Annotated in this window: 51 protein-coding genes (1 of these 51 running past the window's edge); 25 read left to right on the top strand and 26 right to left on the bottom strand. The window is 61.3% G+C overall.

The annotated features are described in order from the left end of the window. Window positions 1–241, bottom strand: partial view of a 6-pyruvoyl trahydropterin synthase family protein gene (locus ABD819_RS15080; RefSeq protein WP_345125652.1) — the 5' portion only. Its footprint begins 167 nt before the window's first position; only the first 241 of its 408 coding nucleotides appear in the window; the start codon lies at window positions 239–241; its stop codon lies beyond the left edge, outside the window. Window positions 242–504: 263 nt separating this feature from the next. Between ABD819_RS15080 and ABD819_RS15075 the strand changes: the two genes are divergently transcribed. Continuing rightward, entirely contained in the window at window positions 505–1,212 is a 708-nt protein-coding gene (locus ABD819_RS15075; RefSeq protein WP_345125651.1) for a hypothetical protein, read from the top strand. Between the two features lie 153 nt (window positions 1,213–1,365). After that, on the top strand, window positions 1,366–1,773 hold the full coding sequence (locus ABD819_RS15070; protein ID WP_345125650.1) for a hypothetical protein: 408 nt from the start codon (window positions 1,366–1,368) through the stop codon (window positions 1,771–1,773). A 96-nt stretch (window positions 1,774–1,869) separates the two neighbouring features. Here ABD819_RS15070 and rplS read toward each other — a convergent pair whose 3' ends face one another. The 8 genes from rplS to ABD819_RS15030 all read right to left on the bottom strand — a co-directional run bounded on the left by rplS (window position 1,870) and on the right by ABD819_RS15030 (window position 10,472). Continuing rightward, entirely contained in the window at window positions 1,870–2,259 is a 390-nt protein-coding gene (gene rplS, locus ABD819_RS15065; protein ID WP_345125649.1) for a 50S ribosomal protein L19, read from the bottom strand. A 168-nt stretch (window positions 2,260–2,427) separates the two neighbouring features. After that, window positions 2,428–3,102 carry a tRNA (guanosine(37)-N1)-methyltransferase TrmD gene (gene trmD / locus ABD819_RS15060; protein ID WP_345125648.1) on the bottom strand — a complete coding sequence of 225 codons (675 nt, stop codon included), beginning with the start codon at window positions 3,100–3,102 and terminating at the stop codon, window positions 2,428–2,430. A 64-nt stretch (window positions 3,103–3,166) separates the two neighbouring features. Next, window positions 3,167–3,739: a ribosome maturation factor RimM gene (gene rimM / locus ABD819_RS15055; protein ID WP_345125647.1), complete on the bottom strand. Its 573-nt coding sequence runs from the start codon at window positions 3,737–3,739 to the stop codon at window positions 3,167–3,169. Window positions 3,740–3,834: 95 nt separating this feature from the next. Further along, on the bottom strand, window positions 3,835–4,386 hold the full coding sequence (locus ABD819_RS15050) for a 30S ribosomal protein S16 (protein ID WP_345125645.1): 552 nt from the start codon (window positions 4,384–4,386) through the stop codon (window positions 3,835–3,837). A 159-nt stretch (window positions 4,387–4,545) separates the two neighbouring features. Further along, window positions 4,546–5,301 carry an acyl-CoA desaturase gene (locus ABD819_RS15045; protein ID WP_345125644.1) on the bottom strand — a complete coding sequence of 252 codons (756 nt, stop codon included), beginning with the start codon at window positions 5,299–5,301 and terminating at the stop codon, window positions 4,546–4,548. A 197-nt stretch (window positions 5,302–5,498) separates the two neighbouring features. Then, complete coding sequence (locus ABD819_RS15040; protein WP_345125643.1) at window positions 5,499–6,209, bottom strand: RluA family pseudouridine synthase; 711 nt, start codon at window positions 6,207–6,209, stop codon at window positions 5,499–5,501. A 309-nt stretch (window positions 6,210–6,518) separates the two neighbouring features. Further along, window positions 6,519–7,334 carry a 3-methyl-2-oxobutanoate hydroxymethyltransferase gene (panB, locus tag ABD819_RS15035; protein ID WP_345125642.1) on the bottom strand — a complete coding sequence of 272 codons (816 nt, stop codon included), beginning with the start codon at window positions 7,332–7,334 and terminating at the stop codon, window positions 6,519–6,521. Between the two features lie 150 nt (window positions 7,335–7,484). Continuing rightward, window positions 7,485–10,472 carry a putative LPS assembly protein LptD gene (locus tag ABD819_RS15030; protein WP_345125640.1) on the bottom strand — a complete coding sequence of 996 codons (2,988 nt, stop codon included), beginning with the start codon at window positions 10,470–10,472 and terminating at the stop codon, window positions 7,485–7,487. A 210-nt stretch (window positions 10,473–10,682) separates the two neighbouring features. On the opposite strand from ABD819_RS15030, the gene ABD819_RS15025 reads away from it, so the two are divergent. The 12 genes from ABD819_RS15025 to ABD819_RS14970 all read left to right on the top strand — a co-directional run bounded on the left by ABD819_RS15025 (window position 10,683) and on the right by ABD819_RS14970 (window position 20,927). Continuing rightward, on the top strand, window positions 10,683–11,423 hold the full coding sequence (locus ABD819_RS15025) for an N-acetylmuramoyl-L-alanine amidase family protein (RefSeq protein WP_345125681.1): 741 nt from the start codon (window positions 10,683–10,685) through the stop codon (window positions 11,421–11,423). A 135-nt stretch (window positions 11,424–11,558) separates the two neighbouring features. Continuing rightward, complete coding sequence (locus ABD819_RS15020; protein ID WP_345125638.1) at window positions 11,559–12,575, top strand: MlaD family protein; 1,017 nt, start codon at window positions 11,559–11,561, stop codon at window positions 12,573–12,575. A 200-nt stretch (window positions 12,576–12,775) separates the two neighbouring features. Then, a complete protein-coding gene (locus ABD819_RS15015) occupies window positions 12,776–14,404 on the top strand; it encodes an acyl-CoA carboxylase subunit beta (RefSeq protein ID WP_345125637.1) in 1,629 nt (542 codons plus the stop codon). A 91-nt stretch (window positions 14,405–14,495) separates the two neighbouring features. Continuing rightward, window positions 14,496–14,972, top strand: coding sequence for a hypothetical protein (locus ABD819_RS15010; RefSeq protein WP_345125635.1), 477 nt, complete (start codon window positions 14,496–14,498; stop codon window positions 14,970–14,972). 159 nt (window positions 14,973–15,131) lie between these two features. Further along, window positions 15,132–15,413 (top strand): type II toxin-antitoxin system RelE/ParE family toxin, encoded by a 282-nt coding sequence (locus ABD819_RS15005; protein WP_345125633.1) that lies wholly within the window; start codon window positions 15,132–15,134, stop codon window positions 15,411–15,413. Window positions 15,414–15,420: 7 nt separating this feature from the next. Then, a complete protein-coding gene (locus ABD819_RS15000) occupies window positions 15,421–15,717 on the top strand; it encodes a HigA family addiction module antitoxin (protein WP_345125631.1) in 297 nt (98 codons plus the stop codon). A gap of 167 nt (window positions 15,718–15,884) precedes the next feature. Further along, complete coding sequence (locus ABD819_RS14995; protein WP_345125629.1) at window positions 15,885–17,054, top strand: hypothetical protein; 1,170 nt, start codon at window positions 15,885–15,887, stop codon at window positions 17,052–17,054. Window positions 17,055–17,221: 167 nt separating this feature from the next. Next, a complete protein-coding gene (locus tag ABD819_RS14990; protein ID WP_345125628.1) occupies window positions 17,222–18,079 on the top strand; it encodes an ABC transporter ATP-binding protein in 858 nt (285 codons plus the stop codon). Next, window positions 18,063–18,845 carry a hypothetical protein gene (locus tag ABD819_RS14985; RefSeq protein ID WP_345125627.1) on the top strand — a complete coding sequence of 261 codons (783 nt, stop codon included), beginning with the start codon at window positions 18,063–18,065 and terminating at the stop codon, window positions 18,843–18,845. Before ABD819_RS14990 ends, ABD819_RS14985 begins: the two co-directional genes overlap by 17 nt. Before the next feature lie 13 nt (window positions 18,846–18,858). Continuing rightward, complete coding sequence (locus tag ABD819_RS14980; RefSeq protein WP_345125626.1) at window positions 18,859–19,260, top strand: GntR family transcriptional regulator; 402 nt, start codon at window positions 18,859–18,861, stop codon at window positions 19,258–19,260. Further along, window positions 19,244–19,966 (top strand): hypothetical protein, encoded by a 723-nt coding sequence (locus ABD819_RS14975; protein WP_345125624.1) that lies wholly within the window; start codon window positions 19,244–19,246, stop codon window positions 19,964–19,966. The genes ABD819_RS14980 and ABD819_RS14975 overlap by 17 nt, the downstream gene beginning before the upstream one ends. 166 nt (window positions 19,967–20,132) lie before the next feature. Then, entirely contained in the window at window positions 20,133–20,927 is a 795-nt protein-coding gene (locus tag ABD819_RS14970; protein WP_345125623.1) for a DUF2490 domain-containing protein, read from the top strand. Between the two features lie 6 nt (window positions 20,928–20,933). On the opposite strand, the gene ABD819_RS14965 is transcribed toward ABD819_RS14970, so the two are convergent. From ABD819_RS14965 to ABD819_RS14950, 4 genes are all read right to left on the bottom strand, one after another. Then, window positions 20,934–23,066: a DEAD/DEAH box helicase gene (locus ABD819_RS14965; RefSeq protein WP_345125622.1), complete on the bottom strand. Its 2,133-nt coding sequence runs from the start codon at window positions 23,064–23,066 to the stop codon at window positions 20,934–20,936. Between the two features lie 115 nt (window positions 23,067–23,181). Further along, window positions 23,182–24,495 (bottom strand): ATP-binding protein, encoded by a 1,314-nt coding sequence (locus tag ABD819_RS14960; RefSeq protein ID WP_345125621.1) that lies wholly within the window; start codon window positions 24,493–24,495, stop codon window positions 23,182–23,184. After that, a complete protein-coding gene (locus ABD819_RS14955; protein WP_345125620.1) occupies window positions 24,489–25,868 on the bottom strand; it encodes a tellurite resistance TerB C-terminal domain-containing protein in 1,380 nt (459 codons plus the stop codon). The genes ABD819_RS14960 and ABD819_RS14955 overlap by 7 nt, the downstream gene beginning before the upstream one ends. 33 nt (window positions 25,869–25,901) lie before the next feature. Further along, window positions 25,902–27,443 (bottom strand): tellurite resistance TerB C-terminal domain-containing protein, encoded by a 1,542-nt coding sequence (locus ABD819_RS14950; protein ID WP_345125619.1) that lies wholly within the window; start codon window positions 27,441–27,443, stop codon window positions 25,902–25,904. A 446-nt stretch (window positions 27,444–27,889) separates the two neighbouring features. Between ABD819_RS14950 and ABD819_RS14945 the strand changes: the two genes are divergently transcribed. Continuing rightward, on the top strand, window positions 27,890–28,723 hold the full coding sequence (locus ABD819_RS14945; protein ID WP_345125617.1) for a transglutaminase-like domain-containing protein: 834 nt from the start codon (window positions 27,890–27,892) through the stop codon (window positions 28,721–28,723). A gap of 107 nt (window positions 28,724–28,830) precedes the next feature. On the opposite strand, the gene ABD819_RS14940 is transcribed toward ABD819_RS14945, so the two are convergent. Beyond that, entirely contained in the window at window positions 28,831–29,406 is a 576-nt protein-coding gene (locus tag ABD819_RS14940) for a redoxin domain-containing protein (RefSeq protein ID WP_345125615.1), read from the bottom strand. Window positions 29,407–29,449: 43 nt separating this feature from the next. After that, window positions 29,450–30,139 (bottom strand): 4'-phosphopantetheinyl transferase family protein, encoded by a 690-nt coding sequence (locus ABD819_RS14935; RefSeq protein WP_345125614.1) that lies wholly within the window; start codon window positions 30,137–30,139, stop codon window positions 29,450–29,452. 156 nt (window positions 30,140–30,295) lie between these two features. On the opposite strand from ABD819_RS14935, the gene ABD819_RS14930 reads away from it, so the two are divergent. The 6 genes from ABD819_RS14930 (at window position 30,296) to ABD819_RS14905 (ending at window position 39,253) form a co-directional block, all read left to right on the top strand. Continuing rightward, window positions 30,296–31,222 carry a WD40 repeat domain-containing protein gene (locus tag ABD819_RS14930; RefSeq protein WP_345125613.1) on the top strand — a complete coding sequence of 309 codons (927 nt, stop codon included), beginning with the start codon at window positions 30,296–30,298 and terminating at the stop codon, window positions 31,220–31,222. Window positions 31,223–31,314: 92 nt separating this feature from the next. Continuing rightward, window positions 31,315–32,379: a DivIVA domain-containing protein gene (locus ABD819_RS14925; RefSeq protein WP_345125612.1), complete on the top strand. Its 1,065-nt coding sequence runs from the start codon at window positions 31,315–31,317 to the stop codon at window positions 32,377–32,379. A 296-nt stretch (window positions 32,380–32,675) separates the two neighbouring features. Continuing rightward, window positions 32,676–33,047 carry a dihydroneopterin aldolase gene (folB, locus tag ABD819_RS14920; protein WP_345125610.1) on the top strand — a complete coding sequence of 124 codons (372 nt, stop codon included), beginning with the start codon at window positions 32,676–32,678 and terminating at the stop codon, window positions 33,045–33,047. 194 nt (window positions 33,048–33,241) lie between these two features. Beyond that, window positions 33,242–33,667 carry a BlaI/MecI/CopY family transcriptional regulator gene (locus tag ABD819_RS14915; protein WP_345125609.1) on the top strand — a complete coding sequence of 142 codons (426 nt, stop codon included), beginning with the start codon at window positions 33,242–33,244 and terminating at the stop codon, window positions 33,665–33,667. Then, the gene (locus ABD819_RS14910; protein WP_345125608.1) at window positions 33,654–36,494 is read left to right on the top strand and encodes a M56 family metallopeptidase; all 2,841 of its coding nucleotides are present in this window, start codon (window positions 33,654–33,656) and stop codon (window positions 36,492–36,494) included. Before ABD819_RS14915 ends, ABD819_RS14910 begins: the two co-directional genes overlap by 14 nt. A 167-nt stretch (window positions 36,495–36,661) precedes the next feature. Next, window positions 36,662–39,253 (top strand): DUF5916 domain-containing protein, encoded by a 2,592-nt coding sequence (locus ABD819_RS14905; protein ID WP_345125607.1) that lies wholly within the window; start codon window positions 36,662–36,664, stop codon window positions 39,251–39,253. Window positions 39,254–39,415: 162 nt separating this feature from the next. On the opposite strand, the gene ABD819_RS14900 is transcribed toward ABD819_RS14905, so the two are convergent. From ABD819_RS14900 to meaB, 3 genes are all read right to left on the bottom strand, one after another. Next, complete coding sequence (locus ABD819_RS14900; RefSeq protein WP_345125606.1) at window positions 39,416–41,035, bottom strand: S8 family peptidase; 1,620 nt, start codon at window positions 41,033–41,035, stop codon at window positions 39,416–39,418. A gap of 68 nt (window positions 41,036–41,103) precedes the next feature. Then, a complete protein-coding gene (locus tag ABD819_RS14895; protein ID WP_345125605.1) occupies window positions 41,104–41,481 on the bottom strand; it encodes a hypothetical protein in 378 nt (125 codons plus the stop codon). 311 nt (window positions 41,482–41,792) lie between these two features. Further along, window positions 41,793–42,779 carry a methylmalonyl Co-A mutase-associated GTPase MeaB gene (gene meaB / locus ABD819_RS14890; protein WP_345125603.1) on the bottom strand — a complete coding sequence of 329 codons (987 nt, stop codon included), beginning with the start codon at window positions 42,777–42,779 and terminating at the stop codon, window positions 41,793–41,795. A 250-nt stretch (window positions 42,780–43,029) separates the two neighbouring features. Between meaB and ABD819_RS14885 the strand changes: the two genes are divergently transcribed. Then, a complete protein-coding gene (locus tag ABD819_RS14885; RefSeq protein ID WP_345125602.1) occupies window positions 43,030–44,466 on the top strand; it encodes a DUF5723 family protein in 1,437 nt (478 codons plus the stop codon). Between the two features lie 83 nt (window positions 44,467–44,549). Here the strand turns inward: ABD819_RS14885 and ABD819_RS14880 are convergent, their stop codons facing one another. The 3 genes from ABD819_RS14880 to ABD819_RS14870 form a co-directional block, all read right to left on the bottom strand. Beyond that, on the bottom strand, window positions 44,550–45,641 hold the full coding sequence (locus ABD819_RS14880) for a TolB family protein (RefSeq protein WP_345125601.1): 1,092 nt from the start codon (window positions 45,639–45,641) through the stop codon (window positions 44,550–44,552). A 166-nt stretch (window positions 45,642–45,807) separates the two neighbouring features. Next, window positions 45,808–47,253, bottom strand: coding sequence for a glycosyltransferase family 87 protein (locus tag ABD819_RS14875; RefSeq protein WP_345125600.1), 1,446 nt, complete (start codon window positions 47,251–47,253; stop codon window positions 45,808–45,810). A 174-nt stretch (window positions 47,254–47,427) separates the two neighbouring features. Beyond that, window positions 47,428–48,183, bottom strand: a complete 756-nt coding sequence (locus ABD819_RS14870; RefSeq protein ID WP_345125598.1) for a L,D-transpeptidase family protein — start codon at window positions 48,181–48,183, stop codon at window positions 47,428–47,430. A gap of 324 nt (window positions 48,184–48,507) precedes the next feature. Here ABD819_RS14870 and ABD819_RS14865 point away from each other — a divergent pair, with 324 nt between their 5' ends. Then, window positions 48,508–50,982, top strand: a complete 2,475-nt coding sequence (locus ABD819_RS14865; protein ID WP_345125596.1) for a beta-propeller fold lactonase family protein — start codon at window positions 48,508–48,510, stop codon at window positions 50,980–50,982. A gap of 209 nt (window positions 50,983–51,191) precedes the next feature. Next, the gene (locus ABD819_RS14860; protein WP_345125594.1) at window positions 51,192–51,860 is read left to right on the top strand and encodes a DUF2461 domain-containing protein; all 669 of its coding nucleotides are present in this window, start codon (window positions 51,192–51,194) and stop codon (window positions 51,858–51,860) included. Window positions 51,861–51,978: 118 nt separating this feature from the next. Here ABD819_RS14860 and ABD819_RS14855 read toward each other — a convergent pair whose 3' ends face one another. The 4 genes from ABD819_RS14855 to ABD819_RS14840 form a co-directional block, all read right to left on the bottom strand. Then, a complete protein-coding gene (locus ABD819_RS14855) occupies window positions 51,979–52,482 on the bottom strand; it encodes a DUF6702 family protein (RefSeq protein ID WP_345125593.1) in 504 nt (167 codons plus the stop codon). Window positions 52,483–52,641: 159 nt separating this feature from the next. After that, entirely contained in the window at window positions 52,642–53,985 is a 1,344-nt protein-coding gene (gene rseP, locus ABD819_RS14850) for an RIP metalloprotease RseP (protein WP_345125591.1), read from the bottom strand. A 117-nt stretch (window positions 53,986–54,102) separates the two neighbouring features. Continuing rightward, complete coding sequence (locus tag ABD819_RS14845) at window positions 54,103–55,275, bottom strand: 1-deoxy-D-xylulose-5-phosphate reductoisomerase (protein WP_345125590.1); 1,173 nt, start codon at window positions 55,273–55,275, stop codon at window positions 54,103–54,105. A 53-nt stretch (window positions 55,276–55,328) separates the two neighbouring features. Then, window positions 55,329–56,051 (bottom strand): GAF domain-containing protein, encoded by a 723-nt coding sequence (locus tag ABD819_RS14840; RefSeq protein WP_345125589.1) that lies wholly within the window; start codon window positions 56,049–56,051, stop codon window positions 55,329–55,331. Window positions 56,052–56,138: 87 nt separating this feature from the next. Here ABD819_RS14840 and ABD819_RS14835 point away from each other — a divergent pair, with 87 nt between their 5' ends. Continuing rightward, window positions 56,139–57,296 (top strand): NAD(P)/FAD-dependent oxidoreductase, encoded by a 1,158-nt coding sequence (locus tag ABD819_RS14835; protein ID WP_345125587.1) that lies wholly within the window; start codon window positions 56,139–56,141, stop codon window positions 57,294–57,296. Window positions 57,297–57,400: 104 nt separating this feature from the next. Here ABD819_RS14835 and ABD819_RS14830 read toward each other — a convergent pair. Continuing rightward, the coding region (locus tag ABD819_RS14830) for an ISAs1 family transposase (protein WP_345123482.1) at window positions 57,401–57,671 on the bottom strand (271 nt) is incomplete at its 5' end.

The following is a 57,671-nucleotide window of genomic DNA, read 5'->3' as shown; positions in this document are numbered from 1 at the left end:
GGTCGTAACGGGCCAGCACTTCGCGCTTGATGAGGTCGCTCAGGCGCTTGGTGTCGTAAACGTAGCCCGTCTCGGGGTCAACCGTACCAGTCAGGCGCACGGTTAGGTTGTAGTTGTGACCGTGGTAGTTGGGGTTGTTACACTTACCAAATACCCGTTGGTTCTGCTCGTCGCTCCAGGCAGAATTGTGGAGGCGATGGGCAGCGTTGAAATGCTCGTTGCGGCAGATAGTGACTTGCATAGGCGCCTACAACCCCCGTCAGGCAAGCTTTGTTGCGGGGCCGGGAGATGCCGCGCAAAATTTTCTTTATTCTGCCAATTACCTATAATTTACAAAGCAAAAATATGATTTAATTAATAAAAAAAGCATTATTCTAAAAAAACCAAGGTTTTACGTGACTTGCATCGAATAAAGGGCCTAAATTTGAAAAGCCGGATAACGGTACTATCTCCAACGACCTTTTGACCGACCATTTTTAAAGCTTTCATAAGCTACTATTTACCATGAAACGAAGCCTACTCATCCTACTCCTTGTATGCCTGGCTACGCTAGGCGGCTATGCCCAGAAATCCCCTGTGGATGAGGCAGATATGACTATCAACAATATCCCCCGCAAAGGTCAGCGCGTGAGCATGCAGCTTGACAACCGCCGGGTAGAAACGGCCTGGCTCAAGCAGCTCAGCGAAAAGTTTGGTGGTAAGCTGAAGAATACTAAAGGCATCCTGACGATGGACGGCGTGATTATCGAAGAAATTGCACCTAACCCTATTCGGGTCATCAGCAAGGTCGACGCTTCGCCTACCGGCACCACCGTATGGTGGAGCATTGACCTGGGCAGCGCTTACCTGGGCAGAGATGCCACACCCGTGCAGTGGAAATCGGCCGAGAAGTACCTGAAGGACTTTGCTCGCATGATGTACCGCGAAGACCTGGTGTCGCAGATTGCCGAAGCTGAGCGCGCCCTGGTGTCCTCGCAGAACAACAACGTAGCGGTTATCGACAAGCAGAACAGCATCAAGAAAGACATTGAGAAGAACAAGGCCCGCAAAGTTGAAATTCAGCAGCAGCTGGCTGCCAACGCGGCCGAGCTGCAGCAGCTCAACAACCTTATCGACCTGAACCTGAAAGAGCAGGAGGCTTCGCGTGGCGACATCGTCAACATGCGCATCTCCCTCGAATCGGTGAAGGAGCGCATGAACAAGATTGAATAATTAGCCCAACGGTACCATTTTCGTTGGTGGCCAAGAGCCCTGCCGGTATCGGCAGGGCTTTTTGTTTGGGCAACTGGCCCAACCCCACGGGCCTGAACTACGTTTGGGAAAGCAGCGGCACTCTTTCTGCCGCGTACCTCAACACCCTTCCCCATGGAAAAGACCGAAGTTCAACACCAAGTTCATTTAGATAGCACCACCGAACTGCTCGGCGGCAGCCTCACCGAAGCGCTGGCCCGTGCCGGCCTCGACAATACCCTGCAGCAGTGGATTGCCGACGTGAAGGCCCTCAATAACCCCGAAATGCACCAGATTGTCGTTGATTTGCAGGACATGAAGGCCCATTTCGGCGGCACCAGCAACCCTGACATGCAGCTAGTGCGTAAGTGGCTGCACCGCTTGGGTACTAACACCGCCCGCGGGGCTGTCTTTGCCGATGGCAACACCCAGCCTCGCGTAGCGCAACTGAGCGAGGCCCTGCTGGCCGCCGCCAAGCAGTTGGGTCATGACGAAAATACCCCCGCTGAGGATTTGAAAGCTGATTCGGCGTCGAACAGCTAGCCGCCAACGGCACTCGCCTCAAACCTAAAAAAGCCGGCCCCACGCGTGGGGCCGGCTTTTTTGCTTTGCACAGCAGCCTCGCGGCTGCGGCAATCCTTAAGCTGCGGTAGTCTTGGTTTTGGCTACCGGGTTCAGGCGACGCTCCTTGATACGGGAAGCTTTGCCCGACAGACCGCGCAGGTAGAACAGACGGGCGCGACGTACTTTACCGCGACGCACAACCTCGATTTTCTCGATGTTGGGCGACAGCAGGGGGAAGATACGCTCGGTACCGATTTGGTTAGAAATCTTGCGAACCGTGAAGGTTTCGCCGTTGGAGCTTGGGTTACGACGCTGCAGCACCACGCCCTGGAACTGCTGGATACGCTCTTTGTTGCCCTCACGGATTTTCACGTGCACGTTCACGGTGTCGCCGGCAGCGAAAAGTGGGAAGCTGGCGCGGCGCTCCTGCGATTCGGCCTGGATAAAGTCAAGTAGTACGCTCATGGCTGAGAAAATTGCGAAAGACGGCGCCGCCGTCGGGATTGTTATTTTACGAAACGGAGCGCAAAGATAGCGCTTTCCGGTGAGGTTAGCAAGTGGTTTGTAGAACATGCTTCTGCTTGTTCCCTGATTTGCTGCGAATTCAGGTCAGGAACAAGCGGAAACGTGATTCTACGCGAGCAAATCGGGCCGGCGGGCCTGCGTGCGGGCCAGCGCCTGGTCGTGTCGCCACTCTTCAATTTTGGGGGTATTGCCCGAGAGTAGGATTTCCGGCACGGCCTGCCCGCGCCACTCCGCCGGGCGGGTGTACACAGGCGGGGCCAGCAGGTCGTCCTGAAAAGAGTCGGATAGCGCTGATTCCTCGTTGCCCAGCACGCCGGGCAGCAGCCGCACCACGGCATCAACCAGGATGGCCGCGCCCAGCTCGCCGCCGCTCAGCACGTAGTCGCCTACGCTGATTTCGTGGGTGATGTAGGTCTGGCGTATCCGCTCATCGATGCCTTTGTAGTGGCCGCAGAGCATGATGAGGTTCTGGGCCAGCGACAGCCGGTTGGCCAGCGGCTGGCGCAGGGTTTCGCCGTCGGGCGTGAGGTAGATAACGGCGTCGTAGGAGCGTTGGGCCTGCAACTCGTCTATCCAGGCCGCGATGGGCTCCACGCGCAGCACCATGCCGGCCCCGCCGCCAAACACGTAATCGTCAATCTGGCCGTGCTTGTTGATGGCGTGCTGGCGCAGGTCGTGCACGTGGATTTCGGCCAGGCCTTTTTCCTGCGCCCGCTTCACGATGGAATGGGCGAAGGGGCTGACGAGCAGCTCGGGCAAACAGGTGAGGATATCGATTCTCATGGTAGTAGCGCGGACTTTGTAGTCCGCGAATGGTTGCGCTGACTCGCGGACTACAGAGTCCGCGCTACAATTCCTCAGCCTCGTCCTGCTGGCGGGTGGTGGGTTTGAGGTAAATGTCGAGCAGGCCTTCGGGCAGGTTGACGTAAATCTCTTTTTTCTCCTGGTCGGCGTGGCTCACCAGCTCGTCTACTACCGGAATCAGCACTTCCTGGCCTTGGTAGCGCATGGCGAGCATGTCCTGCTGGGGTAGCTCGTAGAAGTTCTCCACGGTGCCCAGGGGGCCCAGGTTTTCATCAACCACGGTGAAGCCGATGACATCGTGGAAGTAGAACTGGTCGTCGTCCAGCTCGGGCAGGGCATCGAGGGGCAGGTGGAGCTGGGAGCCACGTAGCGGCTCGGCATCCTCGATGCGGTCGATGCCGCGCAGCTTTAGCAACACCTTGTTGCCGGCCTGGGGCTGCACTTTTTCTATTTCGTGGGCCACCAGCTTGGTGGGCGCACCGGCCAGGGTGAGGTACACCGTTTTGAGCTTTTGGTAAGCCGAAACGTCGTCCACATCAAAGTGCGCCACCAAGTGGCCGCGCAGGCCGTGGGTTTTGATGAGGTAGCCGAGCTGATAGGTTTCGTCGATGGTCATGGCGGGGGAGGGGGGATAACGAAAAAGAGTTTGGGGGTTGCCAGCCGGTCCGGCTCACAACTCCCAAACTCTTTCGGTTTTCAGAAACCTAAAAACTACTCGGCAGCAGCTTCGGTGGTAGCTTCTTCGGCCGAAGCCTCGGTAGCTTCCTCAGCGGCGGCAGGAGCGGGCGTGTTGGCAGCCAGCAGAGCGGCAGCTTTCTGACGCTGCGCTTCGGCACGAGCTTCTTTCACCTTGGTTTCGGCAGCCATAGCAGCGGTGCGAACCTCCGCTTTGGCATCAACCAGGCCAGTGCGCTTGCCTTCGATTTTGGCGTCTTTCTCGTCTTTCCAGGCGGTGAAGCGCTGGTCGGCTACGTCCTGGGTGATGGCGCCCTTGTCAACACCCAACTGCAGGTGACGACGGTAGAGCACGCCGCGGTAGCTGAGCATGGCCCGAACGGTGTCGGTGGGCTGAGCACCGGTCATCATCCAGTAAAACGCGCGGTCGGCGTCGTAGTTGATGGTGGCGGGGTTGGTGTTGGGGTTGTAGGTGCCGAGTTTCTCGATGAAACGACCATCGCGGGGAGCGCGGGCGTCAGCTACTACGATGTCGTAAGTCGCGGCCTTCTTGCGGCCACGACGGGCGAGGCGGATTTTAACTGCCATAAACCGTTGGGGTTTGGTGCGACGGAACTCGTCCGTCTGGTGAGATATCCAAAAATTTGGAGTGCAAAGGTAGCGTTTAGTCAGGGGATTAGCTAGCTGGCGAACAAAAAAGCCCTGACGATGAGGTCAGGGCTTTCGAATTGTATTTAGTGGTCTGCTTTAAGCCGGTACAGCTACGCGCTTGGCCACCTTCTTTTTCAGCTTAATCACGCCTACTTTGTCCAGCGTCCAGATGACCGAGTAGGTAGGGTCAAGCTCCCACCACTTCACGCCGAAGTTGACGCGCATGGGCAGCTTGTGGTGGTTGTTCTGGAACAGCTCGCCAAAGGCCAGGAAATCGAGGGCCAGGGTGTTGCGTGATTTGTCGTTGTTGTCGAAATTCTGGTAGCCGTACTTGTGGCCGCCCCAGTTCACGATAGCGCCGTGGATAGGTCCCATCAGGAAGTGCAGCGGTAATAGCAGGTACTGCCACCACGCGGTGGCAAAGTTGATGTAGAACAGCACATACGCCGTACCCCAGCCCAGACGCGAGTACACGGTGCCGCCGAACTTGTCGAGCCATTTCCACTCCGGAATGTCGCCCTCGAAGCGCTTGGCTCCTTCGTGCTCGTTGTTCACGACGTCGTTGTAAATCACCTTGGTCTTCCACATCATGTCGAACGCGTTGTTCGAGAAGTGCGGCGAGTGCGGGTCCAGAGCCGTGTCGGAGTAGGCGTGGTGCATGCGGTGCAGCAGCGCGTAGGCCCGGGGCGAAAGGAAGCTGCTGCCCTGGCAGATGTAGGTGAAGGCGAAGAAAAACTTCTCCCAGAATTTATTCATCGTAAACATCTTATGCGCCGCATAGCGGTGCAGGTAAAATGTCTGCGTGAACAGGGACAAGTAGTAATGGGCAACGAAGAAAATGAGAATAGCCATAGGAGCTGTAAATGAGAAGCTGACCGCACAAGTAAAAAGCCCGGGTGAAGGTTCAGCAGCGGTAAGGCAAAATTACGGCCAGCGTGCCCGTAGACGATATTTTGGGTCCAGAAGGCCAAAATCTTGCACGCTTTTTACAGTTAACCGTTATCACTTAACAGCATTCCAAACGGCTGTTAACTGTTAATTGGTAACGGTTAACTGTAAAAAGCCCGGGCGGCGTCCCAGTGCGGGGCGTCGGGCAGGGGAGCCACGAACTTCATTAGCTCCTTCGTGACGGGGTGCTGCAATTGCAGCTGGCGGGCGTGCAGGGCAATGCTCACGTCGGGCAGCGGCGCGATGAAGCCGTACTTCACGTCGCCTACAATCGGGGTGCCGAGGCCGGTGGCCAGCTGGGTCCGAATCTGGTGCGGCCGGCCGGTGACGGGGTTTATCTGGAGCAGGTAGCGGTTGCCGGCCATACCCAGCAGCTCATATTTCAGCTCGGAGCGCAGGCCCTGGGAGTGTTTCTCGGGATAGGCTTTGGTGACGTTGCGCACCGTGTCTTTCACCAGCCAGTGCACCAGGGTGCCGCTTTCGGGCACGGGCGGGCGGCCGGTGAGGGCCCAGTAGGTTTTGGTCATTAGCGAGTCGCGGAACATCTCGTTCAGGCGGCTCAGGGCTTTGCTGGTTTTGGCCAGCACCACGATGCCCGATACGGGGCGGTCGATGCGGTGGCATACGCCCACAAAGGCTTCGCCGGGCTTCTTATACTTGAAGCGCAGGTACTCGGCGGCTTTTTTGGAGAGGGGCTCGTCGCCGGTGGCATCGCCCTGCACGAGCAGGCCGGCGGGCTTATTGATGACGAGAAGATGGTTGTCCTCAAACAGAATTTCTCTGCCTTCGGACCAGATGTTGGGACGATTCAAGCGGCGTGGCGGGCGGGAATTTGGATAGTGGCAGGAGCGGGCCAGGGCCCCTCAGGGGGCTACCGCACGTCGTCAGACCACACTCACTGGGCGCTCCGCTCTTGCTTTTTGGTGCGACGAAGATACGAAGGAGCGCGGGAGCGGGAATAAAACAGTACCAGGAGCTTTATTTGGATGGATAAGCAGAAAGCACGTCATGCTGAGCGCAGTCGAAGCATCTCTACCGCGCAACCAATCAGAATTAGTGTGGCGGTAGAGATGCTTCGACTGCGCTCAGCATGACGGGCTTTTTGCAGATTATAAAAACCCTTAGTACCCTTCCTCTTTGCTGGGGAATTCGCGGCTTTTCACATCGGCCACGTAATGCTGCACGGCTTCGGTCATGATGTCGTGCAGCTCGGCGTAGCGGCGCAGGAAGCGGGGCTTGAACTCCTTGGTGATGCCGAGCAGGTCGTGGACGACCAGCACCTGGCCGTCCACGTCGGGGCCGGCCCCGATGCCGATGACGGGGATGGTGAGCTCCTCGGCTACCTGCTTGGCCAGGGCGGCAGGGATTTTTTCGAGCACCAGGCCGAAGCAGCCGATTTCCTGGAGCAGGCGGGCGTCTTCGAGCAGCTTCTGGGCCTCGGCTTCTTCCTTGGCGCGCACGCTGTAGGTGCCGAACTTGTAGATGGACTGCGGCGTGAGGCCGAGGTGGCCCATAACCGGAATGCCGGCCGTGAGAATGCGGATGATGCTGTCCTTCACCTCGGCACCGCCTTCGAGCTTCACGCCGTGGCCGCCCGACTCTTTCATAATGCGGATGGCCGACTGCAGCGCCACCGACGAATTGCCCTGGTAGGAGCCAAACGGCATGTCAACGACCACGAAGGCGCGCTTCACGGCGCGCACCACGCTCTGGGCGTGGTATATCATCTGGTCGAGGGTGATGGGCAGGGTGGTTTCGTGGCCGGCCATGACGTTGGAAGCCGAGTCGCCGACGAGCAGCACGTCGATGCCGGCCCCGTCCAGAATCTGGGCCATCGAGAAGTCGTAGGCCGTGAGCATGGAAATTTTTTCCCCCCGCTCCTTCATGGCAAGCATCTGGTGGGTGGTAATGAGTTTGACTTCCTTGTGCTGAGACATGGGGCGAGGGAGGGCGGGGTTCGAACGTAAAATGACGTTTGGCGGGGCAAAGCTGGTAACAATTTCGTTACCCGGCACCGTAGGCCCACAAAAAAGCCCCTGGCCGAAGCGCAGGGGCGGGTAAGAACCAGGCGGCCGGCACCGGGCGCGCTACTGGAGTTGGGGCGAGCGGTTGCGGTTGAGCTTGAGGTCCTGCAGCAGGCTGCTTTTGGCCGCGATGGTGAAGTTGTAGCCTTTGGCCGGCCCAATCGGTACCCAGTACCCCGTGATTTGCCAGCAATGCAGGTCGCGGGTGAAGGCCAGGTTGGGGAATACCACCGTCTGGCTGATGAAGTCGTAGCTCAGATTATAGCTGAAGCGCAGGTTTTCGGTGAGCTTCACCGAGCCCGTGCCACCGATGGTGTGGGCCGCGAGCAGGCGCGGGCGCGGGAGCTGGTCATCGGGCCGCCGCGGAATAGCCACGGTGCTGTAAGAAGCCGAGTAGGTCAGGTTCAACTCCCACGGAATATCGAAGTCCACGTAATCGGCGTAGAAATTGGGCGGGCCCACGGTGCCCAGGCTGGGGTCGTTGCTGGGAGCTACGGCGCGCTTCACCACGCTCTTGCGCGTGCCGGTGGCGGGGTTGAAGGCGTAGTTGGCCTGGAGGTTGGCGGCAGTCAGGCGCAGCAGACGGCGCGGATTGGCCTCAAACAGGTAAGTATTCGGGATACGCATACCCCGGCTATCACGCTGGTAGGGGTCGAACTGAGCACCGCTGTTCAGCGTCAGCTTCTGGGCTATTTGGGTGCTGAAAACTACGTTCAGCGGCGAGAGCTTAAATTCGGGTGCAAGAAAGTCGTAGGCAAAGGAAAAGTCCAGGTTGCGGAACAAATCGACTTTCTTGAAGGGGTTGAGGCCGGTGGTGTCGTTGGGGTCGCGCACCTTCATTTCTATCGCGTTTTGCAGCGTGAAGGATAGTTGGCTTTGCGGGGCACCGCCGGGAGCGGCGGTTAGGAAATTATTGTATCGGTTGAAGGTGCTGAAGGGCAGCTGGTCGATTCGCCCCAGGTTGGGGAATGGGTAGTTGGCTAATACCTTGTTGGGGTCCTGCAGCACGCTTCTGCGCTCGGTGAAATCGGGCGCTACGGTATAGCTAAGGGCGGGCGTCACCTTATGGCGCAGGGCCTGAATTTTGCGCACGCCTTTGCGCACCACCGTGCCGTAGAACGCGGTGTTGAGGCTAAGGCCGCCCGAGTAGCTGTTTACCCGATTGAAGCCAAAAGTGGTGTCGATGCGGATAGCCTGCGCCACCGGCAGGTAGCTGTAGCTGAGGCGCTGGCTGTACCATACTTCTTCGTACCTGACGAAGGGCGTGAGCTTAAAATTCTTCGCCACGGTGTAGGAGCCCAGTCCGATGGTGAGGTTGTGCACGGCGCTGTTGCGCGCGTTCTTCAGCAAGTTGCCGATGCTGCCGAAACTGACCGGAATCCGGCTTTCCTGGGTAGTGCCGCCCAGCAGCGGCAGGCCGGTGGTGAGGCCGCGAGGCGTTACCACGTTGCTTATCTCGTTGCTGGCCGAGCCGGTGTAACTCACCGTGAGCTGCTCGTAAAAGTCCTTCAGCTTGCCGCCGGGCTTGATGCCGAACCACTGGTAGGGGTATTGCCGGGCAATGCCCACGGTGAGGCTGGGCAGGGTGAAGTTCATTTTGCCATCGGTGCCCTGGCTTTGGGCCAGGCGCACGTCGTAGTTCACCGGCGAGTTGCGAATCTGCTTCGAGTAGCCCACGCTGGAGTTGTACTGCGTGGTGAGGCGGCGGCGGGCATCGAGGCTAACCGACTGGTCGTAGCCCGGCGTGCCCGCCGCTACGCTGGCCGTGAAGCGCCCGCCGCCGGGCTTGGGCTCGGGGGTGTGGTTCCAGGTAATCCAGAACGAGTTGTTGGCCGGCGGCCTGATGTAGCCCAGGCCCACTCCCTGGTCATCGCGCTGCACGATGGGGGCAATGGGCCGGTTAAGGAAGCGCAGGTTGAAATTGCCCCTGTAGGTGTAGCGTTTCAAATACGAAATATCGGCCGTGAGGCCAAAGCCGCCGAAAGTCTGGGCATTACCGGCGTAGATGTCGCCGGTGAGGCGCACGCCGATGTAGTCGTTCGGGGCGAAGTAATAGCCGCCGTTGGTGAGGAAGTAACCACGGTCGGCCGCCTGCCCGAAGGTGGGAATCAGCACGCCCGAGCCCCGGCTGCGGTTGGGCGTGGGGAAGAAGCCAAACAGGAAGCCCAGCGGCGTGGGCACGTCGCCAATCACGAGGTTGAACGGTCCGGTCACGACTTTATCGCCCGGAATCACCTTCATTTTCTTGGCCTGAATGTAGAAGTGCGGGTGCTCCAGGTTGCAGGTGGTGTAGCGCCCGTTCAGGCCGTTGATGTCACCGTCGGGCATGCGCTTGATGGTGGCGGCGCTCACGAAGCCTTCGCCCTGGGTGGTCACGGCCTCCGTCACCTTGGCCTTCTTGCTCTTGAAATTGTAGGCAATGCTGCTGGCCGTGTAGAGGCCGCCCTTGTCCTTGAGCACCGGCCGGCCCATCAGCCGGTTTTTCACGCTATCCATCTTGCCCTCGGCCTGCATGGTGTTGGTGCCGTAGTTCACCGTGATGAGGGCCGCTTTGAGGTCGGTTTCGCCATACACCACGCTGGCCCCGTTGTAGAGCCGGGCCACCTTCTGCGTCACATCGAACTGGATGGAGTCCTTGGCGGTGTAATTAATCGTGGTTTCAATCTGGCCCCTGCGCCGGGCGGCCAGCTGCAGCGAATCGCCGGCGCGGCTCACGCCGTTCAGTAAATTGGTGGTGTCGGGGAGGGCGGCACCGGGAGCCAGCATATCGCCGGGCACGGCTTTGTGCGAAGCGCCGGGAATGCGCGACTGGCCGGTATTGCGCACGCCGGGGGGCGGCGGGCCCTGCGGGTCGCGCGGGTCGGGCGAAATGTTGCGTACCGGCGGCATGGGGGCACTGCCGGCCCGGCGCTTGGGCGCGACCTGGCCCCAGGCCGAACCCGGACCAAGCAGCAGCAACAGAACGAGTAGGACCAGCTGGCCGGGGCCACGCCACGCCGGGGCTGCCCGGTGCCACCGGGCCTCAAAACGATGGCCAAAGCAAGCAGGCAAAGTAGTATAGCAGTTAAATCGTTTACTTTTGGGGCCAGTTACAGCTCATTACAAAGGTAGCAGGTCGCTACCGCCCCTTCAACGAACATCGTGCGGATTATTGTCACCTGGGCCAGCGCCGCCCTTTTGCTGCTGGGCGCCGGAAGCGGGGAATGGAAAGCCGAGGCCCAAACCCCGGCCGATTCCACGCGCTTCGCCCCCGATTCGGCTCTGCCGGCCCCGGCTTTGCCCGGCCCCGACGCGCCCTACCGATACCGCCTGCGCACCGTGGTGCTCGATGCCGGCCACGGCGGCAAAGACCGGGGCTGCGCCGGCGCCTCGGCCCGCGAAGCCGATGTGGCCCTGGCCCTCATTCTGGCCCTGGGCAAGCAGATTCAGGATAACCTGCCCGACGTGAAGGTGATTTACACGCGCAAAACCAACGTGTTTGTGGAGCTGGACGAGCGGGCCGCCATCGCCAACCGCAACCACGCCGACCTGTTCATCTCCATCCATTGCAACGCCGGCCCCAGCCAGAGCCACGGCACCGAGGTCTGGACCATGGGCCTGCACAAAACCGACGCCAACCTGGGCGTGGCCCAGCGCGAAAACGCGGTTATCCTGCAGGAAAAAGACTACCAGAAGCGCTACGACGGCTTCGACCCGCGCTCGCCCCAAAGCCACATTTTATTTTCGCTCTTTCAGTCGGCCTACATCACCAACAGCCTGCGCTTTGCCCAGCGCGTGGACCGGCAGCTGCGTACCACCGTCAACCGCCCCAGCCGCGGCGTGAAACAAGCCGGCTTTCTGGTGCTTTGGAAGTCGACCATGCCTTCCGTGCTCATCGAATCCGGCTTCCTCACCAACCCGGCCGAGGAGCGCTACCTCAACGAGAAAGCCAATCAATCGTATATGGCCGCAGCCATCTACCGGGCCTTTCGCGAATACAAGCGCGAGCTGGAAGGCGGCTGACTTCAGTGAGTGAATGAGCGAATGAGTGATTGAGTGAATGGAAAAGCCATCCGGGCTCGTTTGCTTTTATCCTTGTTTGTTTTTTTGCTACCCGCTGTTCATTCACTCATCCACTCATCCACTCATTCACTTCCCGTGTCTAAAGAAATAAAAGTAGCGCTGCTCGCCATCGTAGCCATTGTAGTCCTTGTGTTTGGCTACAACTTCCTGAGGGGAAGCAATTTGCTGTCGTCTGACCGCACTTTCTACGCCACTTACCCCGATGTGGACGGCCTCAACGTAGGCGCTGCCGTCATCCTGAACGGCATCAAAGTAGGGCAGGTGAAAAAAATGGAGCTGATGCCCGAAAAAGGCAACGCCGTGCGAGCCTCGCTGGAACTGGAAAAGGGCATTGTGCTCGGCGATTCCACCTTAGCTAGCTTGGGCGGTTCGCTGCTGGGCTCCAAAACTATCACCCTGAGCCTGGGCCGCAACACCAAGGAATTCACCGGCGGTGAAGAGCTGAAAACAGAGTCTTCGGCGGGCATTGCCGGCTTGGCCACGGCCTTGCAGGCGCGGGCCCTGCCCGTGCTCACCAGCCTCGATTCGACGTTGCGCCACGTCAACAGCATCATTAACAAGGATGCTGAAACCAACATTCAGGGCACCCTGCTGGGGGCCCGCGCCAGCACTGAGGCACTTTTAGCGCTTATTGCCTCCAACCAGGCCAACGTTAATCAGATTACCCGCAACTTCGCGCAGATGAGCGTGGCGCTGAATAAAACGACCGTCAAGCTCGACAAGATTGCCAGCAACTTCAGCCAGTTGTCCGATTCGTTGAAATCCGCCCCGGTGGGGCCTGCCCTGCGTCGCCTCGACGCCACCCTGGCCGATGCCCAGACCACCGTGCAAACCCTCAACACGGCCCTCAACGACCAGAAAGGCTCGATGGGCCGGCTACTGCACGACTCCACGCTGTATAAAAACCTGGCCGCCACCACCGCCAGCTCCAACGACCTGCTGGTCGACCTGAAGGCTAACCCTAAGCGCTACGTGCATTTCTCGGTATTCGGCGGCGGCGGTAAGGATAAGAGCAAGGTCGAAACCACTCAAAAGTCCGACGGGACTACCAAAACCGAAGTGAAAAAGGTGGAAACCTCGTCGGTTAAGTAGGGTTCTCGCCCGTCATGCTGAGCGCAGCCGAAGCATCTCTACCGCGTAAGTAAATAATTGCTACTGCGGTAGAGATGCTTCGGCTGCGCTCAGCATGACGTTCTTTTTATAGTTCAAGGAAATGCCGCGCCGTACCTTTGAAATCCGCCTCCGGGCGGATTTTTTTGTGCCCATTCTTCCAAAATCCCACCCCACTTTATATGAACGTCGAGTTCAACCGCAACGAAGACCAGCTCAAGCAACTAAGCTTCAACCTCAGCCAGAAATTCAAAAAGGTAGCCCTGGGCGGGGGCGAAAAGCGCATTGCCGCCCACAAGGCCAAGGGCAAGCTCACCGCCCGCGAGCGGATTGAGTACCTGTTGGATAAGGGCGCGGCTCAGGTCGAAATCGGCGCGTTCGCGGGCGAAGGGATGTACAAAGAAGAGGGTGGCTGCCCCGGCGGCGGCGTGGTCGTGGTTATCGGCTACGTAGCCGGGCGGCAATGCGTGGTGGTGGCCAACGATGCCACCGTGAAGGCCGGCGCCTGGTTCCCCATCACCGCCAAAAAGAACCTGCGGGCCCAGGAAATCAGCATCGAAAACAAGCTGCCGATTATCTACTTGGTCGATTCGGCGGGCGTGTACCTGCCCATGCAGGACGAGATTTTTCCCGATAAGGAGCATTTCGGCCGCATCTTCCGCAACAACGCGGTGATGAGCAGCATGGGCATCGTGCAGATTTCGGCCATCATGGGCCCCTGCGTGGCCGGTGGCGCGTACCTGCCCATTATGAGCGACGAGGCCATGATTGTGAATGGCACCGGCTCGGTGTTCCTGGCCGGCTCCTACCTGGTAAAGTCCGCCATCGGCGAAACCATTGATAACGAGGCGTTGGGCGGCGCGAGGATGCACTCCGAAATCTCGGGCGTGACGGACTACAAGTTCGATACCGACGAGGAGTGCCTGACCCACATCCGCAACATCTTCGACAAGATGGGCGGGCAGGCCACGGCCGGCTTCAGCCGCACCACCCCCGCCAAGCCCAGGTTGGATGAGCAGGAACTGTACGGCACGCTCCCCGCCGACCGGGTGAAGCCCTACGACATGATGGAAATCATCAACCGTCTGGTTGATAACTCGGAGTTCGAGCCCTACAAAGACCTGTATGGCCAGACGCTCATCTGCGGCCTGGCGCGCATCGATGGCTGGGCGGTGGGCATCGTGGCCAACCAGCGCAAAATCGTGAAGAGCAAGAAAACCGGCATGCAGATGGGCGGCGTCATCTACTCCGACTCGGCCGACAAGGCGGCCCGCTTCATCATGAACTGCAACCAGAAGCGCATCCCACTGGTGTTTCTGCACGACGTGTCGGGCTTCATGGTGGGCTCGGCCTCCGAGCAGGGTGGTATCATCAAGGACGGCGCTAAAATGGTGAATGCCATGGCCAATTCGGTGGTGCCCAAGTTCACCGTCATCGTGGGCAACAGCTACGGGGCCGGCAACTACGCCATGTGCGGCAAAGCCTACGACCCGCGCCTCATCGTGGCCTGGCCCACCGCCCAACTCGCCGTAATGAGCGGCGCGGCGGCCGCCAATACGCTCCTGCAAATCCAGGTGGCCTCCCTCAAAGCCAAAGGTGAAGTCATTACCCCCGAAGCCGAAAAGGAGCTGCTCGACCGCATCAAGGCCCGCTACGAGGAGCAGCTATCGCCCTACTACGCCGCGGCCCGGCTGTGGGTCGATGCCGTGATTGACCCGCTGGAAACCCGCAAGGTGCTCTCCGAAGGCATTGCGGCTGCCAACCATGCGCCGATTGAGAAGGCGTATAACGTGGGGGTCATTCAGGTGTGAGACTACGAACTACAATTTCTTAGCGACCGGCATAGATAAAATTCAGGTTTTCGAATTTATTTTCGAGCATACGGAATTGCAGGTTTTCGACTTGTCTTCTAAATTCAGTCAGAAAGTATGTCAATACAAAAGCATTGCTGAAGTAGCTGCAAAGTTTGATTTAGAAAATGGTGGGCAGTTTGCTATAACTCTCCAATTATGGAGCCCGCGTTTTGGCGGGGAAGTAATATTTAGAAAAGTTAATTTAAACCCTGAGTCCTGTGAAGGACATACCTTTCGTTATGCCACAGGCGGTTGGGGATTAATTCAGCTTTACTTAGGCGGATACCAGAAGAACTGCCTCCATCATTCCAATATCGGCCATTTCAATGAGAGAGGAGCCTTAGGTAGAGCTGATGATGACAAAACATTAGCCGAGGTAAAACGCTGGGACTGGAAAGAGATAGTTTCAACTTCAGGGCGATTGAGACGGCACATCAGTAAAATAGCTGTTGGGAAGTTCGATGGTATGGATGTTTTGCCTGGGGCTGATGCATTAAGTAAAAGCGGAGTAGAATTGCGTTACTAGACTCATAAAAACCCTCTATCTCCTGGCCGGCTGCAACGGCGTGGGCAAAACTACCGCCGCCTACGCCCTGCTGCCCGACCTGCTGGACTGCCGCGAGTTCGTGAATAGCCTAATCAAACTAACTACTTACCTTTAGCGTTAGTAACGCTCGGCGTAAGTATGATTGCATCCTTTGGCTCGAAACAGACGGAACAGATTTGGCTGGGTGAGCAGGTAACCAAGCTGCCGCTGGAAGTTCAGAAAATCGGGCGGCATAAGCTGCGGATGATTCACAACTCCCAGAATATTGCCGACCTGCGCATTCCGCCGGCCAACCGACTGGAAAAGCTGGCGGGTAACCGAAAGGATTTTTACAGCATTCGCATCAACGACCAATGGCGCATCATTTTCCAGTGGAGCGCCGGCCAGGCTACCGAAGTTGAAATTGTCGATTATCACTAAACTCTCGATGGAACGTCTCCCTAACATTCACCCCGGCGAAATCCTGCAAGAGGAATTCCTCAGCGAGTTCCATATCACTGCTTACCGCCTGGCGCAGGACCTGCGCATTCCTCAAACCCGTGTGGCGGCCATTTTAAAAGGCAAGCGCCGCATCACGGCCGATACGGCCCTGCGACTTGGCCGCTACTTCGGCAACTCGCCTAAGTTCTGGCTGGGCTTGCAGGACGACTACGATTTGGAGAAAGAGCAAATTCACCATCTGGCCGACCTGGAAGTGGTCCAGCCATTGAAAGAAGCCGCTTAATCAGCGGCTTTTTTTATGACGGGTGTCTTCCGTCCATGAAAAACTACTGCCTGTCGGCCGGCTGCCACGGGGCAGACAAAACTGCCGCCACTTACGCCCTGTTGCTAAACAGCAGCCAGCAATAAATCTTTTCTGGCCGTAAATTGCGCTACTAATTTCGCTCCATTATGGCAAAAAAAAAGCCCGTTACGCCCAAGCCGCAGCTCGTGCACATTCCGGCGCTCAGCACCAATAACCCACTGCTGGGCAAGGCCCAGAAGGAATTTAACCGCCTCACCAAACGCATTGCGAAGCTGGAAAGCGAGGTGCACGAGTTCCGCGAGGCCGCGACGCGGCTGCGGCAGCGGGTGCAGAACGAGTACCGGCCCCTGCAAGCCCGGCATAACGACGAGCGCGCCAACCTCGTGCGCCTGCTCGACCACGCCCTCGATACCTACAAGCTGACCAAGGGCGAGCGCAATAAAATCCTGGATTTGATACTCGACGGCTTCATTGATTTGCTCGACCACGGCCACCCCGAGCTGCAACCCATCTTCGATAAGTACGCCCCGCCGCTCTCGCCCGAAGAAGACGCCCAAGCCGACCGGGAAATTGCCGAGGCCATGAAGGAAATGTTCAGTGCCAACTTCGGTATCGAGTTTGAACCCGATGCCGACGTGAGCACGCAGGCCAAGTTTCAGGCCTACGTGCAGCAGAAAATGGCCCAGCAGCAAGCCCTGCACGCCGAGGAAGCAGCCGAGGAAGAGGCCCAGCAGCAGGCCCGTCGCGCCACCCGCAAAAAAACACCCAAGCAGCAGGCCGCCGAAGATAAAAAGCAGGCCGAGGAAAAGAACATTACCAAGTCGGTGCGCGCCCTCTACATGGATTTGGTGAAGGCCCTGCACCCCGACCGCGAGCCCGACGAAGCCGAGAAAATCCGCAAAACCGAGCTGCTCAAGCAAGTCACCACCGCCTACGAGGCCAACGAGCTGCTCACGCTGCTGCGGCTCCAGCTCGAACTCAACCGCATCGACCAGAGCCACCTCGAAAACCTGGCCGAAGACCAGCTGCGCTACTACAACAAGCTGCTGCGCGAGCAGGCGGGCGAGCTGGAAGGCGCGCTTTATGAGGAGCAGCAGGAGCTGTCGCAGTTCAGCGGTCAGCCGTTTTACCTGCTGTCGTCGCCCGTTGCGCTGGAGTATGCGTTTCAGCGCCAGCAGGCGCAGCTCGAAGTCAAAATCAAGCAGCTCGCCGCCGAGGTGCTGGCCTTCGAGCACGACCCGGCGGCGCTGAAAGCGTTTTTGAAAACGCACCGACTGCCTCGCAAAGGGCAGCAGCACATCATGATACGCTTGTAGCGCACCGGGCTGTCGCCAGAGCCCGCTGGTGCCATTACCTTGAAAAGCCGCCTCCCAGGCGGCTTTTTTCGTGCCCAAAAATAATTTGCTGGTTGCATTGGAATAGCAAAAAAGCTGCCGTACGTTTGTAGTGTACTAGAACAATAATACACTAGAACAACAACCGCATGGTCCGCATCCGCAACCTTCATTTTGGGTACTCCAAGAAGCGCCCGCTCTTCCAAAACCTGAGCCTGACGCTGGAGCGCGGGCACATCTACGGCCTGCTGGGCAAGAACGGCGCGGGCAAGTCCACGCTGCTCAAGAACATCGTGGGGCTGGCCTTTCCCGATGCCGGGACTTGCGAGGTGCTGGGGCAGCCAGCGGCGCGGCGGCTGCCCGCCGTGCTGGCCGACGTGTTTTTCCTGCCCGAAGAAGTGTACGTGCCGGCCGTGACGGCCGCGCAGTTCGTGGAGCACACGGCGGGCTTCTACCCCAGGTTCGACTACGATGCGCTGGCGCGTTACCTGAGCGAGTTTGAGGTGCCGGCCCAGGCCGTGCTCGCGGCGCTCTCGTTCGGGCAGCAGAAGAAGTTCATGATTGCCTTCGCGCTGGCCGCCAACACCAGCCTGCTGGTGCTCGACGAGCCCACCAACGGGCTGGATATTCCCTCCAAGGCCCAGTTCCGCAAACTCGTGGCAACGGCCCTCACTGACGAGCGCTGCGTGATAGTATCGACTCACCAGGTGCGCGATTTGGAGAGCCTGATTGATACCGTGCTGGTGCTGCACGGCCAGCGCATCGTGCTCAACGCCGACCTCGGCGACCTGGGCGAGCGCCTCAGTTTCGCCAGCGTGGCCGAGGCCGATGGCACGGCCCTCTACGCCGAGGAAACGGCGGTGGGCGCGCAGGTTATCCGGCCCAACCGTAGCGGCGTGCCGGGCCGCATCGATTTAGAATTGCTGTTCAATGCCCTGGTGAGCGAAGCGCCCGCCCTGGCCCACTACCTCACCCAAACCCAGCCCGCTCATGAGCCAGCTCTTTGATTTCGCGCGCTTTGGGCGCTTGTTCCGCAAGCACACGGCCGAGCATTTGCGCAGCTACCTCATGTCGACGGTGGTACTGCTGGGCGGCATTGGGCTGGTGCTGGGCTACGTGGCGTATCTGAATACGCAGGCCATGGTGCCGTCGGTGCAGGGCGTGGTGTTTATCCTGGGGTTGCTGAGCTCGGGCACCTTTTTCACCAGTACGGTACTGGCCGAGTTCGGCAACCAGCGGCAGGCCACGGCGGCGCTCATGCTGCCGGCCTCGCACTGGGAAAAATACCTGGTGGCCTGGCTCTACGCGCTGCCCATTTTCCTGCTGGTGTACATCGGCTGCTTCTATTTGATGGACAGCCTGGTGCTGCAATTTGACGACTGGGCGGGGCCCAGACCGGAGTTGGTGTCGCTGTTTTCGAGCCAGGATAAGATTTACGCCTCCCTGGTGGCCTACGCGCTGCTGAGCGCGGCATTTTTGTGGGGCAGCATTTTCTTCCGCAAGCAGCAGTTTGTCCGCACGGCGTTTGTGCTGCTGCTGGGCGGGGTGGTGCTGGCCGTAGTGAATTTTCAGGCGCAGAAGTGGCTGATTGGGCAAGGCCTCATCTCGGCCATTCCCTACTCCACGGTGAAGTTTCAGGATGGCACCACGGGCGTGGCCAGCACCATTTCCCTCACCGAGGCGCAGCTGCGCTGGCTGGTGGTGGTGCCCGTGGGCATGCTGCTACTCAGCTGGGCCGGGGCCTATACTCGCCTCACCGAAAAGCAGCTGTAAAGCCACTTAAGCCATGGAATTCAAAGATAATGAAGCCATCTACCTGCAAATAGCCGGGTACGTGAGCGAGCTGATACTGCGCGGCAAGTGGCCGCCCGACCACAAGATTCCGTCGGTGCGCGAACTGGCCGGTAGCTTGCAGGTGAACCCCAACACGGTGATGCGCACCTACGAGCTGCTGCAGAGCCAGGAGGTGCTGTATAACAAGCGCGGCATCGGGTTTTTTGTGGCCGCCGGGGCCGTGGCGCAGGTGCAGCAGCAGCGCCGCGAGCGGTTCCTGACCCAGGAGCTGCCCGAGGTATTTGCTGCCATGCTGCTGCTCGGCATCGGCCTGCCCGAGGTGCAGCGCCGCTACGAGGAATTTAAAAATGCCCAACCCCAACCCGTCATTTCTTCCCATGAAAACCAGCAATAAGATTTTCGTTGCCGCGGTCGTGCTGCTGCTCAGCACCCTCACGGCCTACAACGTGGCGCTGCGGGCCGAGCAGCGCACCGGCAACTACAAAGACCCGCTGCACAACTACACCACCCTGGCCTTGCGCAATTTCGATGCCGTGAGCGTGCCCTCGGCCAGCGGGCTTAAGGTGAAAATTGTGGCCGGCCCTTTTGCCGTGCGGGTGAGTAAGGAGGCGGCCGATTTTGTGCGCGTTACCCAGCGTGGCCAGCAGCTGCTGGTATCGGTGGCATACCCGCGGGAGCCGGAGTACCTGGGCCGCCAGGAGGTGATGGTGATTTCCTGCCCGCGCCTCGCCGCCCTCACCACGGACGGCACCTACACCCTGGCCGGCCAGACGCCGCTTGGCAAGCTCCAAACCGGGGGCACGGTGCTGGTGCAGGGCTTTCGGCAAGACAGCCTGACGGTGCGCCAGGACCGGAGCAACCAAATCCGACTGGCGGGCAACACGCTGGGCTGGCTGCGCGCCGTGGTCGGTACCAGTCCCGGCAGCGGCCCGGAGCTGGAAATCGAGTCGGATAATCGCATTCAGGCCGCCGATTTGACCATTGGTCATCAGGGGCATTTAAACCTGGCGACGGGGATTCCGCGCCTGCATCAGCAGTTTTCGGACAGCGCGTCGGTGACGTTTTCCGGGGCGGCGGCGCGCAGCCTGAGCGCGAAGTAGCCGGCGGGGTAGGCGGGTAATTACGCTGCGGCATTGAGCATGCGGCCGGGCCGGGTGGTCGGGCCGCGTGCCGGGAGGGCCGCCGCACTACCACTGGCGGCGCGGCCGGTACCTTTGCCCGCAGGGTGGGGCCCAAAGGACGGGACTTCGACCTTCTGATTTCACAATGATTAAGGACGTTTCGGCCGGCTTGCTGCTGGGTTTATTGGTAGGTTCGATGCCCGTGGCTCGTGCCCAAATCCCGGTCGGCACTACGGGGGCCTGGGGCAGCTGGTTTATCGGCACGGTGCAGCTGCCGGGCAACCCGGAGCGCAAGTGGGGAGGCTACGCCGAGGTCCAGGTGCGGGCCAATGGCGTGCTGAAAGAGTATTTCTACCACGAGCTGAAAGCGGGCCTGAGCTACGACATCGACCCCAACTTCACCGTGCTGGTGGGCAGTGGCTACTACCGCACCTCCGACTACCGCGACCTGGAGGCGAGCCCGCTCACCGTGGAAAAGCGCCTCTGGGAACAGCTGGTGCTGACGCAATATTCGAAGCGCCTGAAACTGGAGCACCGCTACCGAATCGAGCAGCGCTGGGTGAATTTCCGCGGCGACAGCACCGCGTTCCGGCAGCGGTTTCGCTACCGGCTCAACGTTTTCTTTCCGCTCAATAAACGAACGGTCAGCACCGGCACGCTTTTTTTATCGGTTTATAATGAGCTGTTTCTCAACCCCACCGGGCCGGTATTCGAGCGCAACCGCTTGTACGGCGGCATTGGCTACCAGTTTACCCCGCAGTTGGTGCTGCAAGTCGGCCTGCTGAACCAGGCCGACTACAACCTGCCGGCGCTCAGACGGGGCCAGTTCACCCCGCAGACTACTGCCATCAAAAACAACCTGGTGCTGGCCGTGACCTACAAGCTGGCATGGCGCTCCACGGTGCCGGCTACCGAGCACCTGCCCTCGCAGCAGGATTAGGGGCGGTTATTCGGTTTTCGTTATTATCACGGTGCTGCTCAGAAACTCCCGCGTCCCCTCAAAATCAAAATACCGCTCTTTCAGAATGGCGCACTGGTAGGGCAAGGGCAGGGCCGGGCTCCACTTGGCGAAGTCCAGCAGGGCCGGATTTTGGGTGAGGGCGGCGGCGAGGTGGAAGTCGATGTCGTCGATGAACAGGCGCAGCTGCTCGAATAATTCGGGCAGCAGCCGGGGGGGCAGCGGGAGCAGGAAGCTGCTGGTGGCTTCGTCGTAGGTGGCTTCCAGGTCCAGGCTTTTGATAAGAAACGCCAGGCTGCGGTTGATTTTAGTGCCGGTGAAGGTGTAGAAAATCAGGAATTTGTCTTTGACGATGATGGGCCGCTCGTGTTCTGGCGGCGTGGACCACGGGAAGCCGGCAAAGTCCTGGCGCAGCTCCTGCAACGCTCCCCGGCTGGGCGCGTCCAGCTCGGGCGGAATGGTGTCGGCCAGCAGCAGGCCCAGCATTTCCTGGCGGATGCGCGGATGCACCGTGCCGCCCCCGCCGAAGAACAGCGGCTTCTTGCCATCGTGCGCGGGCACCACTTCGATGCGCTTGGCGGGCAGGTCGAGGAGCTTGATTTTCCAGACGCGGGCGGCCAGCAGCAGGTTTTCGTTTTCCTGGAGCTGCGGCGAGTAGGGGACTTCGCCCACCGTATTGCCGGCGTACACTACTTTGTACATCGTTTCGGTGCGAAACATGCTGTAGAAATCGCGGGAGTTGACCACGAATTCGCCCTCCACCCCAATTATCAGCTCCTGCCCCAGCGCCTCCAGCCAGTCAATCTGCAGCAATTCATCCAGGATTTCATCGATTTCAACGACCGTTATTTCGGTGAACGCGGCGTTGGCCCGCAGGCGGCGGCGCAGCTCGGGGCGGCCCACGCCCGCCAGCTCCTTGACGATGGACAGCGCCTGGTGCAGCAGCAAATCGTAGGGCCGGCGGGCGTGCCGCAGCGGCTCCACGAAGCCTTCCTGGTAGAGCTGCCAGCAGGCCAGCGACTGCACCAGACTCCACGGGCTGGTGGCGTAGAGCAGCAATTGACTGGGCGCACCGTCGCGCCGGCCACTGCGCCCCACCCGCTGAATGAGTGAGGCAATGGACTGGGCCGCATCCACTTGCACCACCTTATCGACGGAGCCAATATCGATGCCCAGCTCCAGCGTGGACGTGCAGGCGATGCAGAACGGCTGGCGCTGGTTGTTTTTGGCGAAGTGCTCCACGTACTCGCGCACTTCCTTGTCCACCGACGAGTGGTGAGAAAAATAGTTGGCGTGGCCGCCCACGCGGTCGGCAATCTGGCGCAGCTTCACGGCCACCACTTCGGCCAGGCCCCGGCTGTTGGGGAAGATGAGGGCTTTGCTGGTGCTGGTCTGCTTGTAGAGGTCCTTGAGCAGGGTCAGCGGCAGGTCGGGGCCGTCGGCGGCGAAGTAGCGGAACTTCGTGAGCATGTCCTTGGCGGCCTTGTCGAGCAGCACTTTGGTGCGGGCCGCCTCGCCGGTGAAGTGCTTGGCCTCGGCGTAGTCGCCGATGGTGGCCGACAGCCCCACCACCGCAAACCGCTGCCCGCTCACGGCCCGCAGCCGCGCCAGCAGCGACATGAGCTGCACGCCCCGGTCGGTACCCAGGAAGGAGTGAATTTCATCAATCACCACGTAGCGCAGGTTCGCAAACAGCGCTTTCACGCTGTAGGGAGCATTCACGAACATGGCTTCTATCGACTCCGGGGTGATGAGCACGATGCCTTCGGGCTGCCGCACCAGCTTCTGCTTGGCGGCGCGGCTGGCCTCACCATGCCACTTGGTCACCTTCACGTCGAGGTACTTGCACAGCTCCTCGACGCGGTTGAACTGGTCGTTAATCAGGGCGATGAGCGGCGAAATGTAGAGCACCTGCACCCCCGGCTGCCGGAAATCAACCTTCGAGAGAATGGGTAGAAACGCCGCCTCCGTTTTGCCGGAGGCCGTGCGCGAGGCCAGGATAAAGTTGTCGTCACTGGCCAGAATGTGCTGAATGGCGGCCGCCTGAATGGGGCGCAATTGCTCCCAGCGCTGGTCGCGCACGTAGCGGCGGATGGGCTCGGCGAGGAGGTCGAAGGACATATTTTGAGTTTATGTAGGGTGCGGGGCCTGCCCCCGCCCGTCGTCCGCACCGTTGCAACGATTCCGCTCAACGACGGGCGGGGGCAGGCCCCGCACCCTACATAAACGCAAAAAATCAAAGCACCTCAATCGCGTCCACGGCCGACTCATTGGGCCGCTCATCCCGAATCTGCACTTCGCTGAACAGCTGCTGCTTATTCAAACCCGGATTCTGGCGCAGCAGGCTCAGGATGTTGAGAAAGTCCCGAATCACCTCGCGGGGCGTGAGAAATTCGTTCGCGCCGGGCTTGTTGAACAGCTCCTCCATGAAGGCGTGAATGTCGGCATCCGACACGTCGATGGTGGTTTGGTAGTTAAAATCGAAGATTTCCTTGAGCTTCTGGAGCAGCACGAACACCTCGTCGTGGGTGAGGGGCATCAGTCGCACCACGGGCTGGGCAAAGTCGCGGATTTCACTGGTTTCGAACTTGTTGATGGCCAGGCGTGATTTCAGGGCCTGGTAGCTGAAGAGGCCGCGCCGCTCATTCTCCAGCACCTCGCGGGTGCCGGCGAAGTTGATGAACAGGTGGCTGACCTTGCCCTGAAAGCAGTCGTTGTAGATGGTCAGAATCTTCTCGTAGTTCTTCTCGCGCATCGGCGCGGTCGATATTTTGTAGAGGTTGATGGCCTCGTCGAGGTTAATCATGAACCCGCTGTAGCCCATACTCACGAACAGCCGGCCGAAGTTCTTGAGCATGTCGTAGTAATTGACATCGGTGATGACCTCGCGCACGCCCAGGTCCTGGCGGGCCTCGGTTTTGGTGCGGTACTCGCCCTTGAGCCACTTGAGGGCGTGGCGGCGCAGCAGGTCGTTATCGGTGATGTAGCCTTCGTAATACTTCATCACCACGGTGCCAAAGTCGAAGCCGCCCACGTCGGTCAGCTCCTGAATGGTGCTCATGATGGCGGCCTGCACTTTGGGTAGGTACTTCTCATCACGGATGTCGGTGAGGGCAATGCCCTGGGCCTCGGCGGTGCGGGTGAGGACCTGCTCAATCCACTTTTCGAGCAGCGTGGCCAGCGCCCCGCCCTCGGGCTTGGTCTGAATGGCGATGTTGTCCATGATGGCCGAATACAGGGCCACGGCCTTGCCGTCGTTGGCGTAAAGGCGGTTGTCGGGGGTGAAATCGGCATTGGCCACCACGAATTTCTGCTTCAGCGCCACCGTGTTCAGCAGGTGCAGCATGAACGACTTGCCCGAGCCGAAATCACCAATCCAGAACTTGACCATGCTGTGGCCATTCTTCACCTCATCGAGCGAGGTCACGAAAGCCTCGATTTCGGGCGAGCGGCCCACCGTGATGTGCTGCACGCCCAGCTTGGGCACCACGCCGCCCAGCAGCGAGTTGATGATGGCCGTGGCTTCCTTGGGTTTGATATTGTTTAGCATGAAGATGCGGTAAGCTGCTGATAATGCGCTTCGTAAATGGTGTAGTCGTCGCCGGATTCCTCAATTAGCACGTCATCGAGCAAGCCGTAGCAACGCTCGTTGAGGCCGTCGATGAGCTGGTTGCGCAACGCGCCGTGGGCTTTGGCGAAGGCTTCGACGGCGGGTTGCGGCAAGGTGAGGGCGTGTGCAGCGAAGAGCTGGAGCAGCGCCTGTTGCGGGGCACTCAGGTGCAAGCCTACTGCAAAGGTAGCAGCCGGGGGTGTCGTTTTCGGTGGTTTGGGAGCCGGAGTTTTGGGGGCCGCCGGGGCCTTTCTCGGAGGTTTGACGGCCGGCAGCGCGGGCGCGGGGGCATCCTGCAGATACGCATTCAGCAGTTCCACGGTGCCGGCGTGCTGGGCGCGCACCGCCTGCACCGCTCCCATGTCCAGCGCAATTTTCCTGCGTTCCTGCACGTACACATTTGCTACTTCGGCCGTGGCCTGGTCCAGCTGGCGCGAGCGCAGCAGCGTCTGGCAGATGACCTCAAACCGCGCCTGGTGTTCGGGTTGTGTAAATAGCTTCTTTTGCAGGCGTTTGATGAGGGGCCGGGGTTTGAAATTCCACTTTTGCGATGCCCCGTAGTGCAGGTAGTGCAGGTACAGGTGCAGGGCGGGCTCGCGGACCAGTTCGCCAAGCTGCCTGGCGGCTGCGTAATAAATCTGCGGCATCACCGGGTTGCGGTCGTTCAGGTAGCACAGGTCGTACACGCCCGCCGCGAAACCGACCGTATCGGCGGGCAGCAGGGCCAGCAGCTTCTCGAAGCGGGGCTTCCAGCGCCCATTATCCAGCACGTTGAGCGCCTGCTCGGTTTCATCGTCGGGCAGCGGCACCGTCTCAGCCAGCGGCGCGAGTAGCGCCTGCACCACCTCCCCAAAGTACCGCTCAAACGAATTCGCCGTATCGAGCACGGCGGTGAAATAGCGTTTTTCCAGGCTCAGCGGCATTTCGTAGCGCTGCCGCACCAGGTCTTCGCAGCGCTGGAAAATCGTGTAATACACAATGGCTGCCACCTTATTGCCGGCGGCGGCGGCGCTGACGTAGCCTCGCTCCTTGTAATTGAAATAGCCGTACTGCTCGCTTTTTGTCGTGAGCTCCTTGGCCTGCTGCTGAAACGTGGTGCCCGCCGCTTTACACTGCTTCTCCAGCTCGTCCAGCACCAGTAAATAGAGCCGGACGGTCTCCCTGCGGGCCGTTTCGAGCTGCATGAACCCGTGGCTGGGAGCCGTAAATTTGTTGAGCCAGCTGACCTGCTTGGTACTGAGCCCCAGGTCGTGCTCGTACAAGGTGCCCAGCGGAGTAGGGGGATAATAGTGGTAATAGCTGCGGCGGAACACGGGCTTAGCGTAAAAGTGGATGGGGTCGGTAATCTAACCGGTTATCTTCCGAAAATACGGCTCGTAAATCGTGTAGCCGTCGCCGCTTTCCTCGATGAGTACGTCATCGAGCAGCTCGTAGCAGGTGTCATTCAGCCCATCGATAAGCTGATTGCGCAGTCCGCCGTGGCTTTTGGCCAAGGCTTCGACCTGTCCCAGCGATAAGGTGAGCTGATGGGCGGCAAATAACTGCAAAAGCGCCTGTTGCGGGCCGCTCAAGCCCAGGCTGCCGGCAAAAGCCCCAGCGGCGGCCGGGGCGGGCGCGGCGGGAGTTTTGGGCTGTTTTGGGTCTGATTTGCTGGTTTTTGCCGTTTTGGTCGGAGTAGGCGCCTGGTTTGGTTTTGAAGGCGCGGCGGCGGGCTCGTCCTGCAGGTACTCGTTGAGCAGCACCACGGTGTCGGCGTGGCGGGCGCGGGCGGCTTGCACGGCGGCCGGGTCCAGCTCAATTTTGCGGCGCTCGACTACGTACACCGTGGCTACTTTTTCGAGGGCGGTTTTGCGGTCGCCGTTCAGCTCCAGCAGGTTCGCAATCATGGTGAACCGCTGGGTATGCTCCGGGAGCGGGAACAGCTCTTTGTGGAGGTTACGGGGTAGCGTTTTGGGCTTGGGGTTTACCCAATGGGCGCCATCGTGCAGGTAGTGCAGGTAGGAGCGCAGGGCGGCCTCGCGGTCGGCACCGGCCAGGAGCTTGGCCGCCTCGTAGTAGATGGTTTCGCGGGCGGCGGTGCGGTTGTTTTGTTGGGCCAGCTTCTCCACGGCTTTCACGAAGGCTGGCACTTTGGCGGGCAGCAGCTTGGCCAGGGGCTCAAAATAAAATTTCCAGCGCTGGGGCGCGTGCTCGTTGAAGGTGCGCTCGGTTTCGGCGCTGGGCGGCGGCACCTGAGGCAGCAGCGTGGGCAGCAGGGTCGCGACGTGCCGGCCCAGCTTGAGGTGAAACTTCGGTTCGAGGCTGGCGAGCTGCCGGGGAAACAGGGCGGGCGCTTTGCGGGCGTAGTTGAATCGGCTGCGCAGGGCATTTTCGCAGAGCCGGAAAATAGCCAGGTAGATGTCGGTGCCCGCCTTGCCGCCCCGGTTCTGGGTGTTGTACCAGAAGCCGGCTTCGTAAGAAATCTGCTTGGCCTCGTCTTCCAGGGCTTTGGTCGTTTTGGCCAGCGTGGTGCCGGCGGCTTTCAGCTGGCGGTCGAGGCCGGGCAGCACCGCCAGGTAGAGTAGCAGCGTGGCTTGCCGCATGGGCTCGATGTTCAGGAAGGTGTTGTTGGTGGGCAGGTTAAACTTGTCGAGCCAGCTGATTTGCCGGGGCGTAAGGCCCAGCTTGTCGCCGTAGGTGTGGCCCAGGGTGGCCGGCGCACGGTAGTGATAATCGTAATTGTAGATAAAAATTCCCGACCCCGGGGCCGACTCGATGTAGGGCGTGGGCTTTGGGGCTGGCGGCGGCGGCGGGGCGGCATTGGCCACCGCTAGCCGCTCAAACAGGCCCGTGATGTCGATGATGGAATCGTCGGCGGCGGCGGGAGCGGTGGGGCGTTTGGGCGGCATGGGCGGGAAAATGCGGGGTAAAACTCCTGTAAAAGTCGAACGAAATCACCTGACTTAGAAGCCGGGCGGGGCTTCCGCCTCAAAATGATTTGCTTTCCTTCCCGCCGTGTTCGCAGGGAAATACCCTTTTGTCTGGGCGCGGAAACCCAAAAAGCCGGGCGCGAAATCCGGTGGCAAGCCCGGGCACTGAGCCAGCGCGGTGCAGGGCGGCGGCCATGCAGACCGGCGGTGGCGGTTTTTTCTGCTCCGGATGGGCATTGATGGGCAGCACCCGCACTCTGTCCGGCAATTACTGGCAACCGCGCCACCGAAGTAGGCCGCAAAACACCTGCGCCGCCGCGGCCCGCATCTTTCTGGTGGTCCCGCGTAGTCCCTTCCCGAAACCCAAACTCCGCGCAGGGTGTTAAATTTGCCCTTGCAACCCTGGCGGTGGCCGTTACGCATCCATGACCAACAAAGAAATCAAAGCCCTTATCTCGCTGCTCGACGACCCGGAAATCGCGCCGCAAATCCAGGATAAAATCCAGAACCTGGGCGAAAGCATCATTCCGTTTCTGGAAGAGTCCTGGGAAGAAACCCTCGACGGCCAGCAGCAGCAGCGCCTGGAGGACTTGATTCACCACCTGCAGTTTGAGGGCTTGCAGCAGCGCCTCAAAGTGTGGCGCGAAGCCGGCGCTACCGACCTGCTGGAGGGCATGTGGCTGCTGAATACCTACCAATATCCCGACGCCGACTACCAGGCCCTGAACCGCGCCATCGAGCAGCTCCGCTTCGAGGCCTGGACCGCCCTGCGCCCCGAAATGCACCCCGCCGACCAGGTCCAAACCCTGAACTACGTGATGTTCCGGACGCATAAGTTCGCGGCCAACACCCAGCATTTTCACTCGCCGGCCAACTCCATGCTGCAGCGCGTGATTGAAACCAAGCGTGGCAACCCGCTCACGCTGTGCGTGATTTACCTGCTGGTGGCCCAGCGCCTGCACCTGCCGGTTTCGGGCGTGAACCTGCCCAACCTGTTCGTGCTCACCTTCCGCCCCGAGGTGCCCGGGGCCGAGCCGTTCTACATCAACTGCTACAACCGGGGCCTGGTGCTCTCGCGCACCGATATCGAGCATTACGTCTCGCAGCTGAACATCACCTCGAACCCCATTTTCTTCGAGCCCTGCTCTAATCTGGACATCGTGCGGCGCGCCCTGCGCAACCTGCAAATGAGCTTCGAACGCTTGCAGGAGCCCGTGAAAGCGGTCGAAGTGGCCCTGCTGCTAAGTATTCTGGAATAGGCCTAAAAGAGCGAGTACCCCGAAATTTCATTTCGGCACCGGCGAACGATTTGTTCTCACGGGCCGAAATGAAATTTTGGGGTACTCGCTCTTTCGGGGTACCCGTGCTACCGCTTAATCAAACAGCCGGCGGCGCGCTTGTCGGCCACGCCGGCCGGGCGGCCAGCCAGCACGTTGTCGAGCACTTGCTTCAGGTAGGCCTGCTGCACGCTGCTGGCTACCTGCGGGTTGTCATCGATAGCCCCGCGGTAGCGGATGGCAAAGCCGCCGGAAGTGGGCTCCAGCACTACGGCCTCGGCCGTTTTGGTTATGCCCAGCAGGCCGGCCACTTGCTGGCTGGCATCGGAGAGGGTGGGCAGCTCTACTTCGCCGGGGGCGGCGGTGCCGGGCGCGTCGAGGTTGATGGGCACGTTGATGAACAGGAACTGCACGCCCCGGCCCCGGTAGGCGCTGCTGAGCGAGGCCAGCCGCTCCTGATAGAGGCGCGAAAAGGCGCAGGCAGGGTTCAGAAACACCACTACCACGGCCTTGTTGCCGGCGTAGCTTTTCAGGGCCACGTCGGAATTAGCGGCGGTTTTCAGGGTAAAATCGGAGATGGTGCCGCCGGCCTGGGCCCGGGCTACGCTGATGGTGAGGGCCAGCAGGGCCACGGCGGTAAGAATAGAAATGCGACGGAACGACATGGCGGTAAGGTAAGACAAAACAACGCGGCGAATGTAGCCGCGATTACCCGGCCGGTTCGTGGCAATACGTGAGCACGTAGCCGGGGGCGGGTTGGGTATAGCAAATGGAGTGCCGCGTCTCGGCCCCGCTCAGTACCAACGTAGCGGGGATTTCGCCGGATTCCCGCGGGCTAAAAGAATGAAGCAGCAGCTGTTGCCGAAAGATGATGCCCCGCTGTGCCGCCAGCTTATACAGCGATTCCTTGGCGCTCCAAAGCAGGGTGTAATGGGTGCTGCCGGCATCGGGGTCGGCGTGGGTGGCCGCCTGCGCATCGGCCCACTCGGCGGGGGCCAGAAACTTGCCTGCCAGCCGCCGGGCCTTGTCGCGAATCATTTCAACATCTACGCCCGCCCGGCCGCCCTGGGCCAGCACCGCCGCCACCCACGCGCCCGAGTGCGACAGCGACACCACCGTGCCGGGAGCCGCACCCGCCAGCCAGGGCCGGCCGGTGGCATCGTTCCGCACGGTGGCCTGCGCCGGCGGCGGGGTTGCGGCTTCCTCGAAAAGACGATGAATCAGGCGGCGGCCGGCCAGCCACTGGGCCTGGCGGGTGGCATCGGCGGTGGCGGGCAGCAGCGGCTGGTAGGCCTCGGGGTGGGGCAGGCCGGCCCACAGGTCGGCGGGCGTTTCGGTGAGGTGCCAAAGGCCCAGCACGGCGGTAGGGGAGATGTGCTGGACGGAATGAAGTGGCATTGTTTAGTGGTTAATGGTCAATGGTTAGTAATGAACGGGGGAGGCTCCAGACTTGCTCAAAGTCGGTGAATTTGGTGTTTGAAAACGACTATTGACCACTAAATATTGACCGCTACTCATTAAGCATTAGTCCCAAAGCTACCTTTGCGCCACAGTATGTCCGAACTATTCCGCCCGCCCGTTACCAAAATTGCCACGCTGGCTGGCCACCGCGATGCCGTGTATGCCCTCACGGGCGGCTCCGACGGCGCCATCTACTCGGGTAGCGCCGATGGCATGGTGGTGGGCTGGGATGCCGCCGAGCCCGCCCGCGACGGCGAGCTGCTGGCGCGCGTCGAAAACTCGGTGTATGCCCTGCGTCACCTGCCGGAGCTGGGTTTATTGGTGCTGGGGCACAACTTTCAGGGCATTCAGGTCATCGATTTGGCGGGGCGACAGCTGGCCCATGCTACGGCCCTGCCGCCGGTAGCCATCTTCGAAATCGTGTACTCGGCCAGCCGGCAGCGGCTGTACGTGGGCTTGGCCGACGGCACGCTGGCCGTGCTGACCGTGCCCGATTTCCGTTTGGAAAAGCTCCTGCGCATCGCCGACAAAAGCCTACGCTGCCTGGCGCTGCACGAGGGCCGCGCCGAGCTGGCCGTGGGTAGCTCCGACACCCTGACCCGCATTCTGGATTTGGATTCGCTGGAAACGAAGTTTACGCTGGCTGAAAGTACGAATTCGGTGTTCTCGGTGGCCTACTCGCCCGATGGCGCGCAGCTGCTCACGGCCGGCCGCGATGCCCAGATTCGCACCTGGGACGTGGCCGCTGGCTACGCCCTGGTCGGCACCGTGCCGGCCCACATGTACACTATTCACCACCTGGCCTTTAGTCCCGACGGTCGCTACCTGGCCTCGTGCAGCCTCGATAAAAGCATTAAGCTCTGGGACGCGGCCACGCTCACGCTGCTGCGCGTGCTCGACCGGGCCCGCGCGGCGGGCCACGGCACGTCGGTGAACCGGCTGGTTTGGCCGGGCACCGAAAACCGGCTAGTTTCGTGTAGCGACGACCGTAGCCTGGCCGTTTGGGAAGTAGCAGGGTAGTTGTTAGTTGTTTGTTGTCAGTTGTTAGCGGTAAACGCTGCTGGCTGGCATCGAACCTAGTAACTAACAACGAATAACTGATAATTAACAAAATGAAACTCACCGCCCTCGACATCCGCCAGAAAACGTTTGAAAAATCCTTTCGCGGGGTTGATAAAGACGAGGTGCAGGCTTTTTTGACCACGATTTCGCAGCAGTGGGAGCGGCTGGGCGATGAAAACCGCGAGCTGCGCCTCAAGCTCGAACACGCCCAGCAGGATGTGCAGAAGATGCGCGAAGTGGAAAGCAGCCTCTACCGCACCCTGAAAACCGCCGAGGACACTGGCCACAACATCACCGAGCAGGCCCAGCGCGACGCCGACCTGCGCATCCGCGAAGCCCAGTTTCAGGCCGAAAGCCTCCTCAGTGAAGCCCGCCAGCGCGCTCGCACCGTGGTAGATGAGTCGTACCAGCAAGCCGAAAAAACGGTGGCCGACATGCAGCGCGAAGTAACCGGCCTGGGCCAGGAGTGCCAGCGCCTGGAGCAGCAGCTCGACGGCCTCGTGCGCGACCTGCACCACCTGGCCTCCGATGCGCTGGACAAAGTAGAAAAAGCCCGCAATCGGCCCAAAGGTGGCACGGCCGCCATCCTTTCGCGGGCGGCGAGCGTACAGGTAGAGCGGCCCAAAGAAGCGGCCGCCGAACCCACGCCCGAACCCCCTTCCATCATGCAGGTAACTTCTTCTTCCACCGTTTCATCCGCCGCTGCCGTGGCCGCCGCTACGCCCGTTGCCTTCGTGCCCGCGGGCCGCAGCCGTTCCGAAGAGCAGCTTGAGCGCACTGCTGCCCAAACCACCGGCTACAACCCCAAGCCCGGCCAGCAGCCCGACCCCGGCGCCCCCGCCGAAGCCCCGCACCCCGATATTGAGCGCCCCGCTGCGCCCGCCGAAAACCCCGGCATTTCGCCCGCGCCCAACATTGAGCAGCCGGCTCCCTCGCAGGTGCCCCAGCCCGGGCCGCCCCACGTAGACCCCATGGCCCCCGATATCCGCCCCATTGGTCCCGACCACCCCGAAATCAACCAGCCTTCACCCGTGACGCACCCCGGCCAGCCGGCCATGATGGCCGCGACCTTGGAAACGGCCGTAGCGGAGAAGTCGTTTTTCGACGAAATATAGACCACGTATTTTGCTGATTCAACGGATTTCGCACCTGCAATTCCTAAGAAAGCCTGTCCATCGGACGGGCTTTCTTTTTTTCGGCGGCAACCTTTGGGGCTTGATACTACTTCACCGAAGCTGTTTAGTAATTCGGAAAATCATCTGAAACGTCATGCCGAGCGTAGCCGAGGCATCTCGCTCGCTTCGTTGAGTCGCCCAAGGGCCCTGGCCAGATGCCTCGGCTGCGCTCGGCATGACCCAAAACTGAATTCCTAAACCGCTTCACCTCATTCACCATCTTACCAATTCACCGCATGGGCCAAATCGCACTCGAAGGGCTGGAGTTTTTCGCCTTCCACGGCTACTATGACGAGGAGCAGAAAATCGGCAACAAATACGGCGTTGACCTCTACATCGAAACGGATTTGCTGGCGGCCGGCGAATCCGATAAGCTGCAGCAAACCGTGAACTACGAAGTGCTGTACCGCATGGTGGCCGAGGAAATGCGGGCCCCCGCCCGGCTCCTGGAGCACGTGGCTCACCGCGTGCTCGACCGCATCACGGCCGAGCTGCCGCACGTGCGCAAGGTGAAAATCAGCGTCAGCAAGTTCAACCCGCCACTGGGCGGCATCTGCCACCGGGCCCGGGTTACGCTGGTGAAGAAGCGGCCAAAGTCCGGCGAATAAACCTGGCTGTATTTTCTGGCGAAACGAGCCGCTGACTTTCGATGCAAATTTAATGCATTGATAGTCAGCGTGATGGTTAGTTTTGACGGGTTAGTACGAAATATTTCGTATTCTATCTATGCAACTACGAATAGATTCGTAGCATCTTTGCCTCATCCTACGAAATAATTCGTAGATGCTTCGTATCTTTCGTTATGAGCAAGGCACCGCCCCCCAAACCTACGGATTCCGAACTGGAAATCCTGCACGTGCTCTGGCAGCACGGGCCCGCCACGGTGCGGGCCATCAACGACCACCTGAGTCTGCGCCGTCAGGCGGAGGTGGGCTATACCACCACGCTCAAGATTTTGCAGCTGATGCTGGAAAAAGCCCTGGTGCGCCGCGACGATGCCGACCGCAGCCACGTGTACCGCGCCGCAGTGCGCGAGCAGGAAACCCAGGGCCTGCTCCTCGATAAGTTCGTGGACGCCACTTTCGGCGGCTCGGCCCTGAAGCTGGTGATGCAGGCCCTGGGCAGCCGCCAGACTTCGGCCGATGAGCTGGCGCAAATCCGCCGCCTGCTCAACGACATTGAAATTCAGAATTCCACTCCTAATTCCGACGACGATGACCACGCTTGAGCATTTCGTTTCGCCCGTCCTGGTACGGGCCCTGGGTTGGACCCTGTTGCACTCGCTTTGGCAGGGGGCATTGGTAGCGGCCGTGCTGGCCGGGGCCCTGCTCTTGCTGCGCCGCCAGCGCGCCGAGGTGCGCTACGTGGCATCGGCCGGGGCGCTGGGCGCGGTGGTGGCGCTGGCTGGCATCACGTTCGGCTTGTATTTCACGGCTGGCGCGGGCTTGCCGGCCGGCCCGCGGGCAACTACGGCCGCCGGGGCGAGGGTGGAATTGGGGAGGCCCGAGGCCCGTATCGTGACCACGACGACCACCGCTGCAATGGCCGATGCGACTGCTCCGGCCGGCGCACGCCCGGTGACACGGCAGGTTGCTGCGCCGGCCCCGGTAGCCGCGCCTCCAGCCGAAGGCCTGCTCAATAGCGGGCTCATGCACTCATTCACCCAATCACTCATTCACTCATTGAATAACCACCTGCCGCTGCTGGTGGTGGCGTGGCTGCTGGGCCTGCTGGCCATGAGCCTGCGGATGCTGGGCGGTCTGCTGTATGTGCAGCGGTTGCGGCGCTACCGGGTGCGGCCTTTGTCGGCGGCCTGGCAGGAGCGGCTGGCGGTGCTGGCGGCCCGTAGTGGGCTGCGCCGGCCAGTGGCGCTGCTGGAGTCGGCGCTGGTGCGGGTGCCGCTGGTGGTGGGCCACATGCGGCCCGTGATTCTGCTGCCGCTGGGCGCAGTGGCGGGGCTGTCGGCGGCGCATCTGGAAGCTATTCTGGCCCACGAGCTGGCCCACGTGCTGCGCCGCGACTACCTCGTGAACCTGCTGCAAACCGTGGCCGAGGCCTTGTTCTTCTATCATCCGGCCGTGTGGTTCATGGCCAGCTGCGTACGTGCCGAGCGCGAAAACTGCTGCGATGACACGGCCACGGCCCTCGTGGGCGGCGACCCGCTGCGGCTGGCCCGCGCCCTCACGGCCCTGGCCGAGTGGAGCCAAAGCGCCGTGGTGCCCACCGCGCCCCGGCTGGCGCTGGCTGCCATGGGCCGGCGCGGGGCCCTGCTAAGCCGGGTGCGCCGCCTGGTGCAGCGCCGTCCGGCCGCGCCTACCCTGGCCGAAGGCATCATGGCCAGTGCCTTGGTACTGGGCGGCCTGGGGCTGCTGGGCGGCAGCGTGGCCCTGGCTGGTTCTTTAACCCAGCCTGCCGTACCGGCTGCCAAACCCGCCGCGTTCGACTGGCAAACGGGGCCGGCTAAAGCTGGTGGCTTGGCGGATATCAACAAACGCGCAGCTACTACAGCTACTTCCACCACTACGGCAACCCAAGCGGCCCCGCCCGCACCGGCTCAGCCCGGGGAGGAAAGCCGGGAAGTCACCATCCTGCAAGACGGCCCGGATGACGCCGCGCCGAGGCCGCCGCGCCCTCCTCGTCAGCCCCGCGAAAGCCGTCGCGTCATCATCAATGGCCGCGAGATGGCCCCGCCGCCTTTTCCCGGCAACTCCGGCACGGTGGTGATTACCAAGGATAAAAAAGGCCGGCTGACCGACCTCGTGGTGAATGGCCAGCGCGTGGAAGCCGCCACCGGCAAATCGAAGAAAACCAGGGGTGATAAAAACCAGCAGGTGGAAATCATTCAGGTGGTGCCGCCGGGAAACCGGGAGTTTCGGGGTTATGCCTTTCGGAACGATGGCGGGATGGAGCGCCGGCTCGAAGGACAGGTGGAGCGTGAGGTGGAGCGTAGCAAGGATTTCCGGTTTGATTTTCCGGCTTTTGACGAACGGCAGTTTCGGATGGCCCCCGAAGGCCAGCTGAACCGCACGTACCGGCTGCAGCGGCTCGACGGAAGCTCTGGCGGCGATGAGCGCCGCGCCCGGCTTGAGGGCCTGCGCGGAGCCGAGCGCGGCCTGCGCACCGCCGCCGCCGTGAAAAGCCTGAATGCCCAGCAGCGCAAGGACATCAACAAAGAGCTGGAAAAAGTGCGCGTCCGCATCCGGCAGGCCGAAAGCGCCTTGTCATCGAGCCAGCCCCGACTACCTGATGCTGATGGCCGCCAACGGAAGCTCGACGGGCGAGTAGAAAGCCGTGACCGCCAGCAGGAGTCGCAGGACCAGCGGCAGGCAATGCGCGACCGTCAGCAGGAGTTGCAGGACCAGCGGCAGGAACTGCAGGACCGCCAACAGGAAATGCGCGACCGCCAGCAGGAGCAGCGGGACCTGGCGCAGGAGCGTACCGACCGCGACCGCGCCGACCGCGACCAAGAACGCGCCGACCGCGACCGGTACCAGCACGAAGCCCTGGTGGCCGAATTACGGAAAGACGGCCTGATTCAGGACCAAGACAATTTCCAGCTCAAGCTCACGGGCACGAGCATGACTGTGAACGGCAAGGAACAGCCGGCCCAGGTGCGGCAGAAGTACCTGAAGCTGTACGAAGGCAGCACCGGCCGCAAAATGAGCGCCACCGGCGCTATGAATATCACGCGCAACGGCACCACCAGCTTCAGCCGAAACGATGCGCCGCGCCCACCCCGGCCGCCCCGCGCGCCCCGCGCCCCAATAGCTCCGATGATGGAACCGCCCGTGCCCCCGATGCCGCCCATGCCCGCAATGCCCGCCTTGCCCGCGCCACCCACCCCGCCGCGGGTGGATACCGAAACGCTGCGCAAGGAGCTGCGCAAGGATGGCGTGCTCGGCAGCGACGAGAAGAACCTGCAGTTTCAACTCAACTCCTCGGGGCTGACGGTGAACGGCAAAAAGCAGTCGGACGCGCTGGCGGCCAAGTACCGCAAGCTCACCAGCCACGACAATGGCAAGAACTTCAATATGACGATTTCGACCCAGGAATAGCCAATTGATAGAAATGAAAAAAGGCCGGTTTTCTGCCCAGAAAGCCGGCCTTTTTTTGGCCGCTGAGGGGATGATAACACAAAAAACATGGCGAGGTAAGCAACCGAGGGGCCTTTACAAGCATCTCTAGGCCTCCTTCAAGAATACTACCGGTTAGTAGAAAATATATGTTTCGTTATTTACTGAGTTGTTGGCTGCTGCTGGTTGTGAGCACGGCCTGGGGGCAGGCCCCGGCCGTTTCGGCCGACGCGGCCAAGCCCGCACCCAAGCGTGAGCTGCAAGCCGTGCGCATTAGCACGGCTCCCAAGCTCGATGGCCTGCTCGATGAAGCGGTGTGGCAGACGGCCCCCATCGCCACCAAATTCTACGAGCTGGAGCCCACGCCGGGCCGCCCGGAAAAGCACCCCACCGAAGTGCGCGTGCTCTACGACGATGCCGCGATTTACGTGGGCGCTATTATGCACGACGTGGCCCAGGACTCGATTCTGCGCGAGCTCAGCGCCCGCGATAATATTGGCAACTCCGACTGGTTTGGGGTGATGCTCGATACCTACAACGACCACCTCAACGGCTACGAATTCATCCTGACTTCGGGCGGCGTGCAGTTTGATGCCCGCATCTCGCCCACCAACGGCGAGGATGAGAGCTGGGATGCCGTGTGGGACTCGCGCACCGCCCTGCGCGGCACCGACTGGGTGGCCGAAATCCGGATTCCGTACTCGGCCATTCGTTTCAGCAAGGCCATGGAGCAGGTGTGGGGCATCAACTTCGTGCGGCAGCGGCGCAGCACCCGCCAGAAGTTTTTCTGGAACGAGGTGAAGCCGCAGGTCGATGGCTTCGTGAACCAGTGGGGCACGCTCACGGGCATCCGTGACATTAAGCCGCCGCTGCGCCTCTCGCTCACGCCCTACGTGTCGACCTACGTGAACCATTATCCCTACAACAAGCAGGGCAAGCAGAACTCCAGCACCAGCTTCAACGGCGGGGCCGACGTGAAGTGGGGCATCAACGAAAGCTTTACCCTGGATGCCACGCTGGTACCCGATTTTGGGCAGGTGCAGAGCGACAACCAGGTGCTCAACCTCTCGCCATTTGAGGTGCAGTTCAACGAGAACCGGGGTTTCTTCACCGAAGGCACGGAGCTGTTCAACAAGGGCGGGCTGTTTTATTCGCGCCGGGTGGGGGCCACGCCCATCGGCTTCGGGGAGGTGAACGGGCAGCTGCGCAAGGGCGAACGCGAGCCCGACGGCCGCTGGCACCCGGGCGAGTTCGTGGTGGAAAACCCCGGCGTCACCCGCCTGCTCAACGCCACCAAGGTATCGGGCCGCACCAGCAAGGGCCTGGGCGTGGGTATTTTCAACGCGCTGAGCAACAACGTGTACGCCATTGTGCAGGACAGCGCCAGCGGCGCGCGGCGCGACGTGCTCACCCAGCCCTTCGCCAACTACAACATTGTGGTGCTCGACCAAAGCCTGAAGAACAACTCCTACGTTTCGCTTATCAACACCAACGTCACCCGCGCCGGCAGCACCTACGATGCCAACGTGACCGGCGGCCTGTTCCGCTTCGCCAACAAGAAGAATTCCTACGCCATCGACGGCCGCGTGGTGTACTCGAACCGCCGGGGCAAGGAGTTCAACCGCGATACCGAAATCGATGACCAGAACGGCTACAAGTACCAGCTTAGCTTCGGCAAAATCAGCGGTAATTTCACCTGGAACGTCGACCACGGCATTGAGTCGCACACCTACAACCCCAACGATTTGGGCCTACTCTTCGCCAACAACAGCATATCGCAGTCCGTCAACGCGAGCTACAACATCTACAAGCCCTTTTGGAAGGTGAACAAGCTGAGCACCTACGGCGGCCTGAACTACAGCCTGCTGGAGCAGCCCCGTCGCTACCAGGACGCGGGTGTGTACGCCGGGGCCAACACGATTTTCGCCAAAAGCTTCCTCTTCGTGCGCCTCAACCTCGATGCCTCCCCGCTCACCCGCGACTACTTCGACCCGCGCCGCGAGCCCATTGGCAAATATTACGTGCGCAAGCCGGCCACCTTCGGCTTCAACGGAAATTTCTCCTCGGACTACCGCAAAAAGTTTGCCCTCGACGTTGGGTACGGAGCCCGGTTTTTTGCCGCCGATGGCGACCGCACCGGCCGCAACAACTTCGACCTGAACTTGGGCCCGCGCTACCGGGCCAGCAACCAGCTCAGCTTCGTGTACCAGGTTGGGTACAATGTGCGCCGCAACCAGATTGGCTACGCCGGCAGTCTCCGCGGCAACAATGCGCTGGATGCGCCGCTGCTGCTCGCCTTCGGCGGCCCCCAGGGCGACGTGCTGCTGGGCCGCCGCGACGTGACCACCATCACTAACACGGCCACCGCTATCTACACCTTCACCAACCGCATGTCGCTCAATATCCGCCTGCGGCACTACGTGAGCAACGTGCACTACCGCGACTTTTCGCGCCTGCACCCCGACGGCGTGGAAACCCAGGAGCCCACTTACCAGCGCAACCGCGACAACACCTTCAACGCCTTCAACGTGGATGCCGTGTACGCGTGGTGGTTTGCGCCCGGCTCGCAGGTCAGTATCGTGTGGAAAAACGCCAGCGCTTCCTTTTTCGAAGCCAACGCCGCCACCCCGCTTTATTTCGATAACCTGAGCAACACCATCAACACGCCGCACAATAACAACGTGTCGGTGAAGGTGCTGTATTTTCTGGATTACCTGGCCCTGCGGCCCCGGCGCGGGTAGTTAGGGGGTACAGAGCAGACGGGCAGAAGAGGGCGGAAAAAAGCACGTCATGCTGAGCTTGCCGAAGCATCTCTACCGCTTCGTTGCAACGATTGAATCAGTTGCGCGGTAGAGATGCTTCGGCAAGCTCAGCATGACGTGCTTTTGCCTGCTAATTCGGCTTTACTTCGCCATCGTCATTTGCTCGGCCATTTTCACGGCGGCGTACAAATTCACGATGCCGCCGGTGCGCGAGAGCGTGGCAAAATCCACCATCGTCTTGGTGCCGGGTTTGAGTACCTGCGTGTGATAGGGTACCGCTGATTGCAGAATAATCTGCTTGAGCTGCACGGCCGTGAGCTGCGGGAAATATGCCTTGAGCACCGCCGCCACGCCCGCCACCACCGGCGTGGCCATGCTGGTGCCGCTGTAGGTGGCGTAGGTGTTGCGCGGCGTGGAGGAGTAGATGGCCACGCCCGGCGCGAACACATCCACCGTCTGGCGGCCGTAGTTGGAGAAGCCGGCGGCCAGGTCCTGGGTATTGAAGCGGCTGCTGGCACCTACGGTAATCAGGTTGGGAATCTCCTTGCCGTTGAGGTAGTTGGGCGAGGGGAAGTGCATGGTTTCGTCGGTGTTGTCGGCGCTGTTGCCGGCGGCATGCACCAGCAGCACGCCCTTCTGAGCCGCGTACTGCATGGCCGCGTCCACCACCTGCTTTTCGGGCGAGAAGTCCTTGCCGAAGCTCATGCTGATGATTTGCGCACCGTTGTCCACCGCGTAGCGGATGGAGTTGGCTACGTCCTTGTCGCGCTCGTCGCCGCTGGGCGTGGAGCGCACGCCCATAATGCGCACGGCGGCGGCCACGCCATCGGCCCCCAGCCCATTGCCACGCAGCCCACCGATAATGCCGGCGCAATGCGTGCCATGACTGGCGTCGGGGCCCTGAATGTCGCTGTTGCCGTACTTGGTTTCGGTGAGGTCGGCCACGTTGTCGCCCACGATGGCGCGCGGGTTGTAGTCCGGGTTCAGGCTTTTCTCTACTCGTTCGCGGGAGCGGTTCAGGGCCTCGGCGAGGGATTTGGTGGCCTCCTCGTCGCTGGCGTAGCCGGCCCGGTGCAGAAACGCATACAGCGCTTTGGCTTCGGGCAGGTCGGCGCGGCCGGCCGCCGTGTGCAGCAGGCCCGAGTCGAGGCGCGTCACGTTCAGCGCCTGCTTCAGGCGGGCAAACACGGCGGCATTGGCACTGGCCGCTTCGGTGATGCGGGCGAGGCGCTCGTCCTCCGTCTTTTTATCCTTCTCGTACGAGGCCTTGGCCCGCTCGTACAGGTCAAACTTGGCTTTGTCGGCATTCGAAAGCGACTTGCGCTGCTTGCCCTCAAACTGCGTCCGGTACTGCCCGTAAATCCGGGTTTGCTCCAGGGTTTCCACGCCCACGTTGCGGCCGTCCTTTCCGCCCAGGAAGCTCCAGCCGCGCACGTCGTCCACGTAGCCGTTCTGGTCATCGTCGAGGCCGTTGCCGGCCACTTCGCTCGCCTTGCGCCACAAAATTGGCTTCAAATCGACGTGCGTCGTGTCGATACCCGAATCAATGACGGCCACCAGCACCGGCGTGGCCGGGCGGTTGGCCAGCAGCTCCCGGTAGGCGCGGTCGGCGCTGATGCCGGGCACGCCGTCGGCCTGCTGGTCGAGGTGCTGCCAGCGGCGAATTTGCTCCGGCGTGGTTTGGGCGCGGGCGGTGAGGGAGGCGAAGGAAAGCAGGCCCAGCAGGGCCAGGCGGGAGAAAGGCAGGATAGGGGAGGGCATGCTATAAAATGAAAAAAGTAATTCGAGGCTAAAGATAAAGGCCGTCAGGGACTAGCGGCCGGCCTACCTCAGTGAATGCTGCTCAGCGACAAATACGCGCCCTCTTCCAGCAGCGCCAGCCGCCAGTAGGCCAGGTAGCGCAGCAGGGGATACCCATCGGGCCACTGTTCAAAATGGTCCTCCGGCGTTCCCACCAGCTCATCGGCTAGGGCGTACACGGCCTCCTCCAGGTCGCCGGTCAAGGTCGAACGCTGGGGCTTGCAATCCGGAAACAGGGACTCGTAGCCGGAATAGATGACCAATGCCAGGCCTTCAGCGTCAGCCGCCGCCTTAAGCTGCTCGCCCGAGCCGAAGTCGATACTAGGCGGAATCAGCGCGGTTTCGTACGAGCCGGAATCCCACGGGAAAGCCGGGTTTTCGTGAAAGCGAATGCGTAATCGGCTCATTGGATGATGTCCTAAAAGTCCCGCCTAGTGGTCGGGAGACGGTGATGAAAATCGAGTTTCTGCCCAATGCCTGGGGAGCGCAGGTCAGATTCTGACGGAAACGAAAGTATACACTGCCGCCAATAGTTAGCCCTTAGGCCACTCGCAGGTTGGTGCCCAATTGCCGGTTAATTGGCTGTATGCTTGTAAAAGACCTTTTTTATCTTAAAATATTTATTTTTTGTAATGCGCAAGGCTCAGTTGCAGCCCCTGACATCAGAGGCCGCACTCGCGCACTCAATCCGCGCCCACAGCCCCTACCGACTTCTTGCTTACGCCTTCGTGCCCAGCAATTCTGCCGCGGCTGCCATCGGCGTGATTTGCCCGGCGGCCACGGCCGCCCGCACGGCCGGCAGCCGCTCGCGCACGGCGGCATCGGCATAAAACCGGCTTTCCAGCGCCTGCGCGATGCTTTGGTGCAGCCATTGCAGCTGCTGCTCCTGCCGCCGCTGCTCGAAGTAGCCATTCTGCCGGGTGGCCTCGGCGTAGGTTTCCACCACGGTCCATAGCTCCGCGATGCCCAGGCCGCTCACGGCCGAGGTGAGCAGCACCGGCTGCACCTGGCCCGAGGGCGCGGGCGGAAACAGGTGCAGGGCGTTCTGGTAGTCGAGGCGGGCGCGGCGGGCGGCCAGCTCGTTGCCGTGGTCGGCCTTGGTGATGCACAGCGCGTCGGCCATTTCCATAATGCCGCGCTTGAGGCCCTGGAGCTCGTCGCCGGCCCCGGCCAGCATCAGCAGCAGGAAGAAATCGACCATGCCGTGCACGGTGGTTTCGGACTGGCCCACGCCCACGGTTTCCACAAAAATCACGTCGTGGCCCGCGGCTTCACATAATAATAATGCCTCCCGCGTGGCCCGCGCCACCCCGCCCAGGCTGCCCGCCGAGGGCGAAGGCCGGATAAACGCGGCCGGCTCAGCCGCCAGCCAAGGCATCCGGGTTTTATCGCCCAGAATGCTGCCGCCGCCGCGCTGGCTGCTGGGGTCCACGGCCAGCACGGCCAGCTTCAGGCCCTTGGTTTCGACCAGATAGCGCCCCAGCGCCTCAATAAACGTGCTTTTGCCCACGCCGGGCACGCCCGTGATGCCCACCCGCAGGCTGCGTCCAGTCTGGGGCAGCACGGCCTGCAACACTTCCTGCGCCAGGGCCTGGTCGGCGGGCAGGGTGCTTTCGACTAAGGTTATGGCGCGGCCCAGCACCGTGCGGGAGCCGGCCAGGATGCCAGTGGCGTATTCGGGAGCAGAAAGGCGTTTTGGGGGCAATGGTTTGGAGGGTAGGGGTTAGAGCGGTTTCCCGTTTTATGTACCAAGTTAAAAGTTGAGAGTTAAAAGTTAAAATTCAGGCAGCTTGTATTTTAACTTTTAACTCTCAACTTTTAACTTCTTTCAAAAAGGTACACGGACTTGGAAACCGCTGTAGCTTGCGGCCGGAACGGGCAGTATGCGCAAAAAGCAGGATGCTTTTGAAGATGCCCAATCCGGTCGCAAGCTAAACCCGCCACCTCTTTTCTGTATGAAACCTGCTTTTTATTCCCTGTTGCTGGCCGCTGGCCTGACTGTACCCACGGCCGCATTCGCCCAAAACGAGCTCAGCAACTTCTCGGCTACCGGCCGCGGCGGGGTCGTCAACACCTTTGCCACCGACTACCAGGCCATCGGCATCAACCCGGCCAACCTGGGCCGCAACCCCAACTTCCGGGTCGCCTTCACCATTGGCGAGGTGGGCGCGGGCATTGGCTCGCAGTCGCTCTCCAAAACCACCTTCAAGCATATTCTCTACGACGGCGAGCAGAGCATCGGGCCCGCCGAGCGGGCCACGCTGGTCGACCAGCTCAGCGGCGACAACGTGCTGAACGTGAACCTCGACACCAACCTCTTCGGCCTGGCCGTGACGCTGCCCAGCGGCCTGGGCGGCCTGGCGTTCAGCAGCCGCCAGCGCATCGGCGGCCACCTCGCCCTCAACCGCAACGCCGCCGACATCATCATCAACGGCCAGAATGCCGCCGTGGTGAGGCAGTTTTACCCCGTGCCCAACACCAGCGGCACGCCCACGCCCACGGCCCCCAACGCCCCGCTCATCTCCACCGTGCTCGATGGCACCAGCATTCAGGCCTCCGTTACCAACGAGTTCAACATTGCCTACGGCGTGCAGGTGCTGGATAAAACCGGCTTCAAGCTGTCGGTAGGGGCGGGCTACCGCTACATTCAGGGCATCGGCATTGCCGATATCCGGGTGAGCGGCGGCAACCTGACGGCCTACACGTCCCTCTCGCCGGTGTTCGACGTGAATTACGGCGCGCTGGCCAACAACGCGTCCAACTTCAACTACGAATCGGGCTCGGGCCTGAAGCCGGTGGGCCGCGGCAATGGCTTCGACGCCGGTATATCGGCTGAAATCGGCAAAATCTTCCGCTTCGGCGCTTCGGTCACCGACATGGGCTCGATGACCTGGACCGGCAACGTGCTCGAAGCCTCCGACCAGAAGCTCCAGCAAACCGCCTCTACCGGCGTGCAGACCTATAACGTGTTCGAAGAAATCAGCTCGCAGTTCGACACCGACAAGCCAAACCTGTTCAAATACACCCCCACCAGGGAGCGTACGGCGGCCCTGCCCGCCAAGCTGCGCCTGGGCGGCGGGGTCCGCATCAGCAAGTTCTTCGAAGCCGGCCTCGACGTAACCATGCCCCTGAACGAGGTGGCCGGCAACCTGACTACCACCTTCGTGGGCCTCGGGGTGGACTACCGCCCCCTGAACTGGCTGAAGCTGAGCAGCGGCTTCACCGGCGGCGCGGGCTACGGCAAGAGCCTGCCGCTGGGCCTCACTTTTGTCACGCCCGTGTGGGAAGCCGGCATCAGCACCCGCGACGCGGTGGGCCTGTTCAGCGAAGAGTCGCCGTATTCGTCGGTAGCGTTTGGGCTGCTACGCTTCAAGATTGGCGGCAGCGAGTAGTACAATGAGTGAATTAGTGAATGAGCGAATGAGTGAATGACGGTCCATCACTCATTCACTCATTTGCCCATTCACTCATTGCTTCACGGTACCACCACGAACGCCGGCAGGCCCAGCTTGCTGCGGCGGCCGCCCAGCTTCAGGCCTTCGTCGATGTACTTGCAGTCCTTGCCCAGCAGGTTGGGCTGCTCGATGATGCCGAGGTTGGGGTTGTCCTCGCGGGCCACATAGATGCGGCCATCCGGACCCAGCTGCAGGGCCCCGATTTTGCGGTTGGCCGATTTGCCGACCAGCGTCTTGGCTTTGGTTTTGAGGTCGAACTGCCAGATTTCGGTTTGCCCGCCGCCCACGCCGTTGCAGGTGCCGTACACTTTTGAGCCATCGGGCGAAAACTCCACGCCGTAGGCCTCAGCAAAAGGGCCGAAGCTGCGCGGGTTACTCACCTTGCCGGTGCTGCGGTCGAAATCATAGATTTCAAACTTGTTGGTTTCGCGCCAAAGGGCGGCGGCGAGGTGCTTGCCGTCGGGCGAGAACTTGAGGGCGCCGATGGCGTTGCGGCCGGGGCCGGCGTTCATGCTGCCCACGTTGCTCATCAGGGGCTTGGCCGATACGCCGTCGGCCGTGACGAGGTAGCTCACGAAGGCGTTGGAGTTCCAGCGGTGGGCCACCACCCAGGTGTCGCGGCCGTTGGCGTGGCGCACGGCGGCCAGCTTTTCCGCCACCGGCTGGATGAGCAGCAGGTTCACGCGCGGCAAGTCGCCGAGGCCATCGTCACGAGTCATGTCCACTATCGAATAGCGCAGGCCGTTGGGCGTGCCCTGGGGGGCCACGGTGAAGATGTAGAAGATGTTGCCCGAGCCGGGGTCGGGCACGATGAGGGCCGACTGGGTGCTGCTGCCGCTGCCCATCAGCTTGGTGCCGTTGGGCATGGGGCGGTGCTGGCGGTTCCACACGGTTTCGCCGTTGGTGTAGAACAGCAATTCGCCCTTGGCGGTGGTAGCCACGGCGCAGCCCTCGAAGGTGCTCATCTTGCCGTCGTTCAGCGGCTTGGGTACGTTGCCATCGGCGAAGCTCAGGCCGGCCTGCTGGCCGAAATACCAGATGTCGGTGGGGCGCTGGGCGCGGGCCGCGAAGGTGAGCAGCAGCGGAAGCAGGGCAATAAAAAGGCGTTTCATGGATGGGATAAGCAATTGGTAACGGTCGCTAAACGAAAAAACCGTGCCGAGTGGTGTGCGAAAGGCAATGGTGCCGTCCGTTGGGTGAATTGGGTGGGAATCGGGCGGGAATCGGGCGGGAAGTTACCGCAGAGGTTCGTAGAGGCAATCGCCGAGCAACGCAGCGCTACCGGCTGCCGCTGGCCCGGTGCACCGGCCAGGCCAGCAGCACCGCCAGCACCCCCAGCAACGACAGCGGCATCAAAAAATATAGCCAGTGCAGCCCCGTTGGGTTGCCTATCGCCAGCGCGATTCCATTGAGCGGCAGCAGCAGCGGCAGGAGCAGCCCCAGCAGCAGCCATTGCCGCGAGCGGGGCAAATACCGGGCAAATACCAATAGCGGCAGCAGCAGCACCGCATCGTAGTAAAGATGGTAGGTGGTGAGCAGGGTGAGCGTGCTCAGCACCAGAAACACGTACCAACCGGCCAGTACCGTGCCCTGCCGCCGCAGCCACGCCAGCTGCAGCAGTGCCACCAGCCACAGCGCGCCGTGCAGCAGTACATGCCAGGGGCTGCTGCCGGGGCGCAGCCACTCCAGCACGTTGCCCAGCTCCAGGCGCAACGTCATGCCCTGGGTAAGGGGATAATCAGGGTCGGCCGGGTCGAAGGATTGGGCCCGAACTTGCGCCAGTAGGTTTTGGTAGGTGGGCAATAAATCTGTTGGAATAACCGCCCAGTACCATGCCACGGCACTAAGTAGGGCCACCACGGCACCGGCTACGGCCAGCGCCCGCCACTGCCGCTGCCACAGAAACCACGCCGCAAAAGGCAGCAGCAGCGTCACCTTGAAGGCCGCTAAACCCAGCAATAGGCCAGCCAGCACGGCCCGGCCGGGGGCTTTCGCCTTGCTGAAAGGAATTAAAAATGAAGAATTAAAAATTAAGAATTTGACTATCTGACTTTTAATTTTTAATTCTTCATTTTTAATTCCTTTAAAAACGGTACACCGACCCAAAAACCGCGCTAGTCGGACAAAACCGTCGTTCGGCTCCCCTCTCCGCGGGACTCTGCGCTTCAAGCAGATGCGGACTGGGGGTGAGGTGCGCCCGCCCGCTACCGCCAGCGCGCCCAGCCCCAGCGCTAGCGCCGCAAAGGTGGGCTGCCCGGTGAGCAGGGCCGGCACGGTACCTTTCAAAGCCAAAGCGGCTAGTACAAACTGCCACCACGGCAGCACAGACGCGTTTTCGGCTCGCAACACCTTGGGCCACAGCCACGCCACCAACCCCAGGCTCAGCAGGGCCAGGCCGTACCACAGCGGCCACGCCACGGCGTAGGGCAACTGGCCAATGGTGATGCCAAACAGCGCTGCCGCCCACGGCGGGTACAGAAACGGCAGGTTGGGCAGGCCCGGCTGGGTGCGGGTGGCGAGGTGCTCGCGCGCCGCAATGCGCTGCCAGCCGCTTTTGAGGGTAGCATCGTTGTATGGGTTTTCGCCTTGCCGCAGCACCTCCTGGCCCACGTAGCAGGTGCGGAAATCCATGGGCCGGTCGGGGCCGGGCCGGGGCTCACGCAGCACGCGGCTGAGATTGAACAGGGCGATGAGCGCCAGAAAAAGCAGGAGGAAACGCGGCACGGCGGCAAGTTACAGCGGTTTCCAAGTCCATGTACAGCGTTAAAAGTTGAGAGTTAAAAGTTAAAAATCAGACATAGCGGGTTTTAACTTTTAACTCTCAACTTTTAACTGTTTTCAAAAATTTACACTGACTCGGAAACTGCTCTAGGCAGCGCCGCTTCGCGCTGCACCGCGCTAGCGCTCGGCTACTACCGGCTCGGCCATTTCGGCGGCTTCATGGTGCTTCTCAAAATACGTGTAGCCCGCCACCAAACTTCGCCAGAATAGCTGGTGCGGGCTGCTGCGCCGCCGGGCCAGCTCCCCCTCCGTGAGCGGAAACGGGAAAATATGCACCGGAATCACGGCTTGCCCGGCCGCCCGGGCCGTCAGGGCCAGCAGGTACACTTCCTCAATGCCCGCGTCGGTGATGGGCAGGCAGCCGATGGTGACCGCACCGCCGTGGATGAAAATGTCGCCGCCGGGATTGGGCTCGCCCAGGGCGCGGTCAGCAGCGTTGGGGTAGTTGAGGCCCAGCGAGAGGTGGAAGTTGCTTTTGGGGTTGAACCGGTCGATTTCGTAGAAGCCCTCGGGCACCTGAAAGTCGCCCGCGCGGCGCTTGGGCCCGAGCGAGCCCGAAGCCGCCGCCAGTGGGTAGGCGTGGAGCAGCTCGAACGGGCCGCCGTCCCGGTTGCGGGCCCACACCTCCAGCTCGCGGTTGGTTTTGATGAGGCGAAACATGATTTCCAGCCGCTGGGGGTCGAGGCCGCGGGCGCGCAGGCGGCTGGCTACCACCGGCCCCGTGCCCACCTGCGCCGCCCGCACCCTTGGGAACCGCAGCTGCTGCCGCCAGAAAGCCCCGCCGCTGGTATCGGCGGGCGCGGTGCAGGATTGGGCCAGCAACTGGCAAACGGGCAATAGCAACAGCACGCAGCACGACAAACGACGCAGCATAAACAAGAACCGGAATGAGATGGAATAGCGCTACAACGGCATTCAGGTGTTTCTATTTTGTCGTGGTTGAATTTTTCTCGAATCAGAAGTCTAACCTGTAATCACACAACGCTTTTCAGGTTAGTGTACACTTTTGCAAAAAGTTAAAAGTTGAGAGTTAAAAGTTAAAAAAACAGGCATAATGGATTTTAACTTTTAACTCTCAACTTTTAACTCAGCATACAAAAAGTGACACTGCGCTAACCTTGCCGTAAGGCCCATTGCCGCCCGCACCCGCTACCTTCGCAGCCCCCGCCGCCGCCGTCTCGACGGGCCCTTTTGCCCATGCGATTCCTGTTAAAAATCCGCCACCTTATCCCAGTAGGGCCCTTATTGCTGCTGATAGGCTGCACCAGCAGCCCCGGCACCAAGCCCGCGCCCGAGGCCCCCGGCGCGCTGCCCGGCCCCATTGCCGGCACCAGCCAAACGCTCCTGTCCAACGGCTGGAAACTCAGCCCCGCCGGCACGGCCACCCCGCTCGGCGACCTGCCACTCAGCCTCCAGCTCAGCCCCGATGGCCGTCTGGCCGCCGTGACCAATACCGGCTGGGGCCAGAACTCGGTGCAGCTGCTCGATGCCGCCACCGGCCAGGTGCTCGATACCCGCGTGGTATCGGCCGCCTGGGCGGGCCTGGCCTTCGCGCCCGACGGCAGTAGGCTCTACGCCTCCGGGGGCCAGCACAATCGCATCCACTGCTTCCGCATCGAAGGCCAAAAGCTGCGCCCCGACAGCGCCTTGGTGCTCGGTGAGAAATGGCCCAAGCAGAAAATCGGCGTGGCCGGCCTCGCCGTCGATGGCCGTCGCCAGCAGCTTTACGCCGTGACGCGGGAGGACAATTCCCTCTACACCTTCGACCTAAAAACGCGCCGCATCCTGCGCACCCTCAAGCTACCCGCCGAGGCCTACGGGGCGCTGCTTAGTCCCGACGGCAACCGGCTCTACATCAGCCTTTGGGGCAGCCACGCGGTGGCCGTGTACGATACTGAGCAGCGCCAATTGCTGCCGAGCATCGCCGTCGAAAGCCACCCCAACGACCTGGTGCTGACCCGCGACGGCCGCCGCCTGTTCGTGGCCAATGCCAACAGCAACTCGGTTTCAGTCATTGATACCCGCCGGGGCCAGGTAACGGAAACGCTGAACACGGCCCTGTTTCCGGCCTCGCCCGCCGGCAGCACGCCCGACGGCCTCGCCCTCACCGCCGACGATTCGCAGCTCTTCATCGCCAATGCGGATAACAACTGCCTGGCCGTATTCGACGTGCGCGAGCCGGCCGCCAGCCGGCCGCTGGGCTTCGTGCCCACCGGCTGGTACCCCACGGCGGTGCGCGTGGCCGGCAACCAGCTGCTCATCGTCAACGGCAAAGGCAGCACCTCGAAGCCCAACCCCAACGGCCCCAACCCGGTGCGCGACGAAGGCGAAAAGGGCGCGGGCTACATCGGCGGGCTGCTGCTGGGCTCGCTCTCGCGCCTGCCCCTGCCCGATGCGGCGGCTTTGGCCACGTTTTCGGCCCAGGTGTACGCCAACACGCCCTTCAGCAAAGCCCGCGAAGCCGCGCCCGACGTGCCCGCCGGCAACCCCGTGCCCCAGCGCGTGGGCCAGGTCTCGCCCATCAAGCACGTTTTCTACATCATCAAAGAAAACCGCACCTACGACCAGGTGTTGGGCGATGTGCCAGCCGGCAACGGCGACGCCAGCCTCTGTCTCTTTCCCGAAAAGGTGACGCCCAACCACCACGCCCTCACCCGGGAGTTTGTGTTGCTCGACAATTTTTACGTCGATGCCGAGGTGAGTGCCGACGGCCACAACTGGAGCACGGCCGCCTACGCCACTGATTTCGTGGAGAAAAGCTGGCCCAGCTATTACAGCGCCCGCGGCGGCGAATACGATTTCGAAGGCCGCCGCGGCGAAGTGGCCGAACCCAAAGACGGTTTTCTGTGGGACTACTGCCGTCGCGCCGGCCGCAGCTACCGCAGCTACGGCGAGTTCGTGTACAAGGGCAAAGCCACCGTGCCTTCTATCGAGGGCCACTTTTGCGAAGGCTATTCCGGCTTCGATATGGGGGTGAAGGACGTAGACCGCGAAAAAATCTGGGAGCAGGATTTCGACCGCCTGGTAGCCGCCAGGCAGGTGCCGGCCTTCAGCATCATCCGCCTGCCCAACGACCACACCATGGGGGCCCGCCGGGGCGCGCTCAGCCCGCTCTCCTACGCCGCCGACAACGACCTGGCCCTCGGCCGCCTGATTGAGCACCTTTCCCAAAGCCCGGTCTGGAAAGAATCGGTGGTGATGATAGTGGAAGACGACGCCCAGAACGGCCCCGACCACATCGACGCCCACCGCTCCACGGCCTACCTCATCGGGCCCTACGTGCGCCGTCACGCCGTGGTGCACACCGCCTACACCACGTCGGGGATGCTGCGCACGCTGGAGCTTATCCTCGGCCTGCCGCCCATGAGCCAGTACGATGCCGCCGCCCTGCCGCTCTGGGCCTGTTTCACGCCCCGGCCCAATTTCGCGCCTTACAGTGTTCGCCCCGCCACCACACCCCAGGACGTGCGCAACACCGCTTTCAACGCCCCCGCCCGCCGTTCCCTGAAATTCGACTTGAGCCGCGAAGACGCCGCGCCGGATTTGGCCTTCAACGAGAATATCTGGCAGGCCGTGCGGGGCGAGCACAGCCGCATGCCGGCCCCGCGCCGCAGCGCCGCCGTGCGCGAGGCCAAAGTGGAGCACGAGGAGGAAGAAGGGGAGGAGGATTGAACAAAAACTCCCCTCCTTTTTTAAGGAGGGGATGTTTCAGCAAAGCTGAAACGGGGGTGGTTGCACTCGTTGAATGATGGGTGAACGACTGATATTGGCCTCGTTCGCCCATCGTTCAACGAGTGCAACCACCCCCGTCCGAGCCTTTGGCTCGAACATCCCCTCCTTAAAAAAGGAGGGGAGTTTTCCGTTCTCATTTTCCCGCCCCCATGCAGCTCAAACCCCTGTTCACCTTCCTCACCGGCTTGGCCAAACACAACGAGCGGCCCTGGTTCCAGGAGCGCAAAGCCACTTACGACCAGCTGCGGGCTCCTTTTGAAGAAGATGCGGAATTCTGGGCCTGCGGACTGGCTCAGCTCGACCCGGCCCTGGCCAGCGCCGAGGGCCGTAAAAGCCTCTTCCGCATCTACCGCGACGTGCGCTTCAGCAAGAACAAAGACCCGTACAAGACGCATTTCTCGGCCTACTTCACCGCCGGCCCCAGCAAAGACGTTGACTCGCCCGGCTACTACCTGCAGCTCGGGCCCAGTGGCCAGACCATGATTGCGGGCGGCCTCTACATGCCCGATAAAACCCAACTGGCGGCCATCCGGCAGGAAATCGACTACAATGCCGACGAGCTGAAGGCTATTCTGGCCGCGCCCGATTTTCAGCGCTACTTCGGCACCCTGGGCGGCGACAAGCTCAAAAAATCCCCCGCCGCCTATTCCGCCGACCACCCCGAAATCGAGCTGCTCCGGCACAAGAGTTTCGTGGCCGTGCGCCACCTGGCCGATGCCGACGTACTGGCTAATTCCGATTTCCGGGCCTACGTGCTGGAGGTATTTGCCGCCATGGTGCCGCTCTGCCAGTTCCTGCGCCGGGCCGTTGAGGCGTAGCAGGAGAACGTGTACCCCGAATTTCCAATTCGGCGCGTCTGGGCTACGGAACGACTGATTTTGGCGGCGCGCACGCGCCGGATTGGAAATTCGGGGTACACGTTCTGGCCGCGCTACTTCACCACTTTAGCACTTCCTGCTCGTGGCCGGCGCGGAATAGGGCACTCTGCTTCTGGCCATTCGCCTCGATGTTTACAATGTTCATCTGGTCGCCGAAGGCTTCCAGGAGCATGGCCTGGCGCAGCTTCACGGCGCTCATCGGGCCGGGCAACGTCACTTTGCAGTAAAACCAATAGCCGTCGTTCTCCGCCTGCATGCCTAATACTTGCAGCGCGAGCGGGGCCCCGGCCGGCGTGCTCACCTGCAAGGTGCGCTGCATGTAGGCCGTGGCCAGCACCAGCGGGCGCGGCCCCGCATCGGTCAGGTTTACATGAGTGGGCTGGCCTTGCGAGAGGGCTTTCTCAAAGTCGTCGGTGAATACCTTTACGGCGATTTCGAGCTGCTTTTTGGCGGCGTTGTAGCGCATCTCCGTGATGGTGGAGTGGTAGGCGTGCAGCGCCGGCCCCGCCCCGGCCAGCGGAAACAGCAGCAGCACAGCAGCTAAGGCAATAAGCAGGCGCATAATGTGGGATATGGAATTCGGATAAATAAACGATAAAAAGAACGTCATGCTGAGCGAATCTGAAGCATCTCCACCGCGTAACTAATTGATTTTAGTGTAGCGGTAGAAATGCTTCGGCTTCGCTCAGCATGACGTTCTTTCTTGTCGTTCAGTTTCAGTCTAGTTAAACAGCTTCATTACCTGCTTGAAGACCAATACGTAAGCCATCAGGGCCAGAATCAGGAACGTGCCCACGCGCTGGGCTCCTTCCAGAAAGGCATCCGACGGCTTGCGGCGCAGAATCATCTCGTAGAGCAGGAAAACGACGTGGCCGCCGTCGAGGGCTGGGATGGGCAGCAGGTTCATGAAGGCCAGCACCATGCTCAGCGAGCCGGTGAGCGTCCAGAACCGCACCCAATCCCACTGGCCGCCGTATTGCTGCGCGATTTCGACCGGCCCGCCCATGCTGGCCCCGAACGAGGCCTGGCCCTTGAAAATTTTGCCAAATGCCCGGGCCTGCGCCCCAATCACGCCAAAGGCCGCATCTACCCCGCGCGGAATAGACTGCACGGCTCCAAAAGTGCGGGTGTTAAACTTCAGGTCGGGCTTCTGCTCGAAGCCGATATGGCCTTCGCCATCCACCTTCACCGGGATGGTCAGGGTCTGGCCATTGCGCAGAATTGCCAGCGGTGTTTCCTTGTTAGCGTTGATTTTCAGGGCCTTCTGCAGCTCGTCAAAGTACGTAATGGGCGTGCTGCCCACGGCCGTAACCCGGTCGCCTACCTGCAGGCCGGCTTTGGACGCGGGGGCACCCGCAATCACACGGCCCACCGAAAAGGGGGCGCGGGGTAGCACAAACAGGCTGTCGCCCTGCTTGCCCAGCTTGTCCATGATGTTGTTCGGAACATTCAGGTCCAGCAGCTGGCCATTGCGCTCTACGGTGTAAAAGCTGTTGTTGCCGAGGATAACCTCGGGGCGGCGCACGTCGTCGAATTCCTGGAAAGGCCGGCCGTTAATCTTCACGATTTTGTCGCCGGTCCGGAAGCCGATTTCCCGGCCCAGGCCGTTGGGCAGCACGCCATAGCGGGCCTCCGAGGCCGGCAGGTAGCTTTCGCCAAACTTGAAAGTGAGGGCCGAGAAAATGATGATGCCCGTGATGACGTTCATAATAATGCCGCCGAGCATCACCAGCAGGCGCTGCCAGGCCGGCTTGCCTCGAAACTCGTCGGGCTTCGGCGGGCCGGCCAGGGCCGAGGCGTCCTGGGTCTCGTCAATCATGCCGTGAATCTGCACGTAGCCGCCCAGCGGGAACCAGCCGATGCCGTATTCCGTCTCGCCCACTTTTTTCTTGAACAGCGCGAAATTCATCACGCTGGGCATGGGAAACAGGAAGTCGAAGAAGATGTAGAACTTATCGACCCGGATTTTAAAAAGCTTGGCGAAGGCAAAATGGCCGAATTCGTGCAAGCCAACGAGGATAGAAAGGGCCAGCACCAGCTGGCCAATCATGGTGAGAATTTCCAAGGGAAGAGTATGAATTAAAAATTAAAAATTAGGAATTAAAAATTAGTAGTTACGGATTTAAAGGAGGTGATAAAGGCTGCATTGAGCACTGAAGCCGCCATTTTTAATTCGTAATTTTTAATTTTTAATTAATTCCGCAGCTACCCGGCGTGTTTCGGCATCGGTGGCCACTAAGTCGGCCAATAACGGCTCCGCAAGGTACGATACCCGCGCCAGGCACTCCGATACCACGTCCGACATCTGCCGGAAGCCCACTTGGTCGCGCAAAAATGCGGCCACGGCCACTTCGTTGGCCGCGTTGAGCACGCACGGCGCGTTGCCACCCCGGCGCATGGCCCCAAAGGCCAGCTCCAGGTTGGGGAAGGCCACGCGGTCGGGCGCTTCGAAGGTGAGCGTGGGGTAATCGAGAAACGAGAAGCGCGGAAAGGTGTTGGCTAGCCGTTGCGGGTAGCCCAGGGCGTACTGAATGGGCAGTTTCATGTCGGGCAGGCCCAGCTGGGCTTTCAGTGAGCCGTCCTCAAACTGCACCAGCGAATGCACGATGCTCTGGGGGTGCACCACCACCTCAATCTGCTCGTTCGTCAGCCCGAAAAGCCATTTGGCTTCAATCACCTCCAGGCCCTTGTTCATGAGCGAGGCCGAGTCGATGGTGATTTTCGCGCCCATGTCCCAGTTCGGGTGCTTCAGGGCCTGGGCTTTGGTCACGGCCTCCATCTGCTGGGCCGAGCGGCCCCGAAAAGGCCCGCCCGAGGCCGTGAGGATGATTTTCTCGATGGGGTTCTGCTCCTCGCCCACCAGGCACTGGAAGATGGCCGAATGCTCCGAATCGACGGGCAGCAGGCGCACGTTGTGCTTCTTTATCAGGCTCGTAATCAGCTCGCCGGCCACCACCAGGGTTTCCTTGTTAGCCAGGGCAATGTCTTTGCCGGCCCGGATGGCGGCCACCGTGGGCAGCAGCCCGGCGTAGCCCATGAGGGCCGTGAGCACGATGTCGATTTCGGGCCGCGTTACCACTTCGGCCAGGGCAGCCGTACCGGCCAGGACTTCGGTTTCGGGCTGGTCGGCCAGGGCGGCTTTCAGGGGCTGATAAAAGCTGTCGTCGCCGATAACCACCACGGCCGGCCGGAACTCGCGGGCCTGCTGGGCCAGTAGCTCCCACTGCCGCTGCGCGCTCAGCACCGCCACCCGGAACCGGCCCGGCTGCTGCCGCACCACTTCCAGCGCCTGCGTGCCAATGGAGCCCGTGGCACCCAGCAGCGCCAGTGTTTTCACCTTGCTATTTTCAACCATAATGCTACAAACACGGAAAGACCGTAAAAGTACGGTGCCTCCGCGCTCATGGCCTACACCCGCTTCAAGGTGGCTGCCACAATCTGGTCGATGATGCCCACGATGCCCGCTGCTTCCCGGGCTTCGGCGGCCGTGAGCTGCACGGGGCCGCCGGGGGGCGTAGTCCGTTCTGCCAGCGCCGTGAGACGGGCGAGCTGCCCGCCCACGGCCCGGTACACGGGCTCCCAGAGCACGGCGGTGCTTTCGGCGTGGGCTCCCAGGGTGCGGCGCAGCTCCAGCAGGCGCATCACCAGGCCGGCCAGCGTGGCGAGCAACGCTTGTTCGGGCTCGGAAAACTGCCGGGGCGGGCCGTCGTAAAGGCACAGCGTTCCAATATTGTAGCCATCGGGGGTGCGCAGGTTGTGGCCGGCGTAGAAGCTCAGGCCCAACTGTTGCACTAGAGAAACGTCGACGTCGGGGGCGCTGGCCTGGTTCAGGTCCTCGAATACGGCCGTCTCATCCTGTAAAATGGTGGCCGAGCACAAGCTTTGCGCGCGTGGAATGCGCTCGATGGTCACTGGCAGGTTGTAGGGGGCTTTCACCAGCACCTCGTCTTTCTCCACGATGGAAAGCATGGCGTTGGATACGCCAAACAGGCGGGCGGTGGCGGCTACTACATCGTCGAGCACTTTCTCGCTGCGCGCATCCAGCAGCTGGTAGCCTTCGAGGGCGTGGAGGCGGGCCGCGTCGTCGGCCGGAATCAGGGAGGTAGGGGTATCAGTCAACTTTGAGGGCATAAGATTGTGGGGTTACGCAGAAAAGCCTCACCGTGGTTACCCGAACGCGGCCTTTTCGCGGGCCGCGCCGCCCGCTACCTTTGGCCCGTGCTTTCTCCCGCTACTACTTACGACGTTGCCATCATCGGCGCGGGCCCGGCCGGCACGGCCTGCGCCCTGGCCCTGCGCCAGAGCGGCCTGCGCGTGGCGCTGCTGGACAAAGCCCGGTTCCCCCGCGACAAAGTGTGCGGCGATGCCATTCCCGGCCACGCCCTCAAGGCCCTGCGTCAGCTCGACCCCGCGTTCGCTGACGGCCTCTGGCAGCTCCAGCCGCTCGATGCCGTGCAGCAGTCGCGCCTCGTGGCTCCCAACGGCGACAGCCTCTGGATGCGCTGGAAGCTGCCCAGCTTCAACAGCCCCCGCGAGACGTTCGACGCGGCTTTATTGGAACTGGTGCGTGCTAATTCGGCCACGGAAATCCTGGAAAATACGGGCCTGAAAACCCTGTGCGTCGAAGCCGACCATGTGCGCCTGACCACCACCGAAGGCGCGGAAATAACCTGCCAGCTGGTCATCGGCTGCGACGGGGCCAACTCCGTAGTGCGCCGCCAGCTGCTGCCCGCCCCGCTCGACCGCGCCCACCACTGCGCCGGCGTGCGGGCCTATTTCAGCAACATCAAAGGAGCCGAAGCCGGCCTCACCGAATACTTTTTCACCAAAGACTACCTGCAAGGCTACCTCTGGATTTTCCCCGTCGGTCAGGGCCGGTACAATGTGGGTCTGGGCATGCTTTCCGAAACCGTAGCCCGGCACAAAGTCGACTTAAAGCAAGTGCTGCCCGAACTGCTGGCCAGGCATCCCGCCCTGGCCGGCCGCTTCGATGGGGCGCAGCAGTACGGCCGCATTCAGGGCTTTGGCTTGCCACTGGGCGGCGGGCGCACGGTGCCCATGAGCGGCAGTCGGTTCCTGCTCTGCGGCGATGCCGCTTCGCTCATCGACCCCATCCAGGGCCACGGCATCGACACCGCCATGCAGAGCGGAATTTTGGCCGCTGCCCAGGCCGTGGCCTGTTTTGAGAAGCAGGACTTCAGCGCCGACTTCATGCGGCAGTACGACGCGCAGGTGGCCCAGAAAATCAGCCGGAAGCTGGCTAAAAGCTACCGCCTCATGCGCTTCCTCAGCAACAAGCCGTGGCTGGTGAATGCCGGCGTGCGCCTGGCCCGGGTGCCGGGCCTGAAGCCCTGGGTGCAGAAGGCAATCGGGTAGGAGCGGCGAAACGGGTGCCAGTTTATACGTAGCTCACTACGCCCTGATAAGCGCGCTTGTACAGACCCTGGCGGCCAGCCCAGGCAGGAAACAGACTAACCGCACTATGCGAGTTGGTGGCAAATCTGGGTCAGCAGCTCTTCCAAATAGGCATCGTTCCATCCGAGCCGCTTTCGTTTTTTCTTGATGCTGACCCGTGTGGGGTCCTGTTGCAGCAGGTTAAGCGCCATTTTGCGCACGAGGGCCAAGTTTTCCACGGCCTGGGCCTGGCGCAAGCGGTGGGCGTCTTCGCCCAGCGTCACGTCCAGGTGCCAGTGGAGCTTGTTTTCAATGGCCCAGTGGTCGCGCACGGCGGCCGTGGCCTGGGCCGGGGTC

Source organism: Hymenobacter antarcticus (assembly GCF_039539545.1).
Lineage (GTDB): Bacteria > Bacteroidota > Bacteroidia > Cytophagales > Hymenobacteraceae > Hymenobacter > Hymenobacter antarcticus.
This window is presented reverse-complemented; position numbering and strand designations above follow the sequence as displayed.

Coding starts and splice junctions, on each gene's coding strand:
- ABD819_RS15075 (WP_345125651.1), top strand. CDS start 505: ATGAAACGAAGCCTACTCATCCTACTCCTTGTATGCCTGGCTACGCTA.
- ABD819_RS15070 (WP_345125650.1), top strand. CDS start 1,366: ATGGAAAAGACCGAAGTTCAACACCAAGTTCATTTAGATAGCACCACC.
- rplS (WP_345125649.1), bottom strand. CDS start 2,259: ATGAGCGTACTACTTGACTTTATCCAGGCCGAATCGCAGGAGCGCCGC.
- trmD (WP_345125648.1), bottom strand. CDS start 3,102: ATGAGAATCGATATCCTCACCTGTTTGCCCGAGCTGCTCGTCAGCCCC.
- rimM (WP_345125647.1), bottom strand. CDS start 3,739: ATGACCATCGACGAAACCTATCAGCTCGGCTACCTCATCAAAACCCAC.
- ABD819_RS15050 (WP_345125645.1), bottom strand. CDS start 4,386: ATGGCAGTTAAAATCCGCCTCGCCCGTCGTGGCCGCAAGAAGGCCGCG.
- ABD819_RS15045 (WP_345125644.1), bottom strand. CDS start 5,301: ATGGCTATTCTCATTTTCTTCGTTGCCCATTACTACTTGTCCCTGTTC.
- panB (WP_345125642.1), bottom strand. CDS start 7,334: ATGTCTCAGCACAAGGAAGTCAAACTCATTACCACCCACCAGATGCTT.
- ABD819_RS15015 (WP_345125637.1), top strand. CDS start 12,776: ATGAACGTCGAGTTCAACCGCAACGAAGACCAGCTCAAGCAACTAAGC.
- ABD819_RS15005 (WP_345125633.1), top strand. CDS start 15,132: ATGATTGCATCCTTTGGCTCGAAACAGACGGAACAGATTTGGCTGGGT.
- ABD819_RS15000 (WP_345125631.1), top strand. CDS start 15,421: ATGGAACGTCTCCCTAACATTCACCCCGGCGAAATCCTGCAAGAGGAA.
- ABD819_RS14995 (WP_345125629.1), top strand. CDS start 15,885: ATGGCAAAAAAAAAGCCCGTTACGCCCAAGCCGCAGCTCGTGCACATT.
- ABD819_RS14990 (WP_345125628.1), top strand. CDS start 17,222: ATGGTCCGCATCCGCAACCTTCATTTTGGGTACTCCAAGAAGCGCCCG.
- ABD819_RS14985 (WP_345125627.1), top strand. CDS start 18,063: ATGAGCCAGCTCTTTGATTTCGCGCGCTTTGGGCGCTTGTTCCGCAAG.
- ABD819_RS14980 (WP_345125626.1), top strand. CDS start 18,859: ATGGAATTCAAAGATAATGAAGCCATCTACCTGCAAATAGCCGGGTAC.
- ABD819_RS14975 (WP_345125624.1), top strand. CDS start 19,244: ATGAAAACCAGCAATAAGATTTTCGTTGCCGCGGTCGTGCTGCTGCTC.
- ABD819_RS14970 (WP_345125623.1), top strand. CDS start 20,133: ATGATTAAGGACGTTTCGGCCGGCTTGCTGCTGGGTTTATTGGTAGGT.
- ABD819_RS14965 (WP_345125622.1), bottom strand. CDS start 23,066: ATGTCCTTCGACCTCCTCGCCGAGCCCATCCGCCGCTACGTGCGCGAC.
- ABD819_RS14960 (WP_345125621.1), bottom strand. CDS start 24,495: ATGCTAAACAATATCAAACCCAAGGAAGCCACGGCCATCATCAACTCG.
- ABD819_RS14950 (WP_345125619.1), bottom strand. CDS start 27,443: ATGCCGCCCAAACGCCCCACCGCTCCCGCCGCCGCCGACGATTCCATC.
- ABD819_RS14945 (WP_345125617.1), top strand. CDS start 27,890: ATGACCAACAAAGAAATCAAAGCCCTTATCTCGCTGCTCGACGACCCG.
- ABD819_RS14940 (WP_345125615.1), bottom strand. CDS start 29,406: ATGTCGTTCCGTCGCATTTCTATTCTTACCGCCGTGGCCCTGCTGGCC.
- ABD819_RS14935 (WP_345125614.1), bottom strand. CDS start 30,139: ATGCCACTTCATTCCGTCCAGCACATCTCCCCTACCGCCGTGCTGGGC.
- ABD819_RS14930 (WP_345125613.1), top strand. CDS start 30,296: ATGTCCGAACTATTCCGCCCGCCCGTTACCAAAATTGCCACGCTGGCT.
- ABD819_RS14925 (WP_345125612.1), top strand. CDS start 31,315: ATGAAACTCACCGCCCTCGACATCCGCCAGAAAACGTTTGAAAAATCC.
- folB (WP_345125610.1), top strand. CDS start 32,676: ATGGGCCAAATCGCACTCGAAGGGCTGGAGTTTTTCGCCTTCCACGGC.
- ABD819_RS14915 (WP_345125609.1), top strand. CDS start 33,242: ATGAGCAAGGCACCGCCCCCCAAACCTACGGATTCCGAACTGGAAATC.
- ABD819_RS14910 (WP_345125608.1), top strand. CDS start 33,654: ATGACCACGCTTGAGCATTTCGTTTCGCCCGTCCTGGTACGGGCCCTG.
- ABD819_RS14905 (WP_345125607.1), top strand. CDS start 36,662: ATGTTTCGTTATTTACTGAGTTGTTGGCTGCTGCTGGTTGTGAGCACG.
- ABD819_RS14900 (WP_345125606.1), bottom strand. CDS start 41,035: ATGCCCTCCCCTATCCTGCCTTTCTCCCGCCTGGCCCTGCTGGGCCTG.
- ABD819_RS14895 (WP_345125605.1), bottom strand. CDS start 41,481: ATGAGCCGATTACGCATTCGCTTTCACGAAAACCCGGCTTTCCCGTGG.
- ABD819_RS14885 (WP_345125602.1), top strand. CDS start 43,030: ATGAAACCTGCTTTTTATTCCCTGTTGCTGGCCGCTGGCCTGACTGTA.
- ABD819_RS14880 (WP_345125601.1), bottom strand. CDS start 45,641: ATGAAACGCCTTTTTATTGCCCTGCTTCCGCTGCTGCTCACCTTCGCG.
- ABD819_RS14870 (WP_345125598.1), bottom strand. CDS start 48,183: ATGCTGCGTCGTTTGTCGTGCTGCGTGCTGTTGCTATTGCCCGTTTGC.
- ABD819_RS14865 (WP_345125596.1), top strand. CDS start 48,508: ATGCGATTCCTGTTAAAAATCCGCCACCTTATCCCAGTAGGGCCCTTA.
- ABD819_RS14860 (WP_345125594.1), top strand. CDS start 51,192: ATGCAGCTCAAACCCCTGTTCACCTTCCTCACCGGCTTGGCCAAACAC.
- ABD819_RS14855 (WP_345125593.1), bottom strand. CDS start 52,482: ATGCGCCTGCTTATTGCCTTAGCTGCTGTGCTGCTGCTGTTTCCGCTG.
- ABD819_RS14845 (WP_345125590.1), bottom strand. CDS start 55,275: ATGGTTGAAAATAGCAAGGTGAAAACACTGGCGCTGCTGGGTGCCACG.
- ABD819_RS14840 (WP_345125589.1), bottom strand. CDS start 56,051: ATGCCCTCAAAGTTGACTGATACCCCTACCTCCCTGATTCCGGCCGAC.